Source organism: Burkholderia sp. BE17 (assembly GCF_009362305.1).
Lineage (GTDB): Bacteria > Pseudomonadota > Gammaproteobacteria > Burkholderiales > Burkholderiaceae > Burkholderia > Burkholderia pyrrocinia_C.
The window spans coordinates 1-55,091 of record NZ_WHNU01000043.1 but is presented as its reverse complement, the minus strand read 5'-3'; the positions used below and the strand labels follow the sequence as shown (position 1 = coordinate 55,091).

Here is a 55,091-nt window from a genome sequence, read left to right as displayed (position 1 = left end):
GCGGCGCGCGGGCGGCGGGAAGCGACGGAAATGCGGAAGTGCGGGAAGGGGCGGGAAGCGCGCGAAGGGGCGCGAACAGGTGGCCAGCCGGGAACGGGCGTCAGCGCCCTTCGCGCGTGAGCGCGACGAGTTCGTCGAGCAGTTTGCCGGCCGGCCCCGGCAGGATCCCGTGGCGGCGTCGGAACGCGGTGAGCGTGCGCACCGCGACGACCTCCCGCACCGGCAGCGTGTCGATCGTGCCGGCCGCCTGCTCGGCGCCGTACATCGGCTCGGCCATCCAGCTCAGGAAACCGGCATGCGCGACGAGGCTCTTCAGCGTCGTGACCGAGCGCGTCTCGACCGCGATGTCGGGCAGTGCGAGCCCGTGCGCGTCGAAGGTCGCGCGCATGTGGTCGAACGGTGCGGTGCCGCGCGGCGGGATCGCCCAGCGCGCGTGCAGCGTGTCGACGAGCGTCGGCGCGCGGCCGAGCGCGCGCAGCGGATGGTGCGGCGCCGCAACGATATGGCTGCGATCTTCCCAGCGGCACTCGGGAATCGCGACGATCTCGTCGGTGTCGGGCCCGTGCGCGGACAGCGCGAGATCGATCTCGTGCTTGTGCAGCCCGTCGGCGAGGCGGTCCCACACGCCTTCGAGGATCTCGACGCGCAGGTTCGGCCAGCGGTCGAGCACGCGGCCGACCGCGACCGGCAGCACGAGGCTCGCGATGCTGCCCACCGCGCCAACCTTGATCGTGCCCTTCGCGAATCCGCGCATCGCGTCGAGTTCCTCGCGCGCGTGCTCGGCCTCGTGCTGCAGCAGCGTCGCGTGCGGCAGCAGCGCGTCGCCGAACGCGGTGAGTTGCACGCCCTTCGAATGGCGCTCGAACAGCGGCGCACCGACCTGTTCCTCGAGCCGCTTCAGGATCCGGCTCAGCGCCGGCTGCGTGACATGCAGCGCGTCGGCCGCGCGGCCGAGGCTGCCGCACGCGACGATCGTCGTGAAGGCGCGCAATTGTCGGAGGTCGAAAGTCATGCCGGAATGTAATGGCTTATCGCAAAAAATACAGTATCCGAGAATGGCTTGCGCTTCGATACTGTGGAAACCGCCAAGCCATCGAGGAGACACCCGAGCATGTCCGGCCATCCGCCCCCATCCGCCGCATCGATCACCGTTCGCGATGCGGTCATCGACCTGCTTCGCCAGTTCGGCATCGACCGCGTGTTCGGCAATCCCGGCTCGACCGAATTGCCGATGTTCCGCGACTTCCCCGCCGATTTCCGCTATGTGCTCGGCCTGCACGAGGCCGTCGTGGTCGGGATGGCCGACGGCCATGCGCAGGCCACCGGCAATGCGGCGGTCGTCAACCTGCATTCGGCGGCGGGCGTCGGTAACGCGATGGGCAATCTCTTTACCGCGTTCAGGAACCGCACGCCGCTGATCGTCACGGCAGGCCAGCAGGCGCGCGCGATCTTGCCGTTCGATCCGTTCCTCGGCGCGACGCAGGCCGCCGAACTGCCGAAGCCTTACGTGAAATGGAGCATCGAGCCCGCGCGTGCGCAGGACGTGCCGGCCGCGATCGCGCGTGCGTACCGCATCGCGATGCAGGAGCCGCGCGGGCCCGTGTTCGTGTCGATCCCGGTCGACGACTGGGACCAGCCGGCCGAGCTGCTGCCGCGACGCGAAGTCAGCAGCGTCGTGCGGCCCGATCCCGACGCGCTCGCGCGGCTCGGCGACGCGCTCGACGCCGCGCGGCGTCCCGCATTCGTGGTCGGCGCGGCCGTCGATCGCGCGGGTGCGTGGGACGACGTCGTGCGGCTCGCAGAACGGCACCGTGCGCGCGTGTACGTCGCGCCGATGTCGGGGCGCTGCAGCTTCCCCGAGGACCATCCGCTGTTCGCCGGCTTCCTGCCCGCGATCCGCGAGAAGATCGTCGCGCGGCTCGACGGGCACGATCTCGTGTTCGCCTTCGGCGCGCCCGCGTTCACCTATCACATCGAAGGCTTCGGCCCGCATGTGCCGCCGGGTGCGACGCTCGTGCAGCTCGTCGACGATCCGGGTGTCGCCGCGTGGACGCCGGAGGGCGATGCGGTCGTCGGCAACCTGCGGCTCGCGGCGCGCGACCTGCTGGCGCGGCCGGCGCCGCCCGAGCGGCCGATGCCCGCGCCGCGTCCGCCGCGTGCACGCGTCGACGCACCGGCCGCCGGCGAGCGCATGTCGGTCGCGTTCGCGCTGCAGACGCTCGCCGACGTGCGCGACGCGCACGACATCGTCGTCGAGGAAGCGCCGAGCGCGCGGCCGGTGATGCAGGAACACCTGCCGTTCACGCGCAGCGGCACGTTCTACACGATGGACAGCGGCGGGCTCGGCTACGGGATGCCGGCCGCCGTCGGCGTCGCGCTCGCGCAGCCGGGCCGGCGCGTGATTGCGCTGATCGGCGACGGGTCGAGCCTGTATTCGATCCAGGCATTGTGGAGCGCCGCGCAGTTGAAATTGCCGATCACGTTCGTGATCCTGAACAACCGGCGCTACGCGGCGCTGCAGGATTTCGCGCCGGTGTTCGGCTTCGGCCCCGGCGACCCCGTGCAGGGCACCGATCTGCCCGACCTGGATTTCGTCGCGCTCGCCGAAGGGATGGGCTGCCGCGGCGTGCGCGTCACCGATGCAGCGCGCCTGCGCGACACGCTGACCGACGCGCTGCATGCCGCGACGCCGGTCGTCGTCGAAGTCGAGATTGCCTGACGCGCAGCGCGCGTCTTTCCGGAGATTCCATGCAAACCGTATCGATGCTGATCGGCGGCGAACGCCGCCACTCATCCAGCGGCGCGACCTTCGTGCGCCGCAATCCGCTCGACGGCGAAATCGCGTCCGAAGCGCCCGCGTGCACCGTCGACGATGCGCGTGCGGCGGCCGACGCGGCCGCGCGCGCATTCCCCGAATGGGCCGCGCTCGGCCCGGGCGCGCGCCGCGCGCTGCTGCTGAAGGCGGCCGCCGCGCTCGAAGCGAAGCATGAGCAGTTCGTCGCCGCGATGGCGGCCGAGACGGGCGCATCTGCGCTGTGGGCCGGTTTCAACGTGCATCTTGCCGCGAGCGGGCTCGTCGAGGCCGCGTCGCTGACCACGCAGGTCGGCGGCGAGCTGATTCCGTCCGACGTGCCCGGTTCGCTCGCGATGGGCGTGCGGCAGCCGGCCGGCGTCGTGCTCGGCATCGCGCCGTGGAACGCGCCGGTGATCCTCGCGACGCGCGCGCTCGCGCTGCCGCTCGCATGCGGCAACACGGTCGTGCTGAAGGGCTCGGAGCTGTGTCCCGTCACGCACGGGCTGATCGTCGAGGCGCTGCAGGAGGCCGGGTTGCCGCCGGGCGTCGTCAACTTCGTGACGAATGCGCCCGACGATGCGGGTGCCGTCGTCGACGCGTTGATCGAGCATCCGGCCGTGCGCCGCGTGAATTTCACCGGCTCGACGCGCGTCGGCAGGATCGTCGCCGAAGCATGCGCGCGCCACCTGAAGCCGTCGGTGCTGGAGCTGGGCGGCAAGGCGCCGTTCGTCGTGCTCGACGACGCCGATCTCGACGCGGCGGTCGCGGCGGCCGCGTTCGGCGCGTTCGCGAATTCCGGGCAGATCTGCATGTCGACCGAGCGGATCGTCGTCGACGCGTCGATCGCCGATGCGTTCGTCGCGAAGCTCGCCGACAAGGCCGCGTCGCTGCCGCTCGGCGATCCACGCAAGGGCCCCGTCGTGCTCGGCTCGCTGATCGACATGAAGGCCGTCGAGCGCTGCAACGCGCTGATCGACGATGCGCTCGCGCACGGCGCGACGCTGCTGTGCGGCGGCAAGGCCGACAGCACGTTGTTCCCGGCGACGCTGCTCGATCGCGTGAGCCCTGCGATGCGCATCTATGCCGAGGAATCGTTCGGCCCGGTGAAGGGCATCGTGCGCGTCGACGGCGAGGCGGCGGCGATCCGCTGCGCGAACGACAACGCGTTCGGGCTGTCGTCGGCCGTGTTCAGCCGCGACGTCGCGCGCGCGCTGCGCGTCGCGGCACGCATCGAATCGGGTATCTGCCACGTGAACGGCCCGACCGTGCACGACGAGGCGCAGATGCCGTTCGGCGGCGTAAAGGACAGCGGCTTCGGCCACTTTGGCGGCAAGGCCGGCATCGCGGCGTTCACGGATCTGCGCTGGATCACCGTGCAGACCGCGCCGCGCCACTATCCGTTCTGACGAGGGTACCGACGATGAAGGTCGCAATCCTGGGCGCGGGCGCGATGGGCTCGCTGTTCGGCGGGCTGCTGGCCGAAAGCGGCGAGGCCGTCACGCTGATCGACGTGAACGACGCGCATCTCGATGCGATCCGCCGCGACGGGTTGCGCATCGACGACGATCGCGGCGAACGCCGTATCCGCGTTTTGCGGGCCGTGCGGCCGGAAGCCGCGAATGCGGACGCGGTCGCATCACCTGACGTATCGTTCGACATGCTGATCGTTTTCACGAAATCGCTGCATACGCGCGCCGCGCTCGACGGCGTGCGCGCGCTGCTGACGCCGCGCATGCACGTGCTGACGCTGCAGAACGGGCTCGGCAACGTCGAGACGCTGAATGCGTTCGTGCCGCTCGAAAGCATCCTGGTCGGCGTGACGACGTGGCCGGCCGATTTCGCGGGGCCCGCGCACGTTCGCTCGCACGGCGCGGGCACGATCCGCATGATGACGGCCGACGGCCACGCACACCCGTTCGCAACGGCCGTCGCCGATGCGCTGTCGCGCGCGGGGCTCGCATGCACGCTCGATGCCGACGTGTGGGCCGCGATCTGGGAGAAGGTCGCGTTCAACGCGGCGCTCAACACGCTGTGCGCGGTGACCGGCTGCACGGTCGACCAGCTCGGCAACCATCACGACGGGCCGCGGCTCGCGCTCGCGATCGCGGCCGAGACGGCCGCCGTCGCCCGCGCGAACGGAGTCGCGGTCGACGGCGAACGCATCGCGCGCAACGTCGAACATGCAATCAGCGAGCATCGCGGCCATCGCCCGTCGATGCTGCAGGACGTGCTCGCGGGCCGCCGCACGGAAATCGACGCGATCAGCGGCAAGGTCGTCGCGGCCGCGCGCGAAGCGGGCGTCGCGGTGCCGCACACCGAGACGCTGCTCGCGCTCGTCCGGCTGATCGACGCGCGGGTGAACTGAGCATCAGACTGACGGCGCTGCGTGCGCCGCCCAACGATACGAGCGCGTCGCACGCAGACGATGGCGCCGGATCGAGACGGGTTTGACAAGATACCGGAGTCAGCGCCGACGCGTTGACGCCGGCCGACCGCGCAGTACGAGATCCGGGCACGCGCCGACGCGCCAGCCCGGACAACTGGAGACGCCATGAAAGCCATCGAATGCCGTTGTCTTGCCGCGCGCCGTTCGCGCATGTTGCCGCCGACGCGCGGCGCACGGGAGGTCGCATGAGCACGCGCGACGGATTGCCTCCGCTGTCGGTCGACATCGGCACGACGCTCGACGACGGGCCGTTCACGACGATGCAGCGCTGCGTGGTGCTGCTCGCCGCGCTCGCGATCGTGCTCGACGGCTTCGACGGCCAGTTGATCGGTTTCGCGATTCCCGTGCTGATCCGCGAATGGGGCATCACGCGCGGCGCGTTCGCGCCGGCCGTCGCGGCCGGGCTGATCGGGATGGGCATCGGCAGCGCGTGCGCGGGGATCGTCGCGGACCGCTTCGGCCGCCGCCAGGCCGTGATCGGCAGCGTGTTCCTGTTCGGCGTCGCGACCTGCGCGATCGGCTTCGCGCCCGACGTCGCGGCGATCGCGATGCTGCGCTTCTGCGCGGGGCTCGGGATCGGCGGCGCGCTGCCGACGGCCACGACGATGACGGCCGAATACACGCCCGCGCGGCGCCGCACGATGATGGTGACCGCGACGATCGTCTGCGTGCCGCTCGGCGGGATGCTGGCCGGCCTGTTCGCACACGAGGTGCTGCCGCGCTACGGCTGGCGCGGTCTGTTCTTCGCGGGCGGCGCGCTGCCGCTCGTGCTCGGTTTCGTGCTCGTGCGCGCGCTGCCCGAATCGCCGCGTTATCTCGCGCGACGCCCCGCGCGCTGGCCGGAACTCGGCGCGCTGCTCGCGCGGATGCAGCGGCCGGTTACGCCGGGCACCGTGTTCACCGATACGAAAGACGCACGCGCACCCGGCGGACGCGGCGGCTTCGGCGCGCTGTTCGCGAGCGGCCAGGCACGCGACACGATCGCGCTGTGGTGCGCGTTCTTCATGTGTCTGCTTGCCGTGTACGCGGCGTTCAGCTGGCTGCCGACGATGCTGGCCGCGAGCGGGCTCAGCGTGTCGGTCGCGGGCGCGGGGCTCACCGCGTACAACCTCGGCGGCGTGATCGGTGCGCTGCTGTGCGCTTGGGCGATCGCGCATGCCGGGTCGCGCTGGCCGCTCGCGCTGTGCAGCATCGGCGGCGCGGCGAGCGCGGTGTGGCTGATGGGCGTCGATGCGAGCCGCCACACGAACTGGCTGATCGTCGGGCTCGGCCTGCACGGGCTGTTCGTCAACGCAGTGCAGTCGACGATGTATGCGCTTTGTGCGTACATCTACCCGACGGCGGTGCGCGCGACGGGCACCGCGAGCGCGCTCGCGTTCGGCCGGCTCGGCGCGATCCTCAGTGCGTTCGCGGGCGCGATCGTGATCACGGCGGGCGGTGCGGGTGCGTACCTGACGATGCTGGCCGCGGCGATGGGCGTCGTGTGCATCGCGCTGCTCGCGGTGCGGCGGCACATCCCGCGGCTGTCGCGCGCGCAGTCGGTGCCGCGCGACGGGGAGGAACTGGCCCGCACGTCGTCGTGACGTGCGGGCGCATCACGTGCGTCGCGTGCGTTAGAGCGTGGTGCGCACGTGCCAGAGCTCGGGGAACAGCACGACGTCGAGCATCTTGCGCAGATACGGCGCGCCGCTGGTGCCGCCCGTGCCCTGCTTGAAGCCGATGATGCGCTCGACGGTCGTCACGTGACGGAAGCGCCATTGGCGGAACGCGTCCTCGAGATCGACCAGTTCCTCGGCCATCTCGTACAGCTCCCAGTGCTGCTGCGGGTGACGGTACACCTCGAGCCACGCGGCTTCGACCGTCTCGTCGTGCCGCGTCGGCAGCGTCCAGTCGCGCTCGAGCCGCTCCGGTGCGATCGGGAACCCGCGCCGCGCGAGCAGGCGCACGACCTCGTCGTAGAACGACGGCGCTTCGAGCGTCGCACGCACCTGTTCGAGGATGTCGGGCCGGTGCGCATGCGGCTGCAGCATCTGCACGTTCTTGTTGCCGAGCAGGAATTCGAGCTGGCGATACTGGTAGGACTGGAAGCCCGACGACTGCCCGAGATACGGCCGCATCGCCGAATACTCGGACGGCGTCATCGTCGACAGCACGTTCCACGCCTGCACGAGCTGCTCGAGGATGCGCGACACGCGCGCGAGCATCTTGAATGCGGGTGGCAACGCGTCGGAGCGCACCGCGTCGAGCGCGCCGCGCAGCTCGAACAGCGCGAGCTTCATCCACAGCTCGCTCGTCTGATGCTGGATGATGAACAGCATCTCGTTGTGATCGGGCGACAGCGGGTGCTGCGCGTCGAGGATCGAATTCAGCGACAGGTAGTCGCCGTAGCTCATCGACTTCGAGAAATCGAGCTGCGCGTTGTGCCAGCCGGCTTGGTCCGAGGTATCGCCCGGCACGTGCGGCGCTTCGTGTGCCGCTTGTGCCGAATGTACCGGTTGCGCGGCGCGTGCGCCCGAGAACGGGCAGCCCACCGGTGCGTCGCCGCCGGGTGGCTGCATATGACCAGAATTCACGACTTTCTCCAGGATTGAATGACGGGGGCGCGGCGCGTTATCCGCACGTCACTGCGGCGCGCGCCGGGCAAGACCGGTCAGGTCACCGCGCCGCGTTCGGCGAACTCGGGCGCCTTCCACGCGTCGGTGGCCAGGATGTCGCGCAGCGTCTCGACGGCATCCCACACGTCGACGAAGCGCACATAGAGCGGCGTGAAGCCGAAGCGCAGCACGTACGGCTCGCGGTAGTCGCCGATCACGCCGCGCGCGATCAGCGCCTGCATCACTTCGTAGCCGTGCGGATGCTCGAAGCTCGCCTGCGAGCCGCGCTGGTGATGCGAGCGCGGCGTGACGAGCTTCAGCGACAGGCCCGCGCAGCGCGCTTCCACGAGCGCGATGAACGCGTCGGTCAGCGCGAGCGACTTGCGGCGGATCGCCTGCATGTCGGTCTGCAGGAACACGTCGAGCCCGCATTCGACCATCGACATCGACACGATCGGCTGCGTGCCGCACAGGAAGCGCGCGATGCCCGGATCGGGCGCGAAGCCCGGCTGCATCGCGAACGGCGCGCGGTGGCCCCACCAGCCGGACAGCGGCTGCGAGAAATGCGCGTGATGGCGGTGCGGCACCCATACGAACGCGGGCGAACCGGGGCCGCCGTTCAGGTACTTGTACGTGCAGCCGACCGCGCCGTCCGCGCGCGCGCCGTTCAGGTCGACCGGCACCGCGCCGGCCGAGTGCGCGAGATCCCACAGCATCAGCGCGCCCGCGTCGTGCACGAGCTGCGTGACGGCCGGCATGTCGTGCATGTAGCCGGTGCGGTAGTTCACGTGCGTGATCATCGCGACGGCCGTGTCCGCGCCGAGCGCGTCGGGCAGGTCGGCCGGGTCGTCGATCAGGCGCAGCTCGTAGCCGCCGCCGAGCTGCTCGATCAGCCCCTGCGCGATATACAGGTCGGTCGGGAAGTTCGAGCGTTCCGACACGATCACGCGGCGCTCGGGCGCACGCTCGGCCTGGTGGCGCAGCATCGCCGACAGCAGCTTGAACAGGTTGATCGAGATGGTGTCGGTCACGACCGTTTCACCGGATGCGCCGCCGATCAGCGTCGCGAGCTTGTCGCCGAGACGGCGCGGCAGCGCGAACCAGCCGGCCGTGTTCCAGCTGCGGATCAGCCCTTCGCCCCATTCGGCGCTAATCACCTGCTGCGCGCGGGCGGCCGATGCGCGCGGCTGCGCGCCGAGCGAGTTGCCGTCGAGGTAGATCACGCCGTCGGGCAGCGCGAACTGGTCGCGCAGTGGGGCGAGCGGGTCGTCGCGGTCGAGGGCGAGCGCGTCTTCACGAGTCTTGATCATGATGTGGGGTCGTAGGTCGGGGTAATCAGGAAGCACGCGCGGGCAGCGCGCGCAGCACCGCGCGCACGGGGCTCGCGTCGAGCGTCGCGAACTTCAGCGGCAGTGCGATCAGTTCGTAGTCGCCGGGCGGCACGTCGTCGAGCACGATGCCTTCGAGGATCGCCATCCGGTGCGCACGCACGCGGTGATGCGCGTCCATCGTCTTCGATTCCTGCGGGTCGAGCGACGGCGTGTCGATGCCGATCAGCTTCACGCCACGCGCGGCGAGCAGGTCGATCGTTTCAGGCGCGACCGCGCAGAAACCGGGGTCCCATTGCGCGACCGGCGCTTGCGCACAGGTGCGCAGCAGCACGCGCGGCGGCACGCCGTCGAGCGTGGCCGCGATATCGGCCGGCTGCACGACGGGTGATGCGCCGATGCAATGGATCACGCGGCACGGGCCGAGATAGGTGTCGAGCGGCACGGCGCCGATCGGCGCGCCGTTGGCGTCGTAGTGCAGCGGCGCGTCGCAGTGCGCGCCCGTATGCGGCGACAGCGTCAGGCGCGCGACGTTGACCGGCGAGCCGGCCTCCATCCGCCATACGCGTTCGACGGAAACCGGCGTGTCGCCCGGCCACACGGGAGTGGCGGGGCTGACAGGCGGCGAGATGTCCCAGAGTGTGTCCATGGCATGACGAAGCGGTGAGTCGATGCTTCGAATGATAGGTGGACGCTCGCAGAAAGTGCTTGCGAAATAAACATGGACAATCCGCCGGATTGGCAGATAATTCGACTGAGAGGGAAAACGGGGACCAAAAATGCACGCGATCACGCTCGATGCCACCGACTGCCGGATTCTGGCGGTATTGCAGGAGGAGGGCAGAATCAGCAATCTCGACCTGGCGGAACGGATTTCGCTTTCGCCGTCCGCCTGCCTGCGCCGCATGCGCCTGCTCGAGGAGCAGGGCGTGATCGAGCACTATCGCGCGTGCCTGAGCCGCGAGAAGCTCGGCTTCGAGCTCGAGGCGTTCGTGCAGGTATCGATGCGCAACGAAGAGAATCAATGGCACGAGCGCTTCGCGGAAGCGCTGCGCGAATGGCCGGAGGTGGTCGGCGCGTTCGTCGTGACGGGCGAGAGCCACTATCTGCTGCGCGTGCTCGCGCACAACCTCAAGCACTATTCGGATTTCGTGCTGAACCGGCTCTACAAGGCGCCCGGCGTGATGGACATCCGTTCGAACATCGTGCTGCAGACGCTGAAGGACGAAGCCGGCGCGCCGGTCGGGCTGGCGCGCACGGGCGCGATCAAAGCGGTGTAAGGCCGTGGAAGCCGCCGCCGTGGAACACGAGCGGCGGTGTCTCGTCCGAAGCGGCGCGCACGCCGCAGCGTTCCACTTCGCCGACGAAGATCACGTGGTCGCCTTCGTCGTAGCGGCTGCGGTTATGGCATTCGAACCACGCGAGCGCGCCGTCGAGCACGGGCATCCCCGAGTTGCCGGCCACGTGCGCGATCCCTTCGAAGCGGTCGCCCTTGTAGGTCGAGAAGCGCTTGCACAGGTCGAGCTGCGACGCCGCAAGCACGTTCACCACGTAATGGCTGTTGCCGCGAAACACGGGCGTCGACGCCGATTTGTGCGCGAGGCTCCACAGCACGAGCGGCGGATCGAGCGATACCGAGTTGAACGAGCTGGCGGTGATGCCGATCAGTTGCCCGGACGGCGCGCGCGTCGTGATCACCGTCACGCCCGTTGCGAACTGGCCGAGCGCCTGGCGGAAGGCGGCCGCGTCGAAATCCGGCGGGTTGGCGCGGCTCATCGGGCGGCCATCCGGAACGAAACGGGCAGGCGCGGCGCGACGCGGGTGTGACGGGCGCGGCGGATGAAAGGCGACAAGGCGGTCGTTTGGGAAGTAGTGCGCATGGCCCGATTTTAGCGGAATCGGGGCCGCCGGGCCCGGCCGGACGGTGCATCGCGGGGATAGGGTGACGTAACGAACACTGCGGCGCGCTGCCGGGTTCGCGATGGCGCGCGGTCGGCACGGCCGTTCTGTCGCGTTTTTGTGCGGTGCCGCCGGCTTGTCCACCTGCCGATTCGCCGATCCCCGACGCGCGCCATCGATGCCCGCGTTATCGCGTCGCCGCCAGCCCGAGCGACAGCGCACCCGTCACGATCAGGCTCGACGCCCACACCGCATCGAGATTGAACCAGCTCCGCGACACGAATTTCAGCCCGAGATAGCGGTACACGAGCCACGCGAGCCCGCCGCCGGCGGCGATCATCGCGGCCGCGTGCACGGCCGCGACGACGAGCGCCATCCCGAGATGCGCATCGACGAGCGTGGCCGCCGCGCGGTGGCCGGCATCCATGTCGAGCCCGCAAAGCCCGAGGTAGATCGGCACCAGCATCAGCCCCGCGCCGTGCGCGATCGCGACCGCGAACGACCACAGGCCGAGCCGCGCCGGCGGGATCCGCGCGAGCGCACGCGGATGCCGGCGCCGGATCAGCAGCACGGCGCCGAAGCCGATCACGAGCGCGCTCGCGCCGATCCGGATCGCCGACTGCCACGCGAGCAGCGCCGCGAGCAGCCCGAACGGCAGCATCACCGCGAATACCGCGAGCGCATGGCCGAGCGCGAGATAGCCGAGCGCCGCGACGAGCGCGCCGCCGCGGCGCGTCATCAGCGCGTTCGACACCGCGAGCGGCCAACCCATCGCGGGGTTGAGCCCGTGATACACGCCGCTCGCGAGCACGGCCGCCCATAGCGCGAACTGCGCGTGAAGTCCGGTGTTCAACGCTTGACCGACGGGTAGCAGAACGAGTCGGTCGAGCAGTCGCCGCCCTCGAGCCGGATCTGGTGCGCGCGATAGCCGTCGGGGAACTCGACCCAGTAATCGTCGGCGAGCGTCAGCCCGCCGTCCGGCCCAGCGTGCGCGAGCACCTGCGCGGCCGGCACGCCGTCCGGATAGAACTGGTCGTCCCAGGTCGAATAAAGCGAGTTGGTCCAGTACACGCGCCGGCCGTCGCGGCTGATCTCGACCATCTGCGGGCCGCCCGCGAACGCGTGGCCGTTCGTGTGCGGCGCGCGGCGCACGATGCCGCCGATCCGCACCGACCCCGCGAGCACCGGGTTGTGCGGATCCGACACGTCGTACTGGCGCATCTCGCCGGTGCCCCAGCACGACACGTAGAGGAAACGATCGTCGAGCGACAGGTCGATGTCGGTCACGAGCGGCGGCACCGCGCCGAACGCTTTCAACAGCGGCGGCAGTTCGTCGGCCGCGGCCGGCTCGGCCGGGATCGTCGCGGTCTTCTTCACATGGAACTTGCCGTCCTCGCGCCACCAGGTCCAGATCGAGCCTTCGAGATTCGTCGTGTCGACCACGACGCCGACGAATCCGTATTCGCGCACCGGGTCGTGCGCGGGCCGTACCTCGAGCGCCATCTGGTGCTGCGCGCCGAGATCGATCGTCTGCACGTTGCGCCGCGCGCGCAGGTCCCAGAAATGCAGCCGGTGCCCGTATTTGTTCGCGAGCAGGTCCTCGGGCACGATGCCGTTCTCGAATTGCGGCGGCAGCGCCCATTCGCTCGACACCATGTAGTCGCGCGGTAGGTTCCACCAGAAATCGTAGTGCTTGTCCTGCGGGCCGCGATCGATCTCCCAGCGGCCGCGCACGTCGAAGGTTTCGCAATCCATGATGAAGATGCCGGGCGCGCCGTCGGTGCCGTCCTCGCCCGCGCCGCCGAGCGTGCTCACGTAGATGCCCTCGGGGCCGCAGTGAACGGTGTGGGGCCGCGAATAACCGGTCTTCGCGAAGATCTCGTCGGGCTCGATGATCTTGTGGATGCGTGCCTGGGTCGGATGCGGCTTCGTGTCGATCACGTAGATGCGCGACGAGCGCAGGCCGGGGATGATCAGGAAGCGGCGTTCGAGGAACGCATGGCCGGTCAGCGGCGACAGCGCCGACGAGCACGCATTCCAGCCGAAGTGGTGAAACTCGTCGCCGGTGTTCGGCATCGTCACCGTGTGCACGATCTTTCCGTAGGTCGACGAGCCGGGCTTCACGTCGATCACGGCGAGCGCGTCGGGTCTGGAAAAATCGGGGCTCAGCAACAACGTATAGGCAAACTCTTCCGCCGGCGCCTGCATCGCAAGCTCGGGCGAAGCGTGAAACGTCGGGTCAGGCCGCATGCTCATGGTGATGCCCTCTCGGTTATCGGACTACTGACGCACGGCCGTGCGTTGCGGGCGTGCGGGTCGAGGTGGCCGCGCGGCGCGCATCTCGCCGGCGGGCGCGATCGGCAGGCGGCTGCATGCGTCGACGACACGTGCAGCGCCGTGCATCAGATCGTGAAAGCGGGTGAAGACGATGAGCCGGATCGCGACGCTCGGTGTGACACGGGCGCACGATATCGCGAAGGTGAAGTTGAAGCGTTGGCTCGCGACGTGGCGGCGACCGGGCCCGCGGCGCGGGCGATGTCTGTCAAGACGTGCATATCGATGTTCCGGCAGATGATGGGTACATCAGGGGCGGGTGCGCATCGGGCGCTTTGCGTCGCCGGCCGGGTTTGCCGTCGCGCTCACGCGTGCCTAAGTGTAGTCGAGAAACGGGCGGCCGGTTGCGCGCGGCACCTGTACGATCGGCCAGGTTCGCGCGCGAGTGAGATACTTGGCGAAGTGCCGCTGCGTCCCGTACCACGGACGCGCAGCGGCGAGACGGAACGGTGGCGCCGGCACATGCGTGCCGGCCGCCGTCATCAACGAGGGTCTGATTTCATGGTGAACGAAATGCTTGAAACCGCGACTTTGGGAGGCGGGTGTTTCTGGTGCACGGAGGCCGTGTTTCTCGACGTCGACGGTGTGACTGCCGTCCAATCGGGTTACGCGGGAGGCCACACGCGCAATCCCGGTTATCGCGACATCTGCGAAGGCGACACGGGCCACGCGGAAGTCGTCAACGTGACGTTCGATCCGGCGCGCATCGGCTATCGCGAGATCCTCGAGATCTTCTTCGCGACGCACGATCCGACCCAGTTGAACCGGCAGGGCAACGACGTCGGCACGCAATACCGGTCGGTCGTGTTCACGCATTCAGATGCGCAGCGCGACACCGCGCTGGACTTGATCGGCGAGCTGGAGCGCGAGCAGGTGTTCGGGCAGCTGATCGTCACGCAGGTCGTGCCGCTCGACGGCAACTACTGGCCGGCCGAGGACTATCACCAGAACTATTACGCGCGTAACCCGGGGCAGGGCTACTGCTCGGTCGTGATCGGGCCGAAGCTCGCGAAATTCCGGCAGAAGTTCTCGCACCGGCTGAAGTCGCTGCGCGGCGCGTGAGCGCGCGAACGGCGGAAACCTGCGAACCCGACGAACCCGACGAACCCGACGTCAAGCCGCCTCGTTGCGCCACTGCGCGCACGCGGCGGCAATCTCGCGCGCGAGCGCGATGCACGACAGCGGCGCGGAGCCTTCCGCCTTGTTGTTGATCGTGATGATCACGGGCTGACCGGCCAGCGCGTAGCGCGCGGCCAGTTCGGCGAGCGCCGAGCGCGTGGCCGGATCCTCGTCGACGAGCTTGTCGAACGGTTCGTACTTCGCTTTCGCCTGTTCGTACTTGAAGCCGCCGTGCAGGCTCCAGCGCACGATCAGCGGGCCCGGCGCGTCGCCGTCGAGCAGCGCGAGCGCGGCGGCCTGGCGCAGCGGGTCGGGCATCCGCGCGTGCAGGCCGACGCAATAGCGCACGCCGAGCGCGGCGAGCGCGCGGATGAAGCGCGGCGTGAGCAGGCTCGCGTCGCGGATCTCGATCGCGTAGCGCGGGCCGTCGGCTTCCGGCGGCAGCGGCGGCAGCGCCGCAAAGAACGCGGCGAGCCGGTCGATCAGCGCGGCCGGTTCGGCCAGCAGATGATCGGGCAGCGGCGAGAACTGGAACACGAGCACGCCGGCCTTCCAGCCGAGCCCTTCGAGGCAAGGCTGCACGAATTCGCGGGTGGCGAGCTGTGCGTCGAGGAAGGTCGGGTTCGGTCCCGAAGGCTCGCCGCGCCGGCCGCGCACGACCGCGTCGGTCACGGAGGCCGGCGCCTTCACGACGAAGCGGAAATCGTCGGGTACCTGCTGCGCGTAGCGCAGGTAGTCGGCCACCGACAGCGGGCCGTAGAACGACCGGTCGAGGCTCACGCTCTTCAATAGCGGATGCGCGCCGTACGCTTCGAGCCCTTCGCGCGACAGCTTCGTCTGCGCGAAATCGCCGTTGTAGACGATGCCGTTCCAGCCGGGGAAGTACCACGACGACGTGCCGAGCCGGACGTTAGGCGGCAGGCCGGCCGCTGCGTCTGCGACGTCCGCCGCGATCGGCGCGGGCGGCACGCCGCGCCGGCGCCGGCCTTGCTTCGACGGCGCGGCCGGCGGCGACGGTTCGTCCCACAGCAGGCCGGAGGCGGGCGACGGTTGTTCGTCGGAAGGGCGGGAGGCTGCTCGGGCGGGTGGCGCTTGCCGCGCGTCGTCATGCGGATTCGACGTCACGCGTTCATCGGCGTTTGCAGGGGGCGCGTCGCCTGCTGGCGGCGACGCGCGCGCAGCGTCCGGCGGCACGCCGAACAGGTCGAATTGCCCGTCGGCGTGCGACCCGTCCGTGTCGTCGTGCTGCTGCCGTTTCGGCGGCGCCTTGCGCCGCGTCCTGCCGTCACCCATGCATGCCCAGCGTGAAGCGCCGCCTAGCGCGGCAGCGCGTGTTCGTACATATAGCGCCGCGACCACGGCAGCGTTTTCGCGCTGCGTCCGGCCTTGCGGCACACGATCTGGAAGATCGACACGTCGTCGTGCTCGAATGCATACGCGCAGCCGGCGAGATACACGCGCCAGATGCGGAATTTTTCGTCGTCGACGAGTTTTCGCGCTTCCTCGGCCTTCGCTTCGAAGTTTTCCGTCCAGATATCGAGCGTGCGCGCATAGTGCCGCCGCAGGCTTTCGACGTCAACCGCTTCCAGGCCGCCGCGCTGCGCCGCTTCGAGCGCGAGGCTGATGTGCGGCAACTCGCCGTCCGGAAACACGTAGCGGTCGATGAACTCGCCGCCGCCGAGCGCCGTTTCGCCGCTTTCCGCGTCGGTCGACGTGATGCCGTGGTTCATCGCGATGCCGTCGTCGGCGAGCAGTTCGCGCACCCGCGAGAAGTACAGCGGCAGGTTCTTGCGGCCGACGTGCTCGAACATCCCGACGCTGGTGATGCGGTCGAACTGGCCGTCGATCTCGCGGTAATCCTGCAGGCGGATCTCGATCTTGTCTTCCAATCCCGCGGCCTTCACGCGCGCGGTCGCGAGGTCGAACTGGTTCTGCGACAGCGTCACGCCGAGACACGTCGCGCCGAACTGCTGCGCGGCGCGCAGCACGAGCGCGCCCCAGCCGCAGCCGATGTCGAGCAGGCGCTGGCCCGGCTGCAGCTGGATCTTCGTCAGGATGTGGTCGATCTTCTTGATCTGCGCGGTGGCAAGATCCTCGTCGCCGTTCTCGAAGTACGCGCACGAGTACACCATGTTCTCGTCGAGCCACAGCCTGTAGAACTCGTTCGAGACGTCGTAGTGATACTGGATCGCCTTCCTGTCGGTGTTCTTCGTGTGGCTGAAGTAGCGCCTCACGCGCGCGAGCTTGCTCGCGCTCGTCACCGTGCTGCGCGCGAGCGAGTAGCCGATGTTGATGATGTCCGACAGCTTGCCCTCGATGTCGATCTTGCCCTTCACGTACGCTTCGCCGAGGTTGTCGAGGCTCGGTTCGAGCAACAGCGGCAACGCCGATGCGCTGTTGACCTTCAGCGTGACCTGCGGCGCGCTGAAGGTGCCGAAATCGAGTTGGTCGCCGTTCCACAGCACGAGGCGCGCCGGTATGTTCGCTTTCGCCCGTACTTCGTCCGCCCACTGTGCCAGCTTCTTTTCCCAGAACATTTGGAATCTCCGTTTGTTCGTTGAATCGAATACAGCCAAGTATCTTGACGGCGCCCGCCGCTTGCGACGCGGGCGCCCGGATGCAACACGAGACACGACCGGCGTGCGCCGGCGCCGCGCTTACGGCGACAGGCGCGAAATCGTCCAGCCCGGCGACGCGGTCGCGTCGCGCGTATAGAGCAGACGGTCGTGCAGCCGCGACGGGCGGCCCTGCCAGAACTCGATCGCGTCGGGCACGAGGCGGTAGCCGCCCCAGTGCGGCGGGCGCGGCGGGGCGTCGCCGTAGCGTTCGCTGACGGCCTTTTCGCGCGCTTCGAGCGTCGCGCGGCTGTCGATCACCGCGCTCTGGTCGGACGCCCATGCGCCGATGCGCGAGCCGAGCGGGCGCGATGCGAAATAGCGGTCGCTATCTTCTGCGCTGGTTTTCTCGATCCGGCCTTCGATGCGCACCTGGCGCTCGAGCTCGATCCAGTAGAACAGCAGCGCCGCTTGCGGATGCGCGGCGAGATCGCGCCCCTTGCGGCTTTCGTAATTGGTGAAAAAGACGAACCCGCGTTCGTCGACGCCCTTGATGAGTACGATCCGGGCCGACGGCCGGCCGTCGGCGCCTACGGTCGCGAGCGTCATCGTGTTCGGCTCGGGCAGCCGGGCGGCGAGCGCCTCCTTGAACCAGCGGTCGAACTGGACGAAGGGGTCGGGGGCGGCATCGGCTTCGTCGAGCGAAGCACGCGAATAGTTGATGCGGAGATCGGCGAGAGTCGTCATGTTATGCAAACGCTTCAATCTGGGGTCAGTATAGCGAACGCGCAAGAATCGTGCGTGCACAGTGGCGTGTGGGAGCGGGGAGTTCAGGCAAAATAGAGGGCTGCTCGACTTACGTTTTCCTTGCTGCCATGTCCGCTGCCGACACTGTCCCGCCCAGTTCTTCTGATCTTACCCCGACCCCGACAATCCAGCTTGACGTGGATCGAGAGCGGCGTTTCGGCGGCGTCGCGCGGCTGTATGGCGCGCCGGCGGCCGCCGCTTTCGAGCGTGCGCATGTCGCGGTGATCGGGATCGGCGGCGTCGGGTCGTGGACGGCCGAGGCGCTCGCGCGCAGCGCGATCGGCACGCTGACGCTGATCGATCTCGACAACGTCGCGGAAAGCAATACGAACCGGCAGATCCATGCGCTCGACGGCAATTACGGCAAGCCGAAGGTCGACGCGATGGCCGAGCGGATCGCGCTGATCGATCCCGCGTGCCGCGTGAACCGGATCGAGGATTTCGCGGAACCCGACAACTTCGACGCGCTGCTCGGCGGCGGCTTCGACTACGTGATCGATGCGATCGACAGCGTACGCACGAAGGTCGCGCTGATCGCGTGGTGCGTCGCGAAGCGGCAGCCGCTCGTCACGGTCGGCGGCGCGGGCGGGCAGCTCGACCCGACGCGCATCCGGATCGACGATCTCGCGCTGACGATCCAGGATCCATTGTTGTCGAAGGTGCGTGCGCAGTTGCGCAAGCAGCACGGCTTTCCGCGCGGGCCGAAGGCGCGTTTCAAGGTCAGCGCCGTGTATTCGGACGAGCCGCTGATCTACCCGGAAGCGGCCGCATGCGACATCGAGGACGGCGCGGAGCCGTCCACGGCCGCGCACGTCGCGGGGCTCAACTGTGCGGGATTCGGTTCGAGCGTGTGCGTGACCGCGAGCTTCGGCTTCGCGGCTGCCGCGCATGCGCTGCGGGCGATCGCGGCGCAGGCCGCCGGCTGAGCGGCGAAGCGCGAGCATTGCTTCATGCTGCGGCGCGGGATTACGCGCTGCCGGCATACGGCGCCCCAGCCGGGCCGTTGCGGCCCGGCCGGTCGTTCGTCAGTTGAGCGCCATGCTCAGCTTGCGCCGCCATCCGGCGACGATATCGGGGCGGTCGCCCGCCAGTTCGAACACCGAGATCATCGTCTTGCGGCCGAGGTCGTCGCCGTACGCGCGGTCGCGCAGTACGATTTCCAGCAACTGCTCCAGCGCACCTTCATACGCACGCCGCGCGATCAGGCTCTGCGCGAGGTCGAAGCGCGCGTCGAGATCGCCCGGGTTCGCCGCGATGCGCGCTTCGAGCGCGTCGGTCGGCGGCAGGTCGGCCGTTGCTTCGAGCGCGTCGAAACGGGTCTTGATCGCCTGGTAGCGCGGATCGCTGCCTTGCAGGATCTGCGGCGACAGGCGCTCGGTCTCGGCGCGCGCGACTTCGACCTGGTTGGTCGCGAGCAGCAGTTCGATCAGGTCGAGCCGCGCGTCGTCGAAACCGGGGTTCAGCGCGAGCGCCGCTTCCAGGTGCGTGAGCGCGTCGTCGAAGCGCGATTCGGCCATCGCGTACTGCGCGGCGCGGCGTTCGGCTTCCTCGGGCGCCGGCAGCAGCCGGTCGAGGAACGCGCGCAACTGGCCTTCGGGCAGCACGCCGACGAACTGGTCGACCGGGCGCCCGTCCGCGAACGCGATCACGTGCGGGATGCTGCGCGTCTGGAAGTGCGCGGCGAGTTCCTGGTTCTCGTCGACGTTGACCTTCACGAGCTTCCAGCGGCCGTCGTAATCGGCTTCGAGTTTTTCGAGCAGCGGGCCGAGCGTCTTGCAGGGGCCGCACCACGGCGCCCAGAAGTCGACCAGCACGGGCGTGTCCAGCGACGCCTCGATGACGTCTTTCTCGAATGTGGCAAGCGTGGTGTCCATGTCGTTCTCTTCCGTTCGAATATCGTCAGGATGGGGGCGGCGCGCCCGTTTTTCAACGCGGCTTCGATTCGGGCAGCGGAATCCACTCGGTCTCGCCCGGTACCTTGCCCATTTCCTGGCGCGTCCAGGCTTCCTTCGCGCGCGCGATCGCGTCGCGGCTGCTTGCGACGAAATTCCATTCGATGAAGCGCTCGCCGTCGATCCTGTCGCCGCCGAGCAGCATCGCGCGCGCGCCGCCGGCGCTCGTCAGCGTGACCGTCGCGCCCGATGCGAGCACGGCCATCTGCTCGGCCGGAACCGGCGTGCCGTCGATCGCGAGATCGCCGTCGACCACGTAGACCGCGCGCTCCTCGTGCGACGCGTCGAGTTCGACGCGGCCGCCGGCCGCGAATTCGGCCGCGACGTACAGCGTGCGCGAGAACGTCGTGACCGGCGAGCGCAGCCCGAACGCATCGCCGGCGATCACCGTCAGCGACACGCCGTCTTCGTCGCGCTTCGGCAGCGCGTCGGCCGCATGGTGCTCGAACGACGGCTCGGTGGTTTCGTGCGCGCGCGGCAGCGCGACCCAGGTCTGGATCCCGTGCACCGTATGGCCGTTTGCGCGCAGCGCGTCGGGTGTGCGTTCGGAGTGGACGATCCCGCGGCCGGCCGTCATCCAGTTCACGTCACCCGGCACGATTTCCTGCCGCGAGCCGAGGCTGTCGCGGTGCAGGATCGCGCCGTCGAACAGGTAGGTGACGGTGGCGAGCCCGATATGCGGATGCGGCCGCACGTCGAGCCCCGTGCCGGCCGGCAGCGTGGCGGGCCCCATGTGATCGAAGAAGATGAACGGGCCGACGAGGCGCGCGGCGAGCGCGGGCAGCGTGCGGCGCACCTGCAGGTTGCCGATGTCGCGCACGTGCGGCTTCAGCAGGGCTTTGATCGAGTCGTTCATGGCGGGTCCGGTGGTGCGATGGGGATGGAGGTCATTGTAATAGCCGCCCGCCGACGATTCCATGCGCGCCGCGCGGGTATCGGGCCGCGCGGCGAAACCCGGTAGACTGACGCGCTTCTCAGGAAAACGCCGGGCCGCCCCAAGTTTTCCGCCCCGAAGGAAGTCCCCTCGGGGGGGCCTGGCGCGAAGTGACAGGGTTGGGGTACTTTGCACAACGATTCGACAATCGAGGAGACGCCGATGATGGCCCCGAAGGACTTGCTGCTCGCGCTGGTCGTGATCCTGGCGTGGGGCGTGAACTTCGTCGTGATCAAGGTCGGCCTGCACGGGATGCCGCCGATGCTGCTCGGCGCGCTGCGCTTCACGCTCGCGGCCGTGCCCGCGGTGTTCTTCGTGCGCCGGCCGCAGATTCCGTGGCGCCTGCTGGTGCTGTACGGCGCGACGATCCAGCTCGGCCAGTTCGTGTTCCTGTTCACCGGCATGTACGTCGGCATGCCGGCCGGCCTTGCGTCGCTCGTGCTGCAGTCGCAGGCGTTCTTCACGCTGGTGTTCGCGATGCTGTTCCTCGGCGAGCAGCTGCGCGTGCAGAACCTGGTCGGGCTCGCGATCGCCGCGGGCGGGCTCGTCGTGATCGCGGCGCAGGGCGGCCGCGCGATGACGCTCGCGGGTTTCCTGCTGACGATCTGCTCGGCCGCGATGTGGGCGTTCGGCAACATCGTCACGAAGAAGGTCGGGAAAGCGAATCTCGTGTCGCTCGTCGTGTGGGCGAGCCTCGTGCCGCCCGTGCCGTTCTTCCTGCTGTCGCTGTGGTTCGAAGGGCCGCAGCGGATCGCGACCGCGCTCGCCGGGCTGAACGGCGCGTCGATCTTCGCGGTCGTCTATCTCGCGTTCGTCGCGACGCTGCTCGGCTACGGGCTGTGGAGCCGCCTGCTGTCGCGCTACCCGGCCGCGCAGGTCGCGCAGTTCTCGCTGCTGGTGCCGATCGTCGGGCTCGCGTCGTCGGCGCTGCTGCTCGACGAGCACCTGACGCGCGCGCAACTGCTCGGCGCGGCGCTCGTGATGGGCGGGCTCGCGGTGAACGTGTTCGGCGAGAAACTGATGCGCCGCTTCGCGGCGTCGTGACGCGCCGGCACGCGCTGCGTGCCGGCGGCGGGGCGGGGTGGCCGGGTACGGCCGTCAGGCCATCCGGTTCTTCGCGAGCGGCGGATTCGCGGCGAAATAACGCTTGATGCCGCGGAAGATCGCGTCGGCCATCTCGTCGCGATAGCTCTCGTCGTTGAGCCTGCGCTCTTCGTCCGGGTTGCTGATGAACGCGGTCTCGACGAGGATTGACGGAATGTCGGGCGCCTTCAGCACCGCGAACCCGGCCTGTTCGACCGAGCCCTTGTGCAGCTTGTTGATGCCGCCGACTTCCTTCAGCACGTAGTTGCCGTAGCGCATCGAATCGCGGATCTGCGCGGTCGTCGACATGTCGAACAGCGCGCGGCTCACGGCCGCGTCCTGCGTCTTGATGTTGATGCCGCCGATCAGGTCCGACGAGTTTTCCTTGTTCGCGAGCCAGCGCGCCGCGGCGCTCGACGCGCCGTGATCGGACAACGCGAACACCGACGAGCCGCGCGCGGACGGCGTCGTGAACGCGTCCGCGTGGATCGACACGAAGAGATCGGCGCCCACGCGGCGCGCCTTTTGCACGCGCACGTTCAGCGGCACGAAGAAATCGGCGTCGCGCGTCATCATCGCGCGCATGTTCGGCGCGCCGTCGATCTTCGCGCGCAGCTTCTTCGCAATGTCGAGCGCGATGTGCTTCTCGTACGTACCGCCGCCGCCGATCGCACCCGGATCCTCGCCGCCGTGGCCCGGATCGATCGCGACCGTCAGCAGGCGCACGGTGCCGCCCTTGCCGGATTTCGGCGCGGTGAACTTGTAGGTGTCGCCGTCGTCGTCGCTGTCGTCGCGGCGCGCGATGACGGGCGGCGGCTTGACGGCCGGCTTCGCGGGCGTCGCAGGCGTGCCGGCAGCCGGCGGCGTGTGCGGCGTGGCCGGCGTGTTCTGCGCGAAGCGCTGGAAGAACGCGTCGCTGTTGTCGTTGCCCGCGACGGGCGGCGTCGCCGGCCCGTTCAGCGCGCTCGGCGGCTGCATCTGCTGCGCGCGCGCCGTGTCGTTGAGCGCCTGTTCCTTGCGTTCCGTCTGCGCGATCAGGTCGGTCAGCGGATCGGGCGCGACGGCCGGATACAGGTCGAACACGAGCCGGTACTTGTAGGTGCCGACCGGCGGCAGCGTGAACACCTGCGGCTTCACCGAGCCTTTCAGGTCGAACACCATCCGCACGACGTGCGGCTGATACTGGCCGACGCGCACCGACTGGATCTGCGGATCGTTCGGCGCGATCTTCGACACGAGGTCGCGCAGCGCCTGGTCGAGATCGAGGCCGTTCAGGTCGACGACGAGACGGTCGGGACCCTGCAGCAGTTGTTGGCTATTCTGCAGCGGCTGGTCGGATTCGATCGTGACGCGCGTGTAATCGCGCGCGGGCCACACGCGCACGCCGAGCACCGACGACGCGTGCGCGAGCCGCGGCGCGACGAGACCGAGCACCAGCGTCGACGCACCCGCGCGCAGGATCTGGCGGCGCCGCCAGTTGTGCGTCGCGGTGGCCGCCGATTCGATCGAGCGGAACGGTTTGATCAACATCTTTCGAGACATGCCTTTCCTGAAGCGCTGTACGCCCGGACGGTGAGGGCGCGGCCGTCGCCGTCCACGTCGAGCGAGAAAACCAGATCGGGCACGCCGAGCAGCGCGCCCGCCTGTTGCGGCCATTCGACGAGGCAGATCGCGCTGGAATTGAAATATTCGCGAAAGCCCGCGTCGGACCATTCGGCCGGATCGTTGAATCGATACAGATCGAAGTGATAGACCTCAAGTTCCCCATCGCTGCGTTCGAGCGCGTACGGCTCGACGAGCGTATAGGTCGGGCTGCGCACGCGTCCCTGGTGGCCGAGGCCGCGCAGGATCGCGCGCACGAGGCTCGTCTTGCCGGCGCCGAGATCGCCGACCAGCTGGATCTGCAGCCCGTCGAACGCGTGCGCGCGGGCGAGATCGAGGCGCGCCGCGTCGAGCGCGTGCGCGAAGCGGGTGCCGAAGGCCTCGGTCGCCGCTTCGTCGGCGAGCGCGATCACGCGCTCCGCGAACGGGGCAGGCAGCGTGGCGGCATGAGGCGTATGGGACGTGGCTGGCATTCTCGTAAAATAGTGCGATGAACCGATTACCGGAACTCGCCGCATCCGACAGGCCTTCGACTCAAGCCGAAGGCGCGGCGCCGTGCGCGCTCGACGATGCGGCCTTGACTGCGCTCGCCGCTCGCATCAGGGCGTGGGGGCGCGAATTGGGTTTCGGGGCGATCGGAATCAGCGATACCGATCTCTCGGATGCCGAAGCAGGCCTCGCCGCCTGGCTGGAAGCCGGATACCACGGCGAAATGGATTATATGGCGAAACATGGGACGAAACGCGCGCGGCCGGCCGAACTTGTGGCCGGTACGCGACGCGTGATTTCCGTGCGGCTCGCCTACCTGCCGGCCGAAACGCTCGCCGCCGGCGCGCCCGGCGATGTGCCCGGCGCGCTCGCGCCGCACGACTGGCGCGCACGCGAACGGGCGCGGCTCGACGATCCGCAGGCGGCCGTCGTATCGATCTATGCGCGCGGCCGCGACTATCACAAGGTGCTGCGCAACCGGCTGCAGACGCTCGCGGAGCGCATCGAGCGTGAGATCGGCACGTTCGGCTACCGCGTGTTCACCGATTCGGCGCCCGTGCTCGAGGTCGAGCTCGCGCAGAAGGCCGGCGTCGGCTGGCGCGGCAAGCACACGCTGCTGCTGCAGCGCGATGCGGGCTCACTGTTCTTCCTCGGCGAGATCTACGTCGATATTCCGCTGCCGACCGACGCGCACACGTCGCCCGATACCGCGCCCGAGACGCCCGGCGCGCACTGCGGCAGTTGCACGCGCTGCATCGACGCGTGCCCGACCGGCGCGATCGTCGAGCCGTACCGCGTCGATGCGCGCCGCTGTATCTCGTACCTGACGATCGAACTGAAAGGCAGCATCCCCGAGCCGCTGCGGCCGATGATCGGCAATCGCGTGTACGGCTGCGACGACTGCCAGCTCGTGTGCCCGTGGAACAAGTTCGCGCAGGCCGCGCCCGTGGCCGATTTCGACGTGCGGCACGGCCTCGACCGCGCGACGCTCGTCGAGCTGTTCGGGTGGGACGCGGAAACGTTCGATACGCGGATGCAGGGCAGCGCGATCCGGCGCATCGGCTACGAAAGCTGGCTGCGCAATCTCGCGGTCGGGCTCGGCAATGCGCTGCGCGCGGGCGCGGACCGGCTTGCGCCGCAGGCGCGCGACGCGATCGTCGCCGCGTTGCGCGCGCGGGCCGACGATCCGTCGCCGGTCGTGCGCGAGCATGTCGAATGGGCGCTGCGCGCCGCGTGAAGGCGGCGTAAAGTGTCGTCGGCGCGCGGCGGTGCCGCGCACATCCATCGCTCAGGAGAGGGCAATGTTCAATGCAGTCATCGACGCGCCGTTCGGCAAGGTCGGCATCCGCACGGACGCCGCGGTGGTGCGCGAGATCGTCTATCTGCCCGAATCGGTGAAGTCGGTCGATCCGGATTCGCCGCTCGCGAAGCGCGCGGTCCAGCAGATCGAACGTTATTTCGAGCGTGCGTCGGCGCGCTTCGACCTGCCGCTCGCCGAAGTCGGCAGCGCGTTCCAGCATCGCGTGTGGGACGTGATCAGCGATATCCCGCCCGGCACGGTGCTGACCTACGGCCAGGTTGCGCAGCGGATCGGCAGCGCGCCGCGCGCGGTCGGCCAGGCGTGCGGCGCGAACTATTTTCCGCTCGTGATCCCGTGCCATCGCGTCGTCGCGGCGGGCGGCCTCGGCGGCTTTGCGAACCACGACGACAACGGTTATTACCAGAAGGTGAAGCGCTGGCTGCTGGCGCACGAGGGCGTGCCGTACTGATGAGCGAACCATTGATTTCCACCGAAGCGGACGGCGATGCCGCCGCGGCATCGCCCGCGCTGCTCGCGAGCCGCGCGTCGATCGACGTGTTCTGCGATGCGCTGTGGCTCGAGCACGGGCTCGCGCGCAACACGCTCGACGCATACAGGCGCGATCTGGTGCTGTTTTCCCAATGGCTGGCCGCGACGCACGACGCGCCGCTCGATTCGGCCGACGAGGCGATGGTGACGGGCTACATTGCCGCACGCAGCGACGGCAAGGCGACGTCGTCGAACCGACGGTTGTCCGTATTCCGTCGCTATTACGGCTGGGCCGTGCGCGAGCATCGCGCGAGCGCGGACCCGACGCTGCGAATCACGTCCGCGAAACAGGCGGCCCGGTTCCCGTCGACGCTGTCCGAGGCGCAGGTCGAGGCGCTGCTCGGTGCGCCCGACATCGGCACGCCGCTCGGCCTGCGCGATCGCACGATGCTCGAGCTGATGTATGCAAGCGGGCTGCGCGTGAGCGAGCTCGTGACGCTGAAGACCGTCGAGGTCGGCCTCAACGAGGGCGTCGTGCGCGTGATGGGCAAGGGCTCGAAGGAGCGGCTCGTGCCGTTCGGCGAAGTCGCGCACGGCTGGATCGAGCGCTATCTGCGCAATGCGCGGCCGGCGCTGCTCGGCGCGCGCGCGGCCGACGCGCTGTTCGTGACCGCGCGCGGCGACGGGATGACGCGCCAGCAGTTCTGGAACATCATCAAGCGCCACGCGCAGCAGGCCGACGTGCGCGCGCACCTGTCGCCGCACACGCTGCGGCATGCGTTCGCGACGCACCTGCTGAACCACGGCGCCGACCTGCGCGTCGTGCAACTGCTGCTCGGCCACAGCGACATCTCGACCACGCAGATCTATACGCACGTCGCGCGCGAGCGGCTGAAGACGCTGCACGCGCAGCACCATCCGCGCGGCTAGCGTTCGGGGCGCGCGAATCCGGCACGGTGCGTTCCTCGCTGCGCGCGCCGGCCGGCGTCAGGCCAGCTCGCGCAGCTTGTGCTTCAGCACCTTGCCGGTCGATGCGGCCGGCAAGGCGTCGAGCACGCGGATGTGGGCAGGGCGTTTGTAAGGCGCCAACCGCTCCGCGCACCACGCGTGCAACGCCGCTTCGTCCGCCGCCGCACCCGGCACCAGTTCGACGAACGCGAGCACTTCCTCGTTGCCTTCGACCGCGCGGCCGATGACGGCCGCCTGCACGACGTCCGGATGCGCATTCAGCACCTGTTCGACTTCGACCGGATACACGTTGAAGCCGGACCGGATGATCAGTTCCTTGCTGCGGCCCGCGATCGTCACCGCGCCGTCGGCTTCCTGCCGCGCGAGATCGCCGGTGCTCAGCCAGCCGTCCGGCGACACGGCCGCGCGCGTGGCGTCCGCGTTGCGGTAGTAGCCGAGCATCACGTTCGGCCCGCGCACGCGAATCTCGCCGACTTCGCCTTGCGGCACGTCGGTGCCGTCCGGCGCGACGATCCGCATGTCGACACCCGGAATCGGCACGCCGACCGAGCTGTCGGCACGCGGCGCGTCGAGCGGCGTCTGCGTGATCGTCGGGCTGCTTTCGGTCATCCCGTAGCCGTTGTGCAGCGGCACGCCGTACATGCGCTCGACGCGCGCCTTCAGGTTCGCGTCGAGCGGCGAGCCGCCCGAATACGCGAAGCGCAGGCGCGGCGCGTGCCATGCGTGTCCGTGCGTGTGCAGGTGTTCGAGCAGTTTCGCGTGCATCGCGGGCACGCCCTGGAAGATCGTGACGCCTTCGTCGGCGAGCGCGATGCGCACGGCCTCCGGCGCAAAGCGCGGTGCGAGCCGCAGCGTCGCGCCTGCGTACAGGCTGCCGAGGCAGACCGACGCGAGCCCGTACACGTGCGACACAGGCAGCACCGTGTAGACGACGTCGTCCGGCGACACGCGGCGCAGCGTGCTCGAAGTCGCCGCGATGAACAGCAGGTTGCGGTGCGACAGCATCACGCCTTTCGGCGCGCCGGTCGTGCCGGTCGTGTAGATCAGCGCCGCGCATTGCGCGGCACCGTCGGCGGCCACCGGTTCGGCAGGCGCGCTCGCATCGACGCGATACGACCACGCGCCGATGTCGATCGGCAGCGCGCCGGCGGGTGCCGCGCCGAGCCGCGCCGCGTGGGCACGTGCATCGGGCGACGCGTCCCTCGCGAACGCGATCAGCTTCGGACGCGCGTGCGCGGCGATCGCATCGAGTTCGCCGGCCGACAGCCGCGCGTTCGACACGAGCGCCCACGCGTCGACGCGGGCGACCGCGAACAGCAGCACGATCTGCGCGACGCAGTTTTCCGCGACGATCATCACGCGGTCGCCGCCTTGCACGCCGAGGCTCGCGAGCCGCGCGGCCGCCGCATCGACGGCCTGCGACAAGTCGCCGTACGACAGGCGGCGCGCGTCCTCGATCAGCGCCGGATGCGCGGGTGCCCGCGCGGCCCAGCGCGCGGGCACGTCGGCGATGCGGTTAGGCAGCGCGGCGAGCAGCGCATCGACGTCGAGCGACTCGGAAGAGCGGATGGGCGAGGGCATGGCGTCTCCAGAAAAGGGGCGGGCGGCGGCGTGACGATGTTTGCGAACGATCGTGCCATGACGGCGCACGCGCCACAATCGGCCAATCGGGCAATAGCGTTTCGCGATGTTCGCAATGATGATGGGCGGAATCGCCACGGCGACGCCGCGGGCCGCCCGGCGGAAAACGGGCCGCGAGTATACCGCCGGCGCGGCCACGCCATCGCGCGCCTGCTGGTCGTTCGCCATTAGAATGCCGCCATGAGCAAATCCAGACACGTGTCCGAAACCCCCGCGACCCAGCTATTGCGCCGCCACGGCGTCGCGTTCGGCGAGCATCCGTACGAATACGTCGAGCACGGCGGGACCGGCGAATCGGCGCGCCAGCTCGGCGTCGACGAGCACAGCGTCGTGAAGACGCTCGTGATGGAGGACGAACACGCGAAGCCGCTGATCGTGCTGATGCACGGCGACCGCACCGTGTCGACGAAGAACCTCGCGCGGCAGATCGGCGCGAAGCGCGTCGAGCCGTGCAAGCCCGAGGTCGCCAACCGCCACTCGGGTTATCTCGTCGGCGGCACGTCGCCGTTCGGTACGCGCAAGACGATGCCCGTCTACGTCGAGGCGACCATCCTCGAATTGCCGACGATCTACCTGAACGGCGGCCGTCGCGGCTACCTCGTCAGCCTCGCGCCGGCGGTGCTCACGTCGCTGCTCGGCGCGCAGTCCGTGCAGTGCGCGAGCGTCGACTGAGGGTTTCACCTTCGTGGCAGGCCGCGCTCGTTCGGTAGAATGGGCGCCGTTTCGGCTTGCCGGCTTGCCGCGCACGGCCGTCCCTTTACCGATATGTTGAAAGAAGAGTTCCCCGCATGCAGATCCTGCTCGCCGCCCTCGTTGCCTACCTGATCGGTTCGGTGTCGTTCGCCGTCGTCGTCAGCGCCACGATGGGCCTGGCCGACCCGCGTTCGTACGGGTCGAAGAATCCCGGCGCGACCAACGTGCTGCGCAGCGGCAACAAGAAAGCCGCGATCCTGACGCTCGTCGGCGACGCATTCAAGGGCTGGATCGCCGTGTGGCTCGCACGGCGCTTCGGCTTGCCCGACGTCGCGGTCGCATGGGTCGCGATTGCCGTGTTCCTCGGCCACCTGTATCCGGTGTTCTTCCGCTTCCAGGGCGGCAAGGGCGTCGCGACCGCGGCCGGCGTGCTGCTCGCCGTGCACCCGGTGCTCGGGCTCGCGACCGCGCTGACCTGGCTGATCGTCGCGTTCTTCTTCCGCTATTCGTCGCTCGCGGCGCTGGTGGCGGCGGTGTTCGCGCCGGTGTTCGACGTATTCCTGTTCGGCACGAGCCACAACCCGGTCGCATGGGCCGTGCTCGCGATGAGCGTGCTGCTCGTGTGGCGTCACCGCGGCAACATTTCGAAGCTGCTCGCAGGGCAGGAGAGCCGGATCGGCGACAAGAAGAAGGCGGCCGCGGACGGCGGCGCGCAGGACGGCGGGAAAGCCTGAGGAAGCGGCGCTTGCCGCGCGCCGGGCGCGCCGCGTGTGCGGGGCCCGGCGGAATGACGGGACGGATCGACCGGCGATCAGTCGCGGAAGTTGTTGAAGTCGAGCGGCGTGTCGGTCACGTCCTTGCGCAGCATCGCGATCGTGCTCTGCAGGTCGTCGCGCTTCGTGCCCGATATGCGCACCGCGTCGCCCTGGATGCTCGCCTGCACCTTGATCTTGCTGTCCTTCACGAGCCGTACGATCTTCTTCGCGAGATCGCCCGTCACGCCTTTCTTCACGGTGACGATCTGCTTGACCTTGTCGCCGCCGATCTTCTCGACCTTGCCGTAGTCGAGGAAGCGCACGTCGACGTTGCGCTTGGCCAGCTTGCCGATCAGCACGTCCTTGACCTGGCCGAGCTTGAAATCGTCGTCGGCGAACAGCGTCAGCTCGCGTTCCTTCTGCTCGACGCGTGCGTCGGAGCCCTTGAAGTCGAAGCGCGTCGAAATTTCCTTGTTCGACTGCTCGATGGCGTTCTTCACTTCGATCATGTTCGCTTCGGAAACGACGTCGAACGATGGCATGGCATTCTCCCTTGAGATGCGGGCACCCGGCTCGCGCGCGGGCACTCGCTATAATTGCGGACTGTTTGCCATTTTACCGATGCCCCTCCGTTTGCCCAAGGCCGGCCATTCGCCGCCCAGGGCCGGCGTGACCGCGAATGCCGATGCCTCCTGACGATTCCGCCCTGTCGCTGCTTCCCGACCATCCGCTCACCGTGCACAACACGTTCGGCATCGACGCGCGCGCGCGCTTCGCCGCGCGCGTCACGCATGCGTCGCAGTTCGAGGCGCTGCATCGCGACCCGCGCGTCGCGAACCTGCCGCAGCTCGTGCTCGGCGGCGGCAGCAATGTCGTGTTCACGCGCGATTTCGACGGCGTCGTGCTGCTCGACGAGATCGCGGGCCGCCGCGTCGTGAGCGAGGACGACGACGCGTGGTACGTCGAGGCCGGCGGCGGCGAGAACTGGCACGGCTTCGTCGCATGGACGCTCGAGCACGGGATGCCGGGCCTCGAGAATCTCGCGCTGATCCCGGGCACCGTAGGCGCCGCGCCGATCCAGAACATCGGCGCGTACGGCCTCGAGATGAAGGTGTATTTCGACTCGCTGGTCGCCGTCGAGCTATCGACGGGGCGCCGCGAGCGCTTCGACGCCGCGCGTTGCGCGTTCGGCTATCGCGACAGCTTCTTCAAGCGGGAAGGGCGCGGCCGGTTCGCGATCGTGTCGGTGACGTTCCGGCTGCCCAGGCAATGGACGCCGCGGCTCGGCTACGCGGACGTCACGCGCGAGCTCGACGCGCGCGGCATCGCGCCCGATGCGGCGACGCCGCGCGACGTGTTCGATGCGGTCGTCGCGATCCGCCGCGCGAAGCTGCCCGATCCGCTCGTTCTCGGCAACGCGGGCAGTTTCTTTAAGAATCCGGTGATCGACGCCGCGCAGTTCGATGCGCTGCGCACCCGCGCGCCCGATGTCGTGTCGTATCCGCAGCCGGACGGGCAGGTGAAGCTCGCGGCCGGCTGGCTGATCGACCGCTGCGGCTGGAAGGGGCGCGCGCTGGGCGCGGCGGCCGTGCATGACCGCCAGGCGCTCGTGCTCGTCAATCGCGGCGGCGCGACAGGCGCCGACGTGCTCGCGCTTGCACGGGCGATTCAGGCCGACGTGCGCGAGCAATTCGGCGTCGAGCTCGAGGCCGAGCCGGTCTGCCTGTAACGCGGGTCCGCGCCGGTTTTCACGTACCCAAACAAAAAGCGCCGATCGTCGATCGGCGCTTCTTGCGTCTGCTGCCGGATTCCGGCGGCGCGTCAGTGCTTGAGGCGGCCGAGCAGCAGGAACTCCATCAGCGCCTTCTGCACGTGCAGGCGGTTTTCCGCCTCGTCCCACACGACGCTCTGCGGGCCGTCGATCACGCCGGCCGTCACTTCCTCGCCGCGGTGCGCGGGCAGGCAGTGCATGAACAGCGCGTCCGGGTTCGCGTGGCCCATCATTTCCTCGTCGACGCACCAGTCGGCGAACGCCTTCATCCGTGCTTCGTTCTCGGCTTCGAAACCCATGCTCGTCCATACGTCGGTCGTCACGAGATCGGCGCCCTTGCACGCTTCGTTCGGATCGTCGAACACCTCGTAGAACGGCGCGCTGTCGGGCGACACGAGCTTCATGTCGAGCGCATAGCCGGGCGGCGTCGACAGGCGCAGCTTGAAGCCGAGGATCTGCGCGGCTTCGATCCACGTGTAGAGCATGTTGTTCGCATCGCCGACCCACGCGACGGTCTTGCCGGCGATCGGGCCGCGGTGTTCGTAGTACGTGAAGATGTCGGCGAGCACCTGGCACGGGTGGTATTCGTTGGTCAGGCCGTTGATCACCGGCACGCGGGAGTTTTCCGCGAAGCGCTGGATGACCTCCTGCTCGAACGTGCGGATCATGATGATGTCGACCATCCGCGAGATGACCTGCGCGGAATCCTCGACGGGCTCGCCGCGGCCGAGCTGCGTGTCGCGCGTGCTCATGAAGACGGCGTGGCCGCCGAGCTGGAAGATCCCGGCCTCGAACGACAGGCGCGTGCGCGTCGAGCTCTTCTCGAAGATCATCGCGAGCGTGCGGTCGTGCAGCGGGTGATAGGTCTCGTAGTTCTTGAACTTGCGCTTCAGGATACCCGTGCGTTCGAGCACGTACTCGTAGTCTTCCAGCGAGAAATCCTTGAACTGCAGGTAGTGACGAATGGTTTTGGCGGTCATGAAGCGAAATACGGCGGGTTTCACCCGGCAGCGAGGCCGGACGGCGCCGCCGTCGGGTGTGGATAACTCAAAGCAGCATAAAGGATTTTCTGTGCTTTGACGAGCCGCGAAGAGAAGCGGGGCACGATCGCGGCGCGCGGCCGGCGGTACGGGAAGGGGGCGTCGGGACGACGCGCGATGGCGCGCTGCGGTATAATCCAAAAGTTTTCTCCAGCCCGGCAGGCAAGCCTCTTCGCGCTCTGCCGGACACAAGCTGTGCGCTGCACAAATCCGGTGCGGCACACCGGCAGCGCGCATCGACGTCCAGTTTTCGGGATATCGGAATGCTTGTGCCGCCGTCCATTCCAGCTTTGTGTTCGCGTATCCAGGCGCCGTCGCCTGGGCATCGCCGGGCCGTCACTTGGGTAACCACATGGCTGAAACCCCTCCGACCGAATTCTTCATCCAGGGCATTACGAAAGACGGGAAAAAATTTCGCCCGAGCGACTGGTCGGAACGTCTGGCCGGCGTGATGGCCTGCTTCGGGCCGGGGGCGAGCGGGCCGAATGCGCGTCTCAAGTATTCGCTGTACGTGCGCCCGACGATGCTCGGCGACCTGAAATGCGTGATCCTCGATTCGCGGCTGCGCGACATCGAACCGATGGCTTTCGATTTCGTGCTGAATTTCGCAAAGGACAATAACCTCGTCGTCACCGAGGCGTGCGAGCTGCCGGACTACGGCGCGAAGAAGTGATGCTGACGGGCGAGGGCGCCTGGTGCGCCCGCCCTGACTGTCGTCGGTCGACGCGATCGCCGGACGACAGGCAACAAAAAAACCCGCCTAGGCGGGTTTTTTTGCGATCGCAGGAAACAGGAACGCCCGCGTGAGCGGGCGCACCGGATTTACGCTGCTGCCTGCAGGCCCTTGACGGCTGCGGCGAGGCGGCTCTTGCTGCGAGCGGCCTTGTTCTTGTGAACGATCTTCTTGTCGGCGATCGTGTCGATCGTTTTCACGGCAGCCTTGAACAGCTCGGCAGCCTTTGCCTGGTCGCCGGCTTCAACAGCCTTGCGAACCGACTTGATCGCGGTACGGAATTTCGAGCGCAGCGCCGAGTTGTGCGAGTTTGCCTTCGCGGCCTGGCGGGCGCGCTTGCGTGCTTGTGCGGAGTTAGCCATGACGGTTCCTTATCCTGTCCTGTTTCCAGAGCTTGGAGCCTGACGGCCAAGCGCTGCTTTTCGATCCGTCCCCTGAGAACGATTGCCCAGGGGCGCATAAAAAAACGGTGATTTTAACCGAGGCCGGGACATGAAAACGGCAGTTGCCGTGCATGTACGAGCCCAGAAACGGGCAATTATAGCAACAAAATCAAGCGGGTGACAAGTTCGACGTGACGCGCGCCGGGCGGGGCGCCGGCGGCTTGCGCGCTTTTCGGCATCGGGCGGTGGCCGGGCCACGCAACGTCCGTATAATAAGCGCCCCATGAATCTATTCCGAGCCCTGCTGACGGTCAGCGGCTTCACGCTGCTGTCGCGCGTGACCGGACTGGCCCGCGAGACGCTGATCGCCCGTGCGTTCGGCGCCAGTCAATACACCGACGCGTTCTACGTCGCCTTCCGCATCCCGAACCTGTTGCGCCGCCTTTCCGCGGAAGGTGCGTTCTCGCAGGCGTTCGTGCCGATCCTCGCCGAGTTCAAGAACCAGCAGGGGCACGACGCGACGAAGGCGCTCGTCGACGCGATGTCGACCGTGCTTGCGTGGGCGCTTGCCGCGCTGTCGGTCCTCGGGATCGCCGGTGCGTCGTGGGTCGTGTTCGCGGTCGCGTCCGGCCTGCACACCGACGGCCAGGCGTTCCCGCTCGCGGTCACGATGACGCAGATCATGTTCCCGTACATCGTGTTCATCTCGCTGACGACGCTCGCGTCCGGCGTGCTGAACACGTACAAGAGCTTCTCGCTGCCTGCGTTCGCGCCGGTGCTGCTCAACGTCGCGTTCATCGCCGCGGCCGTGTTCGTCGCGCCGCACCTGAAGGTGCCGGTGTTCGCGCTCGCGTGGGCCGTCATCGTGGGCGGCGTGCTGCAGTTCCTCGTGCAGCTGCCGGGCCTGAAGAAGATCGACATGGTGCCTCTGATCGGCCTCAACCCGCTGCGCGCGCTGCGGCACCCCGGCGTGAAGCGCGTGCTCGCGAAGATGGTGCCCGCGACGTTCGCGGTGTCGGTCGCGCAGCTGTCGCTGATCATCAACACCAACATCGCGTCGCGGCTCGGGCAGGGCGCCGTGTCGTGGATCAACTACGCCGATCGTCTGATGGAATTCCCGACGGCGCTGCTCGGCGTCGCGCTCGGCACGATCCTGCTGCCGAGCCTGTCGAAGGCGCACGTCGACGCCGATTCGACCGAGTATTCGGCGCTGCTCGACTGGGGGCTGCGCGTCACGTTCCTGCTCGCGGCGCCGAGCGCGCTCGCGCTGTTCTTCTTCGCGACGCCGCTCACCGCGACGCTCTTCAACTACGGCAAGTTCGACGCGCATACCGTCACGATGGTCGCGCGTGCGCTCGCGACCTACGGGATCGGCCTCGTCGGCATCATCCTGATCAAGATCCTCGCACCGGGCTTCTATGCGAAGCAGGACATCAAGACGCCCGTGAAAATCGCGATCGGCGTGCTGATCGTCACGCAGATCTCGAACTACGTGTTCGTGCCGCTGATCGGCCATGCGGGCCTCACGCTGAGCATCGGTGTCGGCGCGTGCCTGAACTCGCTGCTGCTGTTCCTCGGGCTGCGCAAGCGCGGCATCTACCAGCCGTCGTCGGGCTGGCCGCGCTTCTTCATGCAGCTGGTCGGCGCGACGCTCGTGCTCGCGGGCGTGATGCACTGGTTCTCGATCAGCTTCGACTGGACCGGGATGCGCACGCAGCCGCTCGATCGCATCGCGCTGATGGCCGCGTGCCTCGTGCTGTTCGCTGCACTATATTTCGGTATGTTGTGGGTGATGGGCTTCAAATACGCTTACTTCAGAAGGCGCGCCAAGTGACGACCGCAATGACTCGCGTCCTCGACTACTTCAGCACACTCGTGGCGGACGACGACAGCCTGCCCGTCACGGAGACCGCGCTGTCGCTGGCGCAGGACGCGTATCCCGACCTCGACCTGCAGGGCACGCTGGCCGAACTCGACATGCTGGCGGCGCGGCTGAGCCGGCGGCTCGCCGACGATGCGGACCTGAAAGGCCGCGTCGCCGCGCTGAACGACTTCTTTTTCCGCGAGCTCGGCTTCGCGTGCAATCAAAACGATTACTACGACCCCGATAACAGCCACCTGAACGCCGTGCTGAAACGGCGGCGCGGGATCCCGATCTCGCTGTCGGTGCTGTACCTGGAGCTCGCCGAGCAGGTCGGCGTGCCGGCGCGCGGCGTATCGTTCCCCGGCCATTTCCTGCTGCGCGTCACGCTGCCGGACGGCGACCTGATCATCGATCCGACCAACGGCCATTCGCTGTCCGAAGCCGAGATGGTCGAGATGCTCGAGCCGTACGTCGCGCGTGCGGCCGGCGCGGTCGACAGCGCATTGCGCGCGCTGCTGCAGCCCGCGACGAGCCGCGAGATCATCGCGCGGATGCTGCGCAACCTGAAGACGATCTATCTGCAGACGGAACGCTGGCAGCGGCTGCTCGCGGTGCAACAGCGGCTCGTGATCCTGTTGCCCGAGCAGCTCGACGAGGTGCGCGACCGCGGTTTCGCGTATGCGCGGCTCGACTACCTGCGTCCCGCGCTCGAGGATCTCGAGCAGTATCTCGGCGAACGGCCGGAGGCGGACGATGCGACCGTCGTCGAGTCGCAGGTGACCGAATTGCGGCAGCGGATGCAGCGCGACGGCGAGGACTGAGCCACCGCGCGACTGCCGGAACCCGGAATGAAGAACGCCCGCATCGCGGGCGTTTTGCATGCGCGCTTACTTCGGCTGCATCCTGATCGCGCCGTCGAGGCGGATCACTTCGCCGTTGAGCATCGGATTCTCGACGATCTGGCGCACCAGCATCGCGTATTCGGCCGGTTTGCCGAGCCGCGGCGGGAACGGCACCATCGCGCCGAGCGCGTCCTGCACGTCCTTCGGCATGCCGAGCAGCATCGGCGTCTCGAACAGGCCGGGCGCGATCGTCATCACGCGGATGCCGTGGCGCGACAGGTCGCGCGCGATCGGCAGCGTCATGCCCGCGACGCCGGCCTTCGAGGCCGCGTACGCGGCCTGGCCGATCTGTCCGTCGAACGCGGCGACCGACGCGGTGCTGACGATCACGCCGCGCTCGCCTTCCGCAGTCGGTGCGGTTGCGGCCATCGCGGCCGCCGCGAGCCGGATCATGTTGAACGTGCCGACGAGGTTCACGTTGATCGTCTTCGCAAACACGTCGAGCGGATGCGCGCCGTCCTTGCCGACGGTCTTCGCGGCGGGCGCGATGCCCGCGCAGTTCACGAGGCCGCGCAGCGTGCCTGCGCGCGTCGCCGCGTCGACGGCCGCCTGCGCGTCGGCTTCGCTCGACACGTCGCATCGTACGAATACGCCGCCCAGCTCGGTCGCGAGCGCGACGCCCGCCGCCTCGTTCAGGTCGGCGAGCACGACCTTGCCGCCTGCCTGCGCGAGCATCCGCGCCGTTCCGGCGCCGAGGCCCGATGCGCCGCCAGTGATCAGAAAGACGTTGCCGCGAATCTCCATGACTGCCTCCTTTGTCGACCGCCCTTAGCGCTTTAGCGCTTAGGGAGGTCCCATGCAAAGCGGTCGACCGCCCTTGGCGCTTTAGCGCTTGGGGAGGTCCCATGCAAAGCGGTCGACCGCCCTTGGCGCTTTAGCGCTTGGGGAGGTCCCATGCAAAGCGGTCGACCGCCCTTGGCGCTTTTGCGCTTGGAGAAGTCCCATGCAAAGCGGTGGTGCTGTCCGATGCCAAGCGGTCGGTTGAAAAGCCGGTGCGCCGGTTGGCAGGGCGCATGCATCCGACCGATTGTACGGGGCGCCATCGCGTGGCGGCGAGACAGGCACGGTCGTGAGAATCTCGGCCAGGCGAAAAAAACCGCCCGGAAAGGGCGGCTTGCGGTGCGCGACGTGCTGCTTACTTCAGAGCGTCGAACGCGCGCTCGCGGATTTCCTCGACGCTGCCGAGGCCCGAGATCTTGCGATACTGCGGCGCCTTCAGGCCGTTTTCCTCGCCGCGCTGCGCCCAGTCGCCGTAGTACTTGATCAGCGGCTTGGTCTGCGCTTCGTACACTTCGAGACGTTTCTTGACGGTTTCTTCCTTGTCGTCGTCGCGCTGGATCAGCGGTTCGCCCGTCACGTCGTCGTGGCCCTCGACCTTCGGCGGGTTGAACTTGACGTGGTACGTGCGGCCCGATGTCGGGTGCGTGCGGCGGCCGCTCATGCGCTCGATGATTTCCGAGAACGGCACGTCGATTTCGAGTACGTAGTCGATCGCGACACCGGCGTCCTTCATCGCGTCGGCCTGCGCGATCGTGCGCGGGAAGCCGTCGAACAGATAGCCGTTCGCGCAATCGGATTCCTTCAGGCGCTCCTTGACGAGGCCGATGATCAGGTCGTCCGTCACGAGCTTGCCTTCATCCATGAAGCGCTTCGCCTCGACGCCGAGCGGCGTGCCGGCCTTCACGGCCGCGCGCAGCATGTCGCCCGTCGAGATTTGCGGGATGCCGAACTTTTCCTTGATGAAGTTTGCCTGGGTGCCCTTTCCCGCGCCGGGCGCGCCCAACAGGATCAAACGCATGGTGATATCTCCAGTATGTAGATTCGTGTGGCGAGACGCAAAGGCGTCGGCGACTGCGTGCGCGGGGCTTGCCTGGCGCGTGGCGGACCGGTCTGATGCGGCGCGTCGGCTTCGGCGACGCGCGGCTGCCGGCAAGGCCGCGGGCGGGGTCAAGCGAGGACGCGCTGGTCGCGGACGGCTCGCACAATCGCCTGATTATGCCACGGGTTATTTTGAACCCGGCTGAAAAAGGGCCTGCACGCGCGCGAGATCGGCGGGCGTATCGATTCCGGTTTCGGGTGCGGACTCGGTGATCAGCACTGCGATGCGCTCGCCGTGCCACAGCGCGCGCAGCTGTTCGAGCTGCTCGGCTTGTTCGATCGGCGCCTGCGCGAGCGTCGGATACGTGCGCAGGAAACGCGCGCGATACGCATAGAGACCGATGTGCCGATAGACCGGAAATGCAGGGTTCGGCATTGCCCCGACGTCGGGCCAGTGCGGCTGGTACGCGTCGCGGCTCCACGGAATCGGCGCGCGCGAGAAGTACAGCGCGACGCTCTGCGCGTCGAGCGCGACCTTCACGACGTTCGGGTTGAACACGTCGGCCGCGTCGTGGATCGGGTGGGCCGCGGTCGCGATCGCGCAGGCCGGATGCGCGGCCAGGTGCGACGCTACGTCGCGCACGAGCGCCGGGTCGATCAGCGGCTCGTCGCCCTGCACGTTGACGACGACGGTGTCGTCGCTCCACCCGAACGTCGCCGCGACTTCCGCGAGCCGGTCGGTGCCGGACGGATGGTCGGCACGCGTCAGCACCGCCTCGAAGCCGTGATCGCGCGCCGCATCGAGCACGCTCTGCGCGTCGGATGCGACGAGCACCTGCTGCGCGCCCGCTTCGCGCGCGCGCTCGGCGACGCGTACGACCATCGGCTTGCCGCCGAGATCGGCGAGCGGCTTGTTCGGGAGGCGCGTCGACGCGAGCCGGGCGGGAATGACGGCGATGAAGGGTTGCGGGTGAGTCATCGGAGGGAACGGTGAGAGGGACGGGGCGGGTGGCGCGTCCGGCGCCGGTCGCCCGGCGGCGTTCGGCGACCGGCCGGGGCCGGGTCGCCTTCAAGCGATTGCGCCGGTCTAGCGGCCTGACGGTTTATCGGCCGGCCGGGTCGACCGGCGTGCCTTCGACGGTCTGGCGCGCTTCGTCGACGAGCATCACGGGGATGCCGTCGCGGATCGGGTAAGCGAGCTTGTCCGCGTTGCAGATCAGCTCCTGCGCGGCGCGGTCATAGTGGAGCGGGCCTTTGCAGATAGGGCACACAAGGATTTCAAGCAGGCGAGCGTCCACGGAGTTTCTCCACAACGAGGGCAATGAGGCGAGGGTCGAGCGCGGCTTCGACAGGGACGACCCAGAGTCGAGCGTCGCGCCAGGAAGCGCCCAATTTTACTGCATCCTTCTCGGTGATCAGGATCGCGTCGACGGCGTCGTCGACGAACGGATTGTCCGCGAACGCGTAGTGGTCGGGCAGCGCGCGCGTTGCCGGCGCGAGACCGGCCGCGCGCAGCGTCGCGAAGAAGCGTTCCGGCGCGCCGATACCGGCCGCGGCGAGCACGCGCTCGTTCGCGAATTGCGACAGCGGGCGGCGCAGCGCGGGCTGGTCGAGGTGCCATGCGGCGCCCGGCGTGAGCGCGAGCGCGTAGGTGTCGGGCCACGGCGGCAGCGCGCCGCTGTAAGGGTCGTTGACGAGCGTGGCATCACGGTGCCGCGACAGCGGCTCGCGCAGCGGGCCGGCCGGCAGCAGGAAGCCGTTGCCGCCGAGCCGGTGGTCGAACACGACGAGCTCGACCGTGCGCGCGAGGCGGTAGTGCTGCAGGCCGTCGTCGCTGACGATCACGTCGACGTCCGGATGCGCGGCGCGCAGCGCCTGCGCGGCCGCGACGCGGTCGGGGCACACCCAGACGGGCGCGCCGGAGCGGCGCGCGATCAGCAGCGGCTCGTCGCCGGCCGCGCTCGCGTGCGACGCGGGCGTGACGGCGGTCGGCGCTTTCACGTTCGCGCCGTAGCCGCGCGACACGACGCCGGGCGTGAAGCCGGCCGCGCGCAACGCGTCGACGAGCGCGATCACGGTCGGCGTCTTGCCGGTGCCGCCGACGGTCACGTTGCCGACCACGACGACGGGCACGCCGACGTCGACCGGTTTCTTCCAGCCCTGCGCGTAAGCGGTGCGCCGCAGCGCCGCGCACAGGCCGAACACGCAAGCGAACGGCGTGAGCGCCCACGCTAGCGCGCCGCGCCGCTGCCATTCGCGTGTCAGGCGTGCTTCGAGCCGGGCGAGTGGGCCGCCGGGCGCGCTCATCGGGCCGGGCGCGGCGCGTCGTGCGCCGCGGCGTGGGACGGATTCGTCAAGGCGGATTCTCCGTTGGGCGGCGCATGCCGCGGGGTCTGCGGAAGGCGGCACTCTAGCGCGCCGCATGCTGACGCGGCAAGCGCGACCGGCCGACGCAGCCCGCGGGGCCGGATCGCGCCGGGCTGTGGATAACTCTGTGAAGAACTCCCCGGTCGATGACCTCAAACGCCCGCCGGGTGGGCCTCGAATCGGATGAGAATCATTTCGAAAGGTTTAAAAATATATAAAAATCAATGCGTTATCGAGAATCGTCTGGTTTTTTCCGCGGTTTTTTAGCGTTTTACGCGGACGATTGCCAAAGTGTGGACACCTTCCGCGTGTCGCGACGCATGCGGCTGGTGCTGGACGCCGTGCGCGTGTCGGACTATCGTGTCGCGGCCAGCATTCATCCGACCATCCATGCCTTCCGACTCCCCTTTTGCCGCACCCGGCGCGACTCGCGGCGGCGACGAAGTGATTCCCGTTTCGGCGCTCAATCGCGCGATTTCGACGATGCTCGAGCGCTCGTTTCCGCTGCTGTGGATTTCGGGCGAAGTATCGAATTTCACGCGCGCCGCGAGCGGCCACTGGTATTTCTCGATCAAGGACCAGCAGGCGCAGATGCGCTGCGTGATGTTCCGCGGCCGCGCCCAATACGCGGAATTCACGCCGCGCGAAGGCGACCGGATCGAGGTGCGCGCGGTCGTCACGATGTACGAGCCGCGCGGCGAAGTGCAGCTCAACGTCGAGGCCGTGCGGCGCACCGGGCAGGGGCGCCTGTACGAGGCGTTCCTGCGGCTGAAGGCGCAGCTCGAAGCCGAAGGGCTCTTCGCGCCCGAGCGCAAGCGGCCGCTGCCGGCCCACCCGCGCGCGATCGGCATCGTCACGTCGCTGCAGGCCGCCGCGCTGCGCGACGTGCTGACCACGCTTGCGCGCCGTGCGCCGCACATTCCGGTGATCGTCTATCCGGCGCCCGTGCAGGGTGCCGGTTCCGCCGAAAAGCTCGTCGCGGCCGTCGAGGCCGCGAATGCGCGCCGCGAGGTCGACGTGCTGCTGGTCTGCCGCGGCGGCGGCTCGATCGAGGATCTATGGTCGTTCAACGACGAAGCGCTGGCGCGCGCGATCGCGGCGAGCGAGCTGCCGGTCGTCAGCGGCGTCGGGCACGAAACCGATTTCACGATCGCGGACTTCGCCGCCGACGTGCGCGCACCGACGCCGACCGGCGCGGCCGAACTCGCGAGTCCGCAGCGCGCGCTGCTGCTGCGCGAGGTCGGCGAGCGCCAGCGTGCGCTCGCGCGCGGCATGGAACGCCGGCTCGAACAGCGCGCGCAGCAGCTCGACTGGCTCGCGCGCCGGCTCGTGAGCCCGGCCGAGCGACTGCAGCGGCAGCGCACGCACGTCGAACAGCTCGCGGTGCGGCTCGCGTCGGCGGCGTCGCGGCCGGTGCGCGACGCGCGCGCGCGCTTCGCGCTCGCGCAGTTGCGCTGGCAGCGCGCGCGGCCCGATCCGTCACAGGCGCGCCAGGCACTCGCGGGGCTGTCGCAACGTCTCGCGCTGGCATTGCAGCGCCGTCACGAGCGCGACACGGCGCGCGTGTCGGCCTGTGCGGCTCGGCTCGAGGTGCTGAGCCCGAAGCGTACGCTCGAGCGCGGCTATGCGGCGCTCATCGATGCGCAAACGGGCCGCGCGGTGCGCGCGCCGAGCGCGCTGAAGCCGCAGCGGCGCCTGACCGTGCATCTCGCCGAAGGCTCGGCCGACGTGTCGCTCGCCGATGTGCAGCCGCGGTTGACCGATACGATCTGACGTAACCGGCGCAAGCGAAACAAGGGTCCCGCAACGGACGCGTCCCACACGGGAACGGATACTGCGCACCGCCGGTTCGTCCTGCCGGACGTTGCGCAAACAGCGCTTTTCCGCATACCGCGGATAAATTGCCCGTGAGTTTGCGGGGTTATTCGTCCTCGCCTACAATCGGACGCTCGGCAGCATTCAACACAAGCCCCCCTACATACTCAACGAAGGAATCGCCATGGCTCATACGCTCCCGCCGCTCCCGTACGCTGAAGACGCACTCGCGCCGACCATCTCGCTCGAGACGATCCAGTACCACTACGGCAAGCATCATCAGGCTTATGTGACGAACCTGAACAATCTGATCCCGGGCACGGAATTCGAAAACCTGTCGCTGGAAGAGATCGTGAAGAAGTCGTCGGGCGGCATCTTCAACAACGCCGCGCAAATCTGGAACCACACGTTCTTCTGGAACAGCCTGTCGCCGAACGGCGGCGGCGCACCGACGGGCGCGCTGGGCGATGCGATCAACGCGAAGTGGGGTTCGTACGACGCATTCAAGGAAGCGTTCACGAAGGCTGCAGTCGGCACGTTCGGTTCGGGCTGGGCATGGCTGGTGAAGAAGGCTGACGGTTCGCTCGACATCGTGTCGACGAGCAACGCAGCCACGCCGCTGACGACCGCCGACAAGGCACTGCTGACGATCGACGTGTGGGAACACGCGTACTACATCGACTACCGCAACGCACGTCCGAAGTTCGTCGAAGCGTTCTGGAACATCGTGAACTGGGACTTCGCAGCGAAGAACTTCGCGTAAGGTCCGGTGCGTCGCGCGCCGTAGCGGCGCGCAGCACCCCGTAAAAAAGCCCTCGTTGCGAGGGCTTTTTTGTTTTTGTCCGGCAGGATCGTGCCGCGCTTGCGGGATCAGCCGACCATGCCGAGCACCCAGCCGAGCGTCGCGCTCGCGATCACGACGGCCCATGGCGGCACGCGCCAGAACACCAGCGCGACGAATGCGACGAGCGCGGCGGCCAGGTCGCGCGGCGCCACGATCGTGTCGGTCCAGACGGGATGATAGAGCGCGGCGAGCAGCAGCCCGACGACGGCCGCGTTCACGCCCGCGAGCGCGGCCTGCATGCGCGTGCTGCGGCGCAGGCGCTCCCAGAACGGCGCGGTGCCGGCAACGAGCAGGAACGACGGCGCGAAGATCGAGACGAGTGCGATCGTGCCGCCGAGCCAGCCGTTCGGCGCATCGCGCAGCGAAGCGCCGAGGAATGCCGCGAACGTGAACAACGGCCCCGGCACGGCCTGCGCGAGCCCGTAGCCGGCGAGGAACGCCGAATTGCCGACCCAGCCGGGCGCGACCACGGCCGCCTGCAGCAGTGGCAGCACCACGTGCCCGCCGCCGAACACGAGCGCGCCCGTGCGGAAGAACGCATCGACGACGGCCAGCGTATCGGAGCGGAGCACGCGTGCCGCGAACGGCAGCGCGACAAGCAGCGTCGCGAACAGCGCGAGCCACAGCACGCCCGCGCGGTGCGATACGTGCAGCGGCAACGGCTCGTGGGCGTCGCGCGCCGGCTGCGGCAGCAGGACGAGGCCAGCCGCGCCGGCCGCGACGATCACCGCAATCTGCGTCCATGCGGCCGGCGCGAGCAGCGCGACGCACGCGGCCGCGGCCATCAGCGTGACGCGGCGCGCATCCGGGCACAGCGTGCGCGCCATGCCCCAGACGGCTTGCGCGATCACCGCGACCGATACGATGCGAAGCCCGTGCAGCGCACCGGCTTCGATCGGTGCGCCCGTCGCGTGAACGCCGAGCGCGAACAGTATCATCAGCAGCGCGGACGGCACCGTGAAGCCGAGCCAGGCGGCGAACATCCCGGCATAGCCGGCGCGCGCGAGGCCGATCGCCATCCCGACCTGGCTGCTCGCGGGCCCCGGCAGGAACTGGCACAGCCCGACGAGATCCGCATACGTGCGCTCGGTGAGCCAGCCGCGCCGCGTGACGAATTCGGCGCGGAAGTAGCCGAGATGCGCGACCGGCCCGCCGAACGACGTGAGGCCGAGCCGCAGGAATGCGACGAACACGGGCCATGGATGGCGGGAGGGGGCGGAGGCGGTCGATGTGGTCAAGACGGGGAGCGGGATGGGCGGAGCGAGCCGACACGATAGCGCAACGCGGCGACGGCGGGGTGTCGCGTGGCGGTCGTTGCGCGACGTTCAGTGCGTACCGTCGCCCAGCCCGCTTGCGCGGCGCAGCGCGTCGATGTCGACGAGCTCGATCTCGCCGACATGCAGTCGCACGACGCCGTCGGCCTGCAGCGCCTTCAGCAACTGGTTGGTGGTCTGCCGCGTCAGCGACAGCATCGACGCGAGCGTTTCCTGCGACAGCCGCACGCGCGTGCGCCCGGCGCTGATGCCGCCGTAGCCTTCGGCGATCATCAGCAGGCGCGCGGCGAGCCGTTGCGCGGCAGGCATCACGCTCATCGATTCGACGGTGAGGAAGCTCAGGCGCAGCTTTTGCGCCATCAGCAGCGCGAATTGCCGCCAGTATTGCGGCGTCGCGTCGAGCATCGCGAGCAGCGCGGCCTGCGGCACGTGCAGCAGCAGCGTGTCGTCGAGCGCGATCGCGTCGTGCGTGCGCGGCTGGCCGTCGAACAGCGCGATTTCGCCGAACCACGTGACGGGCTCGGCGACCGTCAGCAGCGCTTCCTTGCCCTGCGGGTCGACCGCACCTATCGTGAGTGAACCGGCCAGTACCGCATACAGCCCGCACGGCGGGTCGCCGCGCCGGAACAGCGTGTGGCCGGCCGGCAGGCGGCGCAGCGCCGCATGGGTGAGCAGGTCCGCGCGCAACGCGGGCGGCAGCGCGGCGAACCACGGGTTCGCTTCGATCTGCGGCAGGTAGGGGGCGAGCGACGAGGGCATGGGCACGCGATGTCGGGTAGCTGACAGAGGTTCTCGGGCGTGACGCGCATCATAGCGCTCAACAACCGGCCAGGAGACGCGATGAAGACGCTCGAAGACCATCTTTCCCAGTATGCGGCCTACCATCGCGACGCGCGCAACATCGCGACGCATCTGGTCGGCATTCCGATGATCGTGTTCGCGGTCGAGGTGCTGCTGTCGCGGCCGGCGATCGGCATGCTGGCCGGCATCGCGCTGTCGCCGGCGCTGCTGCTCGCCGTCGCGTTCGCGGTGTTCTACCTGCGTCTCGACCTGCGGTTCGGGATCGTGATGACCGCGCTGTTCGCGCTCGGCCTGTGGGCCGCGCAGGCGCTCGCGCTGCTGCCGACCGCGCAATGGCTCGCCATCGGCATCGGTGCGTTCGTCGTCGGCTGGATCGTGCAGTTCGTCGGGCACTGGTTCGAAGGGCGCAAGCCCGCATTCGTCGACGATCTGGTCGGCCTGATGGTCGGGCCGTTGTTCGTCGTCGCCGAAGTCGCGTTCTTCGCGGGGCTGCGCGGCGACGTGCGCCGCGAAGTCGAGCGGCGGGCCGGGCCCGTGCACGGCGGCGCGCACTCGCATGTCTGACTCGATCCGCGTTCGGGCGAAGTGCGAGCCGCGTAGGCCGGCTCAGCGCCGTCGTTGCGTGGGCCGTGCGCGACGCCACAGGCGGGGCGCAACGGCTAAGATGCGAGATGCGTCATACGACGCCTATGCGGAGCAATCGCCATGGTGGATCGCCCGACTCTCGACGCCTACGACGCCCATGCCGCGCAATATGCGCAGGACTGGCTCGACCAGGCCGCCCCCGACGACATGTACGCGCTGCTCGAACAGCATTTCTCGCCCGGGCCGACCGCCGACGTCGGTTGCGGAGCAGGGCGCGACACGGCCTGGCTCGCTTCGCGCGGCTTCGACGCGCGCGGCTACGACGCGAGCGCCGCGCTGCTCGACGAGGCGCGGCGGCGCCACCCCGACCTGACCTTTGAATTGGCCGCACTGCCGGCGCTGGCCGGCGTGCCATCGGGCGCGTTTCGCAACGTGCTGTGCGAGACGGTCGTCATGCACCTCGAACAGGCGGACGCGGCGGCCGCCGCCGCGCGGCTGGCAGATCTCCTGATGCCGGGCGGCACGTTGTACCTGAGCTGGCGGGTGGCCGGAAACGGTGCGCTGCGCGACGAGCGCGGCCGCCTCTATACGCCGCTCGACTCCGCGCGGATGCATGCGGCGCTCGGCGCCGGCATGCACGTGATCGACGAGCACGAGGTCGTCAGCGCGTCGTCCGGCAAGCGCGTGCATCGGCTGATCGTGCGCAAGGCGGCCGCGTGAAGGCGGCGCGCCGTCGCGTTCACTCGCGGTTGAGCGCCGCTTCCCAGTTGATGTCGACGCAGAGCACCTGCATGCCGGCCGCGGCGGGCGCGGCGACCGACGCGGTCACGCACAGGTGCGCCTCGTTGATCGACAGGTAGGGCGGCGTCAGATGCACGCGGCCCGGCGCGCGCATCGCGTCGATGAAGTAAGGGCGGCGCTCCCAGCTCGCGCCCTCGGAATGCAGCAGCGGCCGGAAGCGCTTGGCGCGCTGCGACACGCTGCCGCGCGCGAGCACGTTGTCGCCGATCTGGCGTCCCGATGCGTCGAGCAGGAAGCAGCGCGCGGTCTCGGGCAGCCCGAGCACGGCGGCGGCTGCATCGGTGAGCGCTTCGCCCGCGCCGAGCTTCCGGCTCGCTTCCTCGAGCGCCGCGACGTACGGTGCGAGCCGTTGCGCCTGCGTGCGCTCGCGTTGCGCGACGCGCAGCCGCAGCGCGGCCGACAGCGTATCCATGCAGCCCGCGGCGGCCTGCGGCTGCACCGGGTCGACGCTCGGCCCCGCGAAATACTGGCCCTGCACGAAATCGACGTTGCACTCGAGTGCGATCAGCGCATCGCGCTCGGTCGACAGGCCGCCCATCAGCACGAGCTGGCCGGATTCGTGCAGCAGCGACACGAGCCCCGGCAGCACGCGTTCGAGATGCGAGTGCTCGCTCGCCTGCGCGAGGATGCCGCGGTCGAGCGTGACGATGTCGGGATGCAGGTGCCACACGCGGTCGATGTTCGAATGCTTCGCGCCGAACCCGCCGAGCGCGATCAGGAAGCCGGCCTTGCGCAGCCCGTCGACGATCGCCGCGTAGCGCGGCGTCTCGCCGCCCGCCTGCTCGGGCACCTCGAGCACCACGCGGTGCGGCGGCAGCCCGAGCGCCTTCAGGTTCGCGAGCAGTGCGTCGCCGTAGACGGTGTCCATCAGCGCGGCCGGATGCAGGCTCAGGAAGAGCCATTCGTCGTGACTGTCGAACGCATGGAAGTTGCCGAGATGCAGCGATTCGGCGAGCCGGCCGAGCTCGAGCAGGTCGCCGCGCCGTGCCGCCTGCGTGAACACCTCGTGCGACGCCACCTGGCGGCTTTCCTCGTCGTGCGCGCGCAGCGACGCGTGATAGCCGATCGCGCGGCGGTGCGACACCGAGAAAACGGGCTGGAACACGCTGAACACGGTGTAGCCGCCGTACAGCACGGTGCGCCGGTTCCCGTCGTCGCCGGCGACGGGGCGGGGCGGCTGAAAGCCGGGGGGATCGATTTCGATCATGCTCATGATGTCGGCCGAAGGAAGACTGCCAGTTTACCTAGAGAATAGGCGAGCAAGAAGCATGCACGGCATCGCACCACGTGCGGCGGCCCGTCGCGGCAGGTGGACGGGATACCGCGGCGCGCATTGCAGGGGCGGGCTGCACCGCAATGGTGCGCGCAGTGGCGGTGCGGCGCCCGAAACGCGCGCGTTATGCGCGCTCGGATGGGTCCGTCTTGCGCGCGGTGCTGCGAATCTCGGGCGCGAGCTGCGCGAAGATCCACGCGGACGCGGCCGTGATGATCCCGACGCAGATGAACGTCGCATGGAACGCGGGCAGCGTGTTGCTCGGCGTCACGGTGCGCAGCATGCCGGTGAACGTCGCGAGCAACGCGCCGGCGACCGTGACGCCGAGGCTCATCGACAGCATCTGAACGAGCGAGAACAGGCTGTTGCCGCTGCTCGCGCCGCCGGTGCCGAGATCCTTCAGCGTCAGCGTGTTCATCGCGGTGAACTGCATCGAGTTGAAGCCGCCGAACAGCGCGAGATGCACGACCTTCACCCACACGGGCACCGTGTCGTGCATCAGCGCGAAGCTCGCCATCATCACCCCGACCATGATCGTGTTCACGAGCAGCACCTTGCGGTAGCCGTGCTGCGTGATCAGGTGCGTGATGATCCGCTTCGAGAACATCCCGGCCGCCGCGACCGGCAGCATCATCAGCCCGGCCTCGAACGCCGAGTAGCCGAGGCTCACCTGCAGCAGCAGCGGGATCAGGTACGGCATCGCGCCGCTGCCGATCCGCGCGAACAGGTTGCCGAGCAGCCCGACGCTGAACGTATGGATCCTGAACAGTTCGAGCGAGAAGATCGGTTGCGGCGCGCGTACTGCGTACAGCCCGTACGCGACGAAGCACGCGAGGCTCAGGATCAGCAGCACGAGCACGGCCGCGTGCTGCATGCCGAGATCGGCGAGCCCGTCGAGCGACAGCGAGATCGCGATCATGCCGATCGTCAGCAGCAGATAACCCTTCAGGTCGAAGCGGCCGACGGCCGGGTTGCGCGAATCGGGCATCGAATAGAAGGTCGCGACGCAGCCCGCGACGCCGACCGGCACGTTGATCAGGAAGATCCAGTGCCACGACGCGATCTTCACGAGCCAGCCGCCGAGCGTCGGCCCGATCAGCGGACCGATCAGGCCGGGGACCGCGACGAACGACAGCGCGGACAGGTAGCGTTCGGCCGGAAAGGTGCGCAGCACCGCGAGCCGCCCGACCGGCAGCAGCATCGCGCCGCCGACCCCCTGCACGACGCGGAACGCGACGAGCTGCGTCAGCGTATGCGCGTTCGCGCACAGCAGCGAGCCGAGCGAGAAGACCAGGATCGCGCTGAAGAACACGCGCCGCGTGCCGAACGTATCGGCGAGCCAGCCCGACACGGGGATCATCACCGCCATCGTCAGCGAGTAAGCGATCACGACCGACTGCATCCGCAGCGGCGATTCGCCGAGGCTCGTGGCCATCGACGGCAGCGCCGTGTTGACGATCGTCGCATCGAGCGTCTGCATGAAGAAGCCCGTCGCAACGAGCCAGAGCATCACGGTGAGGTTCTTTTCGCCGGGAGCGGCGGCGGGCGGGCGTTGGAACATGAAGGCGGGGCGGTGGCGCGGGACAGCCGACATTGTAGGGAAAGCCGCCGCGCAGCGCAGCTTCGGTGCAGGTGCAACGCGAAGTCCGGCCGGCGGATGCCCGTCTCCGTCGATTGACCAGTACAGTTCAGCCAAAAGTGTCTGTAGCCGTATCTGTCCGTGTGCTGCCACTGTCAGAAATACTGGTGCCATCGAACCCGTGCGACCAGGAGGCTGCCATGCGCGAACTGCGACTGTATGTGATGGACGGTGACGAGCCGGCAGGACGGTGGCGGATCGTCGATCGCACCCTGCTCAAGGTGGCCGAAGGCGACGTCTGGGCGACCGTCGAGGGCCGGCTCGACGACCACTGGCTCGGTGCCGGCGATTCGCTGGCGTTGATGCCCGGCATGCGCGTGTGGGTCAGCGCGGGGCCGCACGGCGCGACCTTCGCGTTCGGCCCGCTCGCGGTGCAGGCCGTGCGCGCCGCGCAGGCGTGGTGGCGGCCGCTCGTCGCTTGGCGTGACGGCCGGCGTCACGCGGCCGCGTCGCTGCCGACATAGCGCGCCCGGGGCCGGATCAGCTTGCCGTCCGCATATTGTTCGAGCGCATGCGCGATCCAGCCCGCCGTGCGGCCGACCGCGAACAGCGTGAACGCCGCGCCGTCCGGCAGCGCGAGCGTGCGCTCCAGCACCGCGAGAGAGAAATCGATCGTCGGCCGCAGGCCCGTCGCCGCTTCGACGCGTGCGGCGAGTGCGCGCGCCATGCGCAGCGCCGGGCGGTCCGGCACCGCCGCGTGCAGTGCGTCGAGTAGAGCCAGCGCGCGTGGATCGCCGTCGGGATAGAGCGGGTGCGCGAAGCCGGACAGGGCCGTGCGGCCGCCTTCCGCGCGTTCGTCGTGCGCCAGCCGCAGCGCAAGGTAGCGATCGAGGTCGGCGGCGCGGGCCGCTTCGTCGAGCAGCGTGCCCGCGCGGAACGTTTCGCCGCCGTGGCGGGGGCCCGACAGCGCAGCCAGTCCACCCGCGATCGCGCCGAACAGGTGAGTGCCGGTCGACGCGATGCAGCGCACCGCAAAGGTCGACGGATTCAGTTCGTGATCGGCGCACAGCACGAGCGCGCGGCGCAGCAGGTCGGCTTCGTCGCGCCGTCGTACACGCCATGCTGCAGCGAGCTGCCGGTGCACGGGCGCGTCGCCCGGCGCGATGCCGGCGAGCGCGGCCGTCGCGACGCGCAGCAGCAGCGCGGCCGAATCGAGCTGCGCGTCGCGCCCCTGCGCCCACAGGCGCGGCAGCGACGCGGCCGCGGCGGGCAGCAGCACCAGCGTGCGTTCGAGCGGCGCGAGATGCGCCCAGCGGCGCGCCCAGTCGTCCCATTGCGCGGCGTCGAAACCGGTCGACGCGAGCGACGCGGCGGCAAGCCGCGCGGGCGGACAGTCCCAGAGCCTGGCGGCCGCCTGTTCCAGCGTCGCCTCGTCGGCAAGCGCGATCGCGTCGGCGCCGCGGTAGCGCAGGCGGCCGTCGGCGATCTGCGTGATCCGAGATTCGAGCACCGGCACGCCCCAGTCGAGCGACCGCTCCGCGACGCCGCCCGCGCGTTTCGCGTCGGCGCGGCGGCGCGCGAGCAGGCGCACCTCGTCCGCGTCGTAGCGGCGGTGCTTGGTCGCGCCGTCGGGCAGCGAGCGCAGCAGACCGCGGCTCACGTACGCATAGAGCGTGCTCACGCTGACGCCGAGGGTGCCGGCGGCTTCCTGCGCGCTGAGGGATGTCATGCCGGTCGCTCCTGTCGGGGCGCATGAAGCGCGGCCCCGCTACAACTATTCGTTATGTATTGATTCGCGCAATCAAGATTGATCGCGCCTGTCGCGAATTCTAGACTCGATTCCGTCTCCTCCACGACGCTTAGGCGCTCACTTCACCATGACACCCGAACTCGCATTGACGCATCTGTGGCAACTCGCACTCGGCGAACGCGACGCGCTGGCCCGCGCGACCGTGACGGGGCAGGATCCGACGCTGCCGTCGACGTTCCATGTCGGCACGCTCGCCGCGGCAACGATCGCGGCCGCCGGGCTCGCGGCGGCCGAATGCCACCGGCTTCGCACGGGCGTCGCGCAATCCGTCGACGTGTCGGTGCGCGACGCGCTCGTCGCGTTCCGCAGCGAACGCTACCTGCGCGTGGACGATGGCCCGCCGCCGGAGTTGCGTCATCCGGTGACGGGCTTCTTCGAGACGCGCGACGGGCGCTGGATCCAGTTGCACGCGAACTTCCCGCATCACCTGCACGGGATCCTCGACGTGCTCGGTTGCGGCGCGCAGCCGGCCGACGTCGCTGCGGCGATCCGCACGTGGGATGGCGCGGCGCTCGATACTGCGCTGGCCGAGGCCGGCCTGTGCGCGGCATTGATCAGAACACCTGATGAATGGGCGGCGCATGAGCAGGCGTGCGCGATCGCGTCGCTGCCGCTGTTCGAGATCGAGCGGATCGGTGACGCGCCGGTCGAGCCGATCGGCCGCGGCGAAGCCGGCCAGCCGCTCGCCGGCGTGCGCGTGCTCGATCTCACGCGCATCATCGCGGGGCCGGTCGCGGGCCGCACGCTGGCGTCGCACGGCGCGCAGACGCTGCTCGTCAATGGCCCGCACCTGCCGAACATCGCGCCGCTCGTGATCGACAACGGGCGCGGCAAGCGTTCGACGTGGATCGACCTGCGCGATGCGGCTGGCGTCGATGCGCTGCACGCACTCGCACGCGACGCGGATGTGTTCCTGCAGTCGTACCGGCCCGGTGCGCTCGCAGCATACGGTTTTGCGCCGCATGCGCTGGCGGAGCGGCGGCCCGGCATCGTGTGCGTGTCGGTGTCCGCATACGGGCACGCGGGGCCGTGGGCGAAGCGGCGCGGCTTCGACAGTCTCGTGCAGTCGGCAAGCGGGATCGCGTGGCAGGAGCAGCAGGCCGCGCACGCGAGCCAACCGCGCCATCTGCCGTGCCAGGCGCTCGACCATGCGACGGGTTATCTCGCGGCGTTCGGCGCGATGATTGCGCTCGCGCGCCGGGCGCGCGAAGGGGGAAGCTGGCACGTGCGGCTGTCGCTCGCGCAGACGGGGTGCTGGCTGCAGTCGTTCGGCGCCGTCCCGGGCGGCCTGCAGGCGCCCGATCTCGCGGCCGCCGACGTGCGCGACCGGATCGACCGCATCGCGTCGCCGTTCGGCATGATCGACGCCGTGCGGCCGGCCGAGCGGTTGTCGGCTACGCCGCCTTCGTTCGCGCGGCCGCCCGTGCCGCTCGGCACCGACGATGCGCGCTGGTTGTGAGCGCCGACGGCGCGGCTTGCGTTACTTGCGCAGCTCGACGACGAAGTCGTAGTAGTCGTTGCGGCAGTAGGTATCGGTGAGCTCGATCGCGCGCTGGTCCGACGTATAGCCGATCCGCGTGATCAGCAGCAGCGCGTCGTGCGGCGCGATGCCCATCTGTTCGGCGATCTCGTCGGTCGCGTTGACCGCGCGGAAATGCTGCAGTGCGCGCACGATCGGCGTGCCGCGCGCTTCGAGATAGCTGTACAGCGAACCGCCGATCGCCTGCGGATCGGGAATCAGCGTCGCGGGGAACGTCGAGTTCTCGACGGCCATCACGATGCCGTCGGCGAGGCGCAGGCGTTTCAGACGTGTAACCGACGCGGCCGGCGACAGTCCGAGCTGGATCACCTCGTCGCGGTTCGCGGGCTGGATCTCGCGGGCGATCCATTGCGAGCTCGGCTTGAAGCCGCGGCGCTCGAGCATTTCGCTGAAGCTCGACAGCCGCGACAGCGGATCCTCGTAGCGCGGCTGGATGAAATTGCCGGCGCCTTGCGTGCGCCGGATCAGGCCCTGCTCGACGAGCAGCGCGATCGCCTTGCGTGCGGTGATGCGCGACACGCCGAGCGCATCGGACAGCACACGCTCGGACGGCAGCGCCTCGCCGGCCGTCCAGCGGTTCTCGTGGATCGCGTCGCCGAGCTTGCGGGCGAGCTGCAGGTAGAGCGGCGTGTCGTTGTCGGGGTCGGGGCGCAGGTCCTGCCAGCGGTCGTCCGTGGGTGACTTCATGGAGTGGGTATCGATCAGGTTGCGGCCATTCTAAGTCATCATGCGGCGCCGTTATAGCCGGTTTTTGCCTTGCAATAGGCCGGTGCCGCGCCGATTGACTACACTGATGCGTCGTATTCCATGCTTCGGCCGCGGTGCGCGGCCACGAATCCGCAGCGAGGAGCGCATGACAGACACGATCGCCACGGTCGTCCTGCCCGACGGTGAGACGATTCCGAAGCTCGGCCAGGGCACCTGGGAAATGGGCGAGCGGCCGGCCCGCCGCGCGGACGAGATCGCCGCGTTGCGCGAAGGCGTCGAACTCGGGATGACGCTGGTCGACACCGCCGAGATGTATGGCGAAGGCGCGACCGAGGCGCTCGTCGGCGAAGCGCTCGCCGGCCTGCGCGACGATGTGTTCCTCGTCAGCAAGGTCTATCCGCACCATGCGAGCCGGCGCGGCGTCGTCGCCGCGTGCGATGCGAGCCTCAAGCGCCTGCGTACCGATCGCCTCGACCTGTACCTGCTGCACTGGCGTGGCTCGGTGCCGCTCGAGGAGACGGTCGAGGGCTTCGAGGCGCTGCGACGCGCGGGCAAGATCCGTCACTGGGGCGTGAGCAATTTCGATACGGCGGACATGACCGAACTCGTCGACGAGGCGGGCGGCGGCGCGTGCGCGACCAACCAGATCCTCTACAACATCGCGCGGCGCGGCCCGGAGTTCGACCTGCTGCCGTGGCTCGCCGAACACCGGATGCCGGCGATGGCGTACAGCCCGGTCGATCACGGGCGGCTGCCGAAGCGCTCGCCGCTCGACGAGTTCGCGCGGCAGCGCGGCGTGTCGGTGATGCGCGTCGCGCTGGCATGGGTGCTCGCGCAGCCGGGCGTATTCGCGATCCCGAAGGCGTCGCGGAGCGAACATGTGCGCGACAACCGTGCCGCGCTCGATTTCGTGTTGAGCGATGACGAGCGCGCGCAGCTTGACGCGTACTTCCGTGCGCCGCGCAGCAAGCGCGCGCTTGAGATGCTCTGACGGTACCCGGCCGGGCAACGCTTGTGGTCAGTGGTTGCCTCCGGACGATCCGCCGTGACCGCCGCCGTTGCCGGCGCCATTGCCGACACCGTTGGCGCCGCCATTGCCCGCGCCACCACTGCCGTTGCCATTGCCGTTGCCGCCGCCATTGCCGTGGCCGCCGTTGCCGCCGCTGCCGTTACCGCCGTTGCCACCGCTGGCGCCGCCACTACCGTTGCCATTGCCGCCGCCATTGCCGTGGCCACCGTTGCCGCCCCCGGCACCACTGCCGTTACCGCCGTTGCCATTGCCGCCGCCGTTGCCGTTGCCGTTGCCGTGGCCGCCGTTGCCGCCGCCGGCACCGTTGCCGTTACCGCCGTTGCCACCGCCCGCGCCGCCACTGCCGTTGCCATTGCCGCCGCCGTTGCCG

At 68.9% G+C, this 55,091-nt stretch carries 54 protein-coding genes; 24 read left to right on the top strand and 30 right to left on the bottom strand.

From position 1 onward, the window contains the following. Positions 1–100: 100 nt before the first annotated feature. The gene (locus GD429_RS31175) at positions 101–1,012 is read right to left on the bottom strand and encodes a LysR family transcriptional regulator (RefSeq protein ID WP_152862858.1); all 912 of its coding nucleotides are present in this window, start codon (positions 1,010–1,012) and stop codon (positions 101–103) included. Positions 1,013–1,111: 99 nt separating this feature from the next. Between GD429_RS31175 and mdlC the strand changes: the two genes are divergently transcribed. From mdlC to GD429_RS31155, 4 genes are all read left to right on the top strand, one after another. Then, positions 1,112–2,719, top strand: coding sequence for a benzoylformate decarboxylase (mdlC, locus tag GD429_RS31170; protein WP_152862856.1), 1,608 nt, complete (start codon positions 1,112–1,114; stop codon positions 2,717–2,719). Between the two features lie 29 nt (positions 2,720–2,748). After that, positions 2,749–4,200 (top strand): aldehyde dehydrogenase, encoded by a 1,452-nt coding sequence (locus GD429_RS31165; RefSeq protein WP_152862854.1) that lies wholly within the window; start codon positions 2,749–2,751, stop codon positions 4,198–4,200. Positions 4,201–4,214: 14 nt separating this feature from the next. Beyond that, positions 4,215–5,159: a ketopantoate reductase family protein gene (locus tag GD429_RS31160; RefSeq protein WP_152862852.1), complete on the top strand. Its 945-nt coding sequence runs from the start codon at positions 4,215–4,217 to the stop codon at positions 5,157–5,159. Positions 5,160–5,425: 266 nt separating this feature from the next. Beyond that, a complete protein-coding gene (locus GD429_RS31155) occupies positions 5,426–6,823 on the top strand; it encodes an MFS transporter (RefSeq protein ID WP_152862850.1) in 1,398 nt (465 codons plus the stop codon). Between the two features lie 30 nt (positions 6,824–6,853). On the opposite strand, the gene kynA is transcribed toward GD429_RS31155, so the two are convergent. The 3 genes from kynA to kynB form a co-directional block, all read right to left on the bottom strand. Continuing rightward, positions 6,854–7,798: a tryptophan 2,3-dioxygenase gene (kynA, locus tag GD429_RS31150; protein WP_152862925.1), complete on the bottom strand. Its 945-nt coding sequence runs from the start codon at positions 7,796–7,798 to the stop codon at positions 6,854–6,856. A gap of 92 nt (positions 7,799–7,890) precedes the next feature. Next, entirely contained in the window at positions 7,891–9,144 is a 1,254-nt protein-coding gene (kynU, locus tag GD429_RS31145; RefSeq protein ID WP_152862848.1) for a kynureninase, read from the bottom strand. A 25-nt stretch (positions 9,145–9,169) separates the two neighbouring features. Then, positions 9,170–9,811, bottom strand: a complete 642-nt coding sequence (gene kynB / locus GD429_RS31140; RefSeq protein ID WP_152862846.1) for an arylformamidase — start codon at positions 9,809–9,811, stop codon at positions 9,170–9,172. Between the two features lie 130 nt (positions 9,812–9,941). Here kynB and GD429_RS31135 point away from each other — a divergent pair, with 130 nt between their 5' ends. Beyond that, positions 9,942–10,442, top strand: a complete 501-nt coding sequence (locus GD429_RS31135) for an Lrp/AsnC family transcriptional regulator (protein WP_006477992.1) — start codon at positions 9,942–9,944, stop codon at positions 10,440–10,442. On the opposite strand, the gene GD429_RS31130 is transcribed toward GD429_RS31135, so the two are convergent. From GD429_RS31130 to GD429_RS31120, 3 genes are all read right to left on the bottom strand, one after another. Further along, positions 10,429–10,938: a flavin reductase family protein gene (locus GD429_RS31130; RefSeq protein WP_034178871.1), complete on the bottom strand. Its 510-nt coding sequence runs from the start codon at positions 10,936–10,938 to the stop codon at positions 10,429–10,431. The genes GD429_RS31135 and GD429_RS31130 overlap by 14 nt on opposite strands. 310 nt (positions 10,939–11,248) lie before the next feature. Next, a complete protein-coding gene (locus GD429_RS31125) occupies positions 11,249–11,914 on the bottom strand; it encodes a hypothetical protein (RefSeq protein ID WP_072442840.1) in 666 nt (221 codons plus the stop codon). Then, complete coding sequence (locus GD429_RS31120) at positions 11,911–13,317, bottom strand: selenium-binding protein SBP56-related protein (RefSeq protein ID WP_152862844.1); 1,407 nt, start codon at positions 13,315–13,317, stop codon at positions 11,911–11,913. Before GD429_RS31120 ends, GD429_RS31125 begins: the two co-directional genes overlap by 4 nt. Positions 13,318–13,896: 579 nt before the next feature. Between GD429_RS31120 and msrA the strand changes: the two genes are divergently transcribed. Next, positions 13,897–14,457, top strand: a complete 561-nt coding sequence (msrA, locus tag GD429_RS31115) for a peptide-methionine (S)-S-oxide reductase MsrA (protein ID WP_152862842.1) — start codon at positions 13,897–13,899, stop codon at positions 14,455–14,457. A gap of 51 nt (positions 14,458–14,508) precedes the next feature. Here the strand turns inward: msrA and GD429_RS31110 are convergent, their stop codons facing one another. From GD429_RS31110 to pdxH, 3 genes are all read right to left on the bottom strand, one after another. After that, positions 14,509–15,807, bottom strand: a complete 1,299-nt coding sequence (locus GD429_RS31110; protein WP_152862840.1) for a DUF72 domain-containing protein — start codon at positions 15,805–15,807, stop codon at positions 14,509–14,511. A gap of 23 nt (positions 15,808–15,830) precedes the next feature. Continuing rightward, complete coding sequence (locus GD429_RS31105) at positions 15,831–17,051, bottom strand: SAM-dependent methyltransferase (protein WP_152862838.1); 1,221 nt, start codon at positions 17,049–17,051, stop codon at positions 15,831–15,833. Between the two features lie 120 nt (positions 17,052–17,171). Continuing rightward, positions 17,172–17,816 carry a pyridoxamine 5'-phosphate oxidase gene (gene pdxH / locus GD429_RS31100; protein ID WP_152862836.1) on the bottom strand — a complete coding sequence of 215 codons (645 nt, stop codon included), beginning with the start codon at positions 17,814–17,816 and terminating at the stop codon, positions 17,172–17,174. Positions 17,817–17,944: 128 nt separating this feature from the next. Here pdxH and tcdA point away from each other — a divergent pair, with 128 nt between their 5' ends. Continuing rightward, complete coding sequence (tcdA, locus tag GD429_RS31095) at positions 17,945–18,802, top strand: tRNA cyclic N6-threonylcarbamoyladenosine(37) synthase TcdA (RefSeq protein ID WP_152862834.1); 858 nt, start codon at positions 17,945–17,947, stop codon at positions 18,800–18,802. A gap of 99 nt (positions 18,803–18,901) precedes the next feature. On the opposite strand, the gene trxA is transcribed toward tcdA, so the two are convergent. Both trxA and GD429_RS31085 read right to left on the bottom strand, forming a co-directional pair. Beyond that, positions 18,902–19,750 (bottom strand): thioredoxin, encoded by an 849-nt coding sequence (gene trxA, locus GD429_RS31090; protein ID WP_152862832.1) that lies wholly within the window; start codon positions 19,748–19,750, stop codon positions 18,902–18,904. 52 nt (positions 19,751–19,802) lie between these two features. Continuing rightward, positions 19,803–20,684 (bottom strand): pirin family protein, encoded by an 882-nt coding sequence (locus GD429_RS31085; protein ID WP_152862830.1) that lies wholly within the window; start codon positions 20,682–20,684, stop codon positions 19,803–19,805. A gap of 243 nt (positions 20,685–20,927) precedes the next feature. Between GD429_RS31085 and GD429_RS31080 the strand changes: the two genes are divergently transcribed. Continuing rightward, the gene (locus GD429_RS31080) at positions 20,928–21,806 is read left to right on the top strand and encodes an EamA family transporter (protein ID WP_193727241.1); all 879 of its coding nucleotides are present in this window, start codon (positions 20,928–20,930) and stop codon (positions 21,804–21,806) included. Positions 21,807–21,860: 54 nt separating this feature from the next. On the opposite strand, the gene GD429_RS31075 is transcribed toward GD429_RS31080, so the two are convergent. Further along, a complete protein-coding gene (locus GD429_RS31075) occupies positions 21,861–23,387 on the bottom strand; it encodes an N-acetylmuramoyl-L-alanine amidase (RefSeq protein WP_152862826.1) in 1,527 nt (508 codons plus the stop codon). After that, positions 23,369–23,920 (bottom strand): tRNA (adenosine(37)-N6)-threonylcarbamoyltransferase complex ATPase subunit type 1 TsaE, encoded by a 552-nt coding sequence (gene tsaE, locus GD429_RS31070; RefSeq protein ID WP_096471608.1) that lies wholly within the window; start codon positions 23,918–23,920, stop codon positions 23,369–23,371. Before tsaE ends, GD429_RS31075 begins: the two co-directional genes overlap by 19 nt. A gap of 17 nt (positions 23,921–23,937) precedes the next feature. Here tsaE and queG point away from each other — a divergent pair, with 17 nt between their 5' ends. The 3 genes from queG (at position 23,938) to xerD (ending at position 26,655) form a co-directional block, all read left to right on the top strand. Then, positions 23,938–25,173, top strand: coding sequence for a tRNA epoxyqueuosine(34) reductase QueG (gene queG, locus GD429_RS31065; RefSeq protein ID WP_152862824.1), 1,236 nt, complete (start codon positions 23,938–23,940; stop codon positions 25,171–25,173). A 64-nt stretch (positions 25,174–25,237) separates the two neighbouring features. After that, positions 25,238–25,705, top strand: coding sequence for a methylated-DNA--[protein]-cysteine S-methyltransferase (locus GD429_RS31060; RefSeq protein WP_152862822.1), 468 nt, complete (start codon positions 25,238–25,240; stop codon positions 25,703–25,705). Beyond that, the gene (gene xerD / locus GD429_RS31055) at positions 25,705–26,655 is read left to right on the top strand and encodes a site-specific tyrosine recombinase XerD (RefSeq protein WP_152862819.1); all 951 of its coding nucleotides are present in this window, start codon (positions 25,705–25,707) and stop codon (positions 26,653–26,655) included. Before GD429_RS31060 ends, xerD begins: the two co-directional genes overlap by 1 nt. Before the next feature lie 57 nt (positions 26,656–26,712). On the opposite strand, the gene GD429_RS31050 is transcribed toward xerD, so the two are convergent. Continuing rightward, entirely contained in the window at positions 26,713–28,275 is a 1,563-nt protein-coding gene (locus GD429_RS31050; RefSeq protein ID WP_152862817.1) for a class I adenylate-forming enzyme family protein, read from the bottom strand. Between the two features lie 240 nt (positions 28,276–28,515). Here GD429_RS31050 and ybaK point away from each other — a divergent pair, with 240 nt between their 5' ends. Both ybaK and plsY read left to right on the top strand, forming a co-directional pair. Beyond that, positions 28,516–29,007 (top strand): Cys-tRNA(Pro) deacylase, encoded by a 492-nt coding sequence (ybaK, locus tag GD429_RS31045; protein ID WP_152862816.1) that lies wholly within the window; start codon positions 28,516–28,518, stop codon positions 29,005–29,007. A gap of 116 nt (positions 29,008–29,123) precedes the next feature. Beyond that, the gene (plsY, locus tag GD429_RS31040) at positions 29,124–29,762 is read left to right on the top strand and encodes a glycerol-3-phosphate 1-O-acyltransferase PlsY (RefSeq protein ID WP_152862814.1); all 639 of its coding nucleotides are present in this window, start codon (positions 29,124–29,126) and stop codon (positions 29,760–29,762) included. Between the two features lie 77 nt (positions 29,763–29,839). Here plsY and GD429_RS31035 read toward each other — a convergent pair whose 3' ends face one another. Further along, positions 29,840–30,325 (bottom strand): YajQ family cyclic di-GMP-binding protein, encoded by a 486-nt coding sequence (locus GD429_RS31035; RefSeq protein ID WP_006482217.1) that lies wholly within the window; start codon positions 30,323–30,325, stop codon positions 29,840–29,842. Positions 30,326–30,462: 137 nt separating this feature from the next. On the opposite strand from GD429_RS31035, the gene murB reads away from it, so the two are divergent. After that, positions 30,463–31,512 carry a UDP-N-acetylmuramate dehydrogenase gene (murB, locus tag GD429_RS31030; protein ID WP_152862812.1) on the top strand — a complete coding sequence of 350 codons (1,050 nt, stop codon included), beginning with the start codon at positions 30,463–30,465 and terminating at the stop codon, positions 31,510–31,512. 92 nt (positions 31,513–31,604) lie between these two features. On the opposite strand, the gene argF is transcribed toward murB, so the two are convergent. Then, complete coding sequence (argF, locus tag GD429_RS31025; RefSeq protein ID WP_034178853.1) at positions 31,605–32,534, bottom strand: ornithine carbamoyltransferase; 930 nt, start codon at positions 32,532–32,534, stop codon at positions 31,605–31,607. Positions 32,535–32,946: 412 nt separating this feature from the next. Here argF and GD429_RS31015 point away from each other — a divergent pair, with 412 nt between their 5' ends. Further along, on the top strand, positions 32,947–33,267 hold the full coding sequence (locus GD429_RS31015; RefSeq protein WP_034178852.1) for a DUF3579 domain-containing protein: 321 nt from the start codon (positions 32,947–32,949) through the stop codon (positions 33,265–33,267). Between the two features lie 149 nt (positions 33,268–33,416). On the opposite strand, the gene rpsT is transcribed toward GD429_RS31015, so the two are convergent. After that, positions 33,417–33,689, bottom strand: a complete 273-nt coding sequence (gene rpsT / locus GD429_RS31010; protein WP_006482211.1) for a 30S ribosomal protein S20 — start codon at positions 33,687–33,689, stop codon at positions 33,417–33,419. Between the two features lie 304 nt (positions 33,690–33,993). Between rpsT and murJ the strand changes: the two genes are divergently transcribed. Together murJ and GD429_RS31000 are read left to right on the top strand one after the other, a co-directional pair. Next, the gene (murJ, locus tag GD429_RS31005; RefSeq protein WP_152862810.1) at positions 33,994–35,544 is read left to right on the top strand and encodes a murein biosynthesis integral membrane protein MurJ; all 1,551 of its coding nucleotides are present in this window, start codon (positions 33,994–33,996) and stop codon (positions 35,542–35,544) included. An 8-nt stretch (positions 35,545–35,552) separates the two neighbouring features. After that, positions 35,553–36,395 (top strand): SirB1 family protein, encoded by an 843-nt coding sequence (locus GD429_RS31000; protein ID WP_152862808.1) that lies wholly within the window; start codon positions 35,553–35,555, stop codon positions 36,393–36,395. Positions 36,396–36,461: 66 nt separating this feature from the next. Here GD429_RS31000 and GD429_RS30995 read toward each other — a convergent pair whose 3' ends face one another. The 5 genes from GD429_RS30995 to lpxK form a co-directional block, all read right to left on the bottom strand. Next, positions 36,462–37,220, bottom strand: coding sequence for an SDR family NAD(P)-dependent oxidoreductase (locus GD429_RS30995; RefSeq protein WP_152862806.1), 759 nt, complete (start codon positions 37,218–37,220; stop codon positions 36,462–36,464). A gap of 391 nt (positions 37,221–37,611) precedes the next feature. Next, on the bottom strand, positions 37,612–38,274 hold the full coding sequence (adk, locus tag GD429_RS30990; protein WP_152862804.1) for an adenylate kinase: 663 nt from the start codon (positions 38,272–38,274) through the stop codon (positions 37,612–37,614). Positions 38,275–38,481: 207 nt separating this feature from the next. After that, positions 38,482–39,273 (bottom strand): 3-deoxy-manno-octulosonate cytidylyltransferase, encoded by a 792-nt coding sequence (gene kdsB, locus GD429_RS30985; RefSeq protein ID WP_152862802.1) that lies wholly within the window; start codon positions 39,271–39,273, stop codon positions 38,482–38,484. 124 nt (positions 39,274–39,397) lie between these two features. Beyond that, positions 39,398–39,592, bottom strand: coding sequence for a Trm112 family protein (locus GD429_RS30980; protein ID WP_010090898.1), 195 nt, complete (start codon positions 39,590–39,592; stop codon positions 39,398–39,400). Next, complete coding sequence (lpxK, locus tag GD429_RS30975) at positions 39,573–40,601, bottom strand: tetraacyldisaccharide 4'-kinase (RefSeq protein ID WP_152862798.1); 1,029 nt, start codon at positions 40,599–40,601, stop codon at positions 39,573–39,575. Before lpxK ends, GD429_RS30980 begins: the two co-directional genes overlap by 20 nt. Before the next feature lie 450 nt (positions 40,602–41,051). On the opposite strand from lpxK, the gene xseA reads away from it, so the two are divergent. Further along, entirely contained in the window at positions 41,052–42,434 is a 1,383-nt protein-coding gene (xseA, locus tag GD429_RS30970; RefSeq protein WP_152862796.1) for an exodeoxyribonuclease VII large subunit, read from the top strand. 226 nt (positions 42,435–42,660) lie between these two features. Then, positions 42,661–43,239: a superoxide dismutase [Fe] gene (gene sodB / locus GD429_RS30965; RefSeq protein WP_011352986.1), complete on the top strand. Its 579-nt coding sequence runs from the start codon at positions 42,661–42,663 to the stop codon at positions 43,237–43,239. Between the two features lie 107 nt (positions 43,240–43,346). Here sodB and chrA read toward each other — a convergent pair whose 3' ends face one another. Both chrA and GD429_RS30955 read right to left on the bottom strand, forming a co-directional pair. Next, positions 43,347–44,558, bottom strand: coding sequence for a chromate efflux transporter (gene chrA / locus GD429_RS30960; protein WP_152862794.1), 1,212 nt, complete (start codon positions 44,556–44,558; stop codon positions 43,347–43,349). 87 nt (positions 44,559–44,645) lie between these two features. Continuing rightward, positions 44,646–45,353: a Crp/Fnr family transcriptional regulator gene (locus GD429_RS30955; protein ID WP_152862792.1), complete on the bottom strand. Its 708-nt coding sequence runs from the start codon at positions 45,351–45,353 to the stop codon at positions 44,646–44,648. 81 nt (positions 45,354–45,434) lie between these two features. Between GD429_RS30955 and GD429_RS30950 the strand changes: the two genes are divergently transcribed. Both GD429_RS30950 and GD429_RS30945 read left to right on the top strand, forming a co-directional pair. Next, complete coding sequence (locus GD429_RS30950) at positions 45,435–45,959, top strand: DUF962 domain-containing protein (RefSeq protein WP_047898850.1); 525 nt, start codon at positions 45,435–45,437, stop codon at positions 45,957–45,959. A gap of 141 nt (positions 45,960–46,100) precedes the next feature. Next, positions 46,101–46,700, top strand: coding sequence for a class I SAM-dependent methyltransferase (locus GD429_RS30945; protein WP_152862790.1), 600 nt, complete (start codon positions 46,101–46,103; stop codon positions 46,698–46,700). Positions 46,701–46,719: 19 nt separating this feature from the next. Here the strand turns inward: GD429_RS30945 and GD429_RS30940 are convergent, their stop codons facing one another. Both GD429_RS30940 and mdtD read right to left on the bottom strand, forming a co-directional pair. Next, positions 46,720–47,994: an EAL domain-containing protein gene (locus tag GD429_RS30940; RefSeq protein WP_152862788.1), complete on the bottom strand. Its 1,275-nt coding sequence runs from the start codon at positions 47,992–47,994 to the stop codon at positions 46,720–46,722. A 184-nt stretch (positions 47,995–48,178) separates the two neighbouring features. Then, a complete protein-coding gene (mdtD, locus tag GD429_RS30935) occupies positions 48,179–49,615 on the bottom strand; it encodes a multidrug transporter subunit MdtD (protein WP_152862786.1) in 1,437 nt (478 codons plus the stop codon). Between the two features lie 218 nt (positions 49,616–49,833). Here mdtD and GD429_RS30925 point away from each other — a divergent pair, with 218 nt between their 5' ends. Beyond that, positions 49,834–50,157, top strand: coding sequence for a DUF2917 domain-containing protein (locus GD429_RS30925; protein WP_152862784.1), 324 nt, complete (start codon positions 49,834–49,836; stop codon positions 50,155–50,157). On the opposite strand, the gene GD429_RS30920 is transcribed toward GD429_RS30925, so the two are convergent. Continuing rightward, positions 50,130–51,362 (bottom strand): citrate/2-methylcitrate synthase, encoded by a 1,233-nt coding sequence (locus GD429_RS30920; protein ID WP_152862782.1) that lies wholly within the window; start codon positions 51,360–51,362, stop codon positions 50,130–50,132. The genes GD429_RS30925 and GD429_RS30920 overlap by 28 nt on opposite strands. A gap of 148 nt (positions 51,363–51,510) precedes the next feature. Here GD429_RS30920 and GD429_RS30915 point away from each other — a divergent pair, with 148 nt between their 5' ends. Further along, a complete protein-coding gene (locus GD429_RS30915; protein ID WP_152862780.1) occupies positions 51,511–52,902 on the top strand; it encodes a CoA transferase in 1,392 nt (463 codons plus the stop codon). A 21-nt stretch (positions 52,903–52,923) separates the two neighbouring features. On the opposite strand, the gene GD429_RS30910 is transcribed toward GD429_RS30915, so the two are convergent. Beyond that, entirely contained in the window at positions 52,924–53,670 is a 747-nt protein-coding gene (locus tag GD429_RS30910) for a GntR family transcriptional regulator (RefSeq protein ID WP_105390077.1), read from the bottom strand. Between the two features lie 166 nt (positions 53,671–53,836). On the opposite strand from GD429_RS30910, the gene GD429_RS30905 reads away from it, so the two are divergent. Then, positions 53,837–54,682: an aldo/keto reductase gene (locus GD429_RS30905; protein WP_152862778.1), complete on the top strand. Its 846-nt coding sequence runs from the start codon at positions 53,837–53,839 to the stop codon at positions 54,680–54,682. Positions 54,683–54,709: 27 nt separating this feature from the next. Here GD429_RS30905 and GD429_RS30900 read toward each other — a convergent pair. Further along, positions 54,710–55,091 (bottom strand): hypothetical protein (locus GD429_RS30900; protein ID WP_193727239.1); only part of this gene is annotated, 382 nt, incomplete at its 5' end.

Excerpts from the sequence above, each read along its gene's own strand:
- GD429_RS31175 (WP_152862858.1), bottom strand. The coding sequence starts at position 1,012 with ATGACTTTCGACCTCCGACAATTGCGCGCCTTCACGACGATCGTCGCG.
- mdlC (WP_152862856.1), top strand. The coding sequence starts at position 1,112 with ATGTCCGGCCATCCGCCCCCATCCGCCGCATCGATCACCGTTCGCGAT.
- GD429_RS31165 (WP_152862854.1), top strand. The coding sequence starts at position 2,749 with ATGCAAACCGTATCGATGCTGATCGGCGGCGAACGCCGCCACTCATCC.
- GD429_RS31160 (WP_152862852.1), top strand. The coding sequence starts at position 4,215 with ATGAAGGTCGCAATCCTGGGCGCGGGCGCGATGGGCTCGCTGTTCGGC.
- GD429_RS31155 (WP_152862850.1), top strand. The coding sequence starts at position 5,426 with ATGAGCACGCGCGACGGATTGCCTCCGCTGTCGGTCGACATCGGCACG.
- kynA (WP_152862925.1), bottom strand. The coding sequence starts at position 7,798 with ATGCAGCCACCCGGCGGCGACGCACCGGTGGGCTGCCCGTTCTCGGGC.
- kynU (WP_152862848.1), bottom strand. The coding sequence starts at position 9,144 with ATGATCAAGACTCGTGAAGACGCGCTCGCCCTCGACCGCGACGACCCG.
- kynB (WP_152862846.1), bottom strand. The coding sequence starts at position 9,811 with ATGGACACACTCTGGGACATCTCGCCGCCTGTCAGCCCCGCCACTCCC.
- GD429_RS31135 (WP_006477992.1), top strand. The coding sequence starts at position 9,942 with ATGCACGCGATCACGCTCGATGCCACCGACTGCCGGATTCTGGCGGTA.
- GD429_RS31130 (WP_034178871.1), bottom strand. The coding sequence starts at position 10,938 with ATGAGCCGCGCCAACCCGCCGGATTTCGACGCGGCCGCCTTCCGCCAG.
- GD429_RS31120 (WP_152862844.1), bottom strand. The coding sequence starts at position 13,317 with ATGAGCATGCGGCCTGACCCGACGTTTCACGCTTCGCCCGAGCTTGCG.
- msrA (WP_152862842.1), top strand. The coding sequence starts at position 13,897 with ATGGTGAACGAAATGCTTGAAACCGCGACTTTGGGAGGCGGGTGTTTC.
- GD429_RS31110 (WP_152862840.1), bottom strand. The coding sequence starts at position 15,807 with ATGGGTGACGGCAGGACGCGGCGCAAGGCGCCGCCGAAACGGCAGCAG.
- GD429_RS31105 (WP_152862838.1), bottom strand. The coding sequence starts at position 17,051 with ATGTTCTGGGAAAAGAAGCTGGCACAGTGGGCGGACGAAGTACGGGCG.
- pdxH (WP_152862836.1), bottom strand. The coding sequence starts at position 17,816 with ATGACGACTCTCGCCGATCTCCGCATCAACTATTCGCGTGCTTCGCTC.
- tcdA (WP_152862834.1), top strand. The coding sequence starts at position 17,945 with ATGTCCGCTGCCGACACTGTCCCGCCCAGTTCTTCTGATCTTACCCCG.
- trxA (WP_152862832.1), bottom strand. The coding sequence starts at position 19,750 with ATGGACACCACGCTTGCCACATTCGAGAAAGACGTCATCGAGGCGTCG.
- GD429_RS31085 (WP_152862830.1), bottom strand. The coding sequence starts at position 20,684 with ATGAACGACTCGATCAAAGCCCTGCTGAAGCCGCACGTGCGCGACATC.
- GD429_RS31080 (WP_193727241.1), top strand. The coding sequence starts at position 20,928 with ATGGCCCCGAAGGACTTGCTGCTCGCGCTGGTCGTGATCCTGGCGTGG.
- GD429_RS31075 (WP_152862826.1), bottom strand. The coding sequence starts at position 23,387 with ATGTCTCGAAAGATGTTGATCAAACCGTTCCGCTCGATCGAATCGGCG.
- tsaE (WP_096471608.1), bottom strand. The coding sequence starts at position 23,920 with ATGCCAGCCACGTCCCATACGCCTCATGCCGCCACGCTGCCTGCCCCG.
- queG (WP_152862824.1), top strand. The coding sequence starts at position 23,938 with ATGAACCGATTACCGGAACTCGCCGCATCCGACAGGCCTTCGACTCAA.
- GD429_RS31060 (WP_152862822.1), top strand. The coding sequence starts at position 25,238 with ATGTTCAATGCAGTCATCGACGCGCCGTTCGGCAAGGTCGGCATCCGC.
- xerD (WP_152862819.1), top strand. The coding sequence starts at position 25,705 with ATGAGCGAACCATTGATTTCCACCGAAGCGGACGGCGATGCCGCCGCG.
- GD429_RS31050 (WP_152862817.1), bottom strand. The coding sequence starts at position 28,275 with ATGCCCTCGCCCATCCGCTCTTCCGAGTCGCTCGACGTCGATGCGCTG.
- ybaK (WP_152862816.1), top strand. The coding sequence starts at position 28,516 with ATGAGCAAATCCAGACACGTGTCCGAAACCCCCGCGACCCAGCTATTG.
- plsY (WP_152862814.1), top strand. The coding sequence starts at position 29,124 with ATGCAGATCCTGCTCGCCGCCCTCGTTGCCTACCTGATCGGTTCGGTG.
- GD429_RS31035 (WP_006482217.1), bottom strand. The coding sequence starts at position 30,325 with ATGCCATCGTTCGACGTCGTTTCCGAAGCGAACATGATCGAAGTGAAG.
- murB (WP_152862812.1), top strand. The coding sequence starts at position 30,463 with ATGCCGATGCCTCCTGACGATTCCGCCCTGTCGCTGCTTCCCGACCAT.
- argF (WP_034178853.1), bottom strand. The coding sequence starts at position 32,534 with ATGACCGCCAAAACCATTCGTCACTACCTGCAGTTCAAGGATTTCTCG.
- GD429_RS31015 (WP_034178852.1), top strand. The coding sequence starts at position 32,947 with ATGGCTGAAACCCCTCCGACCGAATTCTTCATCCAGGGCATTACGAAA.
- rpsT (WP_006482211.1), bottom strand. The coding sequence starts at position 33,689 with ATGGCTAACTCCGCACAAGCACGCAAGCGCGCCCGCCAGGCCGCGAAG.
- murJ (WP_152862810.1), top strand. The coding sequence starts at position 33,994 with ATGAATCTATTCCGAGCCCTGCTGACGGTCAGCGGCTTCACGCTGCTG.
- GD429_RS31000 (WP_152862808.1), top strand. The coding sequence starts at position 35,553 with ATGACTCGCGTCCTCGACTACTTCAGCACACTCGTGGCGGACGACGAC.
- GD429_RS30995 (WP_152862806.1), bottom strand. The coding sequence starts at position 37,220 with ATGGAGATTCGCGGCAACGTCTTTCTGATCACTGGCGGCGCATCGGGC.
- adk (WP_152862804.1), bottom strand. The coding sequence starts at position 38,274 with ATGCGTTTGATCCTGTTGGGCGCGCCCGGCGCGGGAAAGGGCACCCAG.
- kdsB (WP_152862802.1), bottom strand. The coding sequence starts at position 39,273 with ATGACTCACCCGCAACCCTTCATCGCCGTCATTCCCGCCCGGCTCGCG.
- lpxK (WP_152862798.1), bottom strand. The coding sequence starts at position 40,601 with ATGAGCGCGCCCGGCGGCCCACTCGCCCGGCTCGAAGCACGCCTGACA.
- xseA (WP_152862796.1), top strand. The coding sequence starts at position 41,052 with ATGCCTTCCGACTCCCCTTTTGCCGCACCCGGCGCGACTCGCGGCGGC.
- sodB (WP_011352986.1), top strand. The coding sequence starts at position 42,661 with ATGGCTCATACGCTCCCGCCGCTCCCGTACGCTGAAGACGCACTCGCG.
- GD429_RS30955 (WP_152862792.1), bottom strand. The coding sequence starts at position 45,353 with ATGCCCTCGTCGCTCGCCCCCTACCTGCCGCAGATCGAAGCGAACCCG.
- GD429_RS30950 (WP_047898850.1), top strand. The coding sequence starts at position 45,435 with ATGAAGACGCTCGAAGACCATCTTTCCCAGTATGCGGCCTACCATCGC.
- GD429_RS30945 (WP_152862790.1), top strand. The coding sequence starts at position 46,101 with ATGGTGGATCGCCCGACTCTCGACGCCTACGACGCCCATGCCGCGCAA.
- GD429_RS30940 (WP_152862788.1), bottom strand. The coding sequence starts at position 47,994 with ATGAGCATGATCGAAATCGATCCCCCCGGCTTTCAGCCGCCCCGCCCC.
- mdtD (WP_152862786.1), bottom strand. The coding sequence starts at position 49,615 with ATGTTCCAACGCCCGCCCGCCGCCGCTCCCGGCGAAAAGAACCTCACC.
- GD429_RS30925 (WP_152862784.1), top strand. The coding sequence starts at position 49,834 with ATGCGCGAACTGCGACTGTATGTGATGGACGGTGACGAGCCGGCAGGA.
- GD429_RS30920 (WP_152862782.1), bottom strand. The coding sequence starts at position 51,362 with ATGACATCCCTCAGCGCGCAGGAAGCCGCCGGCACCCTCGGCGTCAGC.
- GD429_RS30915 (WP_152862780.1), top strand. The coding sequence starts at position 51,511 with ATGACACCCGAACTCGCATTGACGCATCTGTGGCAACTCGCACTCGGC.
- GD429_RS30910 (WP_105390077.1), bottom strand. The coding sequence starts at position 53,670 with ATGAAGTCACCCACGGACGACCGCTGGCAGGACCTGCGCCCCGACCCC.
- GD429_RS30905 (WP_152862778.1), top strand. The coding sequence starts at position 53,837 with ATGACAGACACGATCGCCACGGTCGTCCTGCCCGACGGTGAGACGATT.